We start from the raw sequence: 57,671 nt of genomic DNA, 5'->3' as shown, positions 1-57,671 counted from the left end.
AGGAACTTTTTGCCACAAGCCCTGGAACATTTGTCGGGAAACAACGCCATGTAATTGTGCTACACCATTAGAGAATGTTGCCATTTTCAGAGCTAATACTGCCATACTGAAGGGACTGGACAAATCACCAGTATTTTCTCGTCCCAGACCTAAAAACTGCTCCTTGGGTAAACCAAAGATATCTGCATAATAGCCCAAATAATGCAATATCTTATCAGGAGAAAATAAATCAATACCTGCGGGGACTGGAGTGTGCGTAGTGAAGATATTACTCGAACATACCACCTGTTTCGCTTCTCTGTAACTCAGTCCTGCTTCTTGAATGAGAATGCGAATGCGTTCCAAAGCCGAGAAAGCAGCATGGCCTTCATTCATGTGGTAAGCAGTCACTTCATACCCCAAGGCCTTGAGCATTTGTACACCACCTATACCCAGCATAATTTCCTGGTGGATACGCATATCTATATCACCACCATACAACTGATCGGTGATATCGTGGTCATAAGCCTTGTTAGGTTCGATATTGGTATCAAGCATATATAAGGGGACTGTTCCCACTTGCACACGCCATACTCGTGCATATACCTTGCGTCCTGGATAGTCTACCGCAATTCGTAGTTCTGAACCATCGGCATTGCGCTCCAAATGCAAAGGCATATTATAGAAGTCATTGATAGGATAGCGCTCTTGTTGCCAACCATCAGCATTGAGATATTGGGCAAAATATCCCTGTTGATACAATAAACCCACACCCACTAAAGGTAAACCCAAATCACTAGCTGATTTAAGATGATCTCCTGCGAGGACACCTAAACCACCGGAATAGACAGGTAAGCAGTCTACTAGGCCAAATTCAGCGGAAAAATAGGCGTAACATTCTTTTTGCGGCTGCTCTCTTTGCTTTTTATACCAAGTCCGCTCCTGCAAATAATCTTCTAATTGCCGCGCTGCTCGGTCTACTTGCGCTAAAAAGCCGTCATCTTCGACAACTTCTAATAGTCGCTTTTGACTGATAGTTCCCAACATTAATACTGGGTTATGGTGGCTTGATTCCCATAAATCGGGGTCTAAACGGCGAAATAGGTCTTTACTCTCTACATTCCAATCAAAATGGAGATTATAAGCTAGTTTCCGCAGGGGTTCTAGTCTAGAGGGTAGTGAAGGAGATACGTTAAAAGTGCGAATTGGCTGCATGGTTTAAAAAAACTTATTTGTGCGGCTATGGTTATTGTTTACTGTTTTTACTTAATGTTGCCAACTCTTTATACTATATTTGTCAACTTTCGATGACTTTGTTAAGAATTGATAATTTATTGAATTGCTGAATAAACATTACACCTATAGCTTGTCTGAGTCTACGGGGTTTGTACTGATTTTACCAAAATTTTACTAAAATTTAATTATGTGCTGTTTATATAGGCAATATGGCAATATATCGGTATGCGCTGAAATATAAATGGAAAACATAGCTAAAAAACCATGATGAATAATAAAAATGAAACAAAACTGCTGGTTTTTTCCCTGCTGTTTACGACAGCATTGTTAGGCTTGGGCTTTTGGTTGTGGAATCAATTCACACCCGGCATTCCTGACAAAGAAGCTAATGTTTCTCCAGATTCCGATTCTACACCAGGGCGAATCAGTTTAGGTGAGAAGATTTTAATTACTGATCAAATCAACTCTGACAAGGAAAGAGGAGTACAAGCCTTTGCTCAGGGTAATTTTGATGCTGCTAGAACCAATTTTCAAGCATCTTTGCGCCAAAATCAAAATGATCCAGAAAGTTTGATTTATCTCAATAACTCCCTGGACAATAGTAGTAAATATATCAAAATTGCTGTGAGTGTACCCATCGGGGGAAATCTCAGTGTAGCCAAGGAGATTCTGCGGGGTGTGGCTCAGGCTCAAGATGAGGTAAACCGTAATAGTGGCATTAATGGTAAATTTTTGCAAGTAGCGATCGCTAATGACGATAATGATCCCACCCAAGCCCAAAAAATAGCCACGCAATTTGTCAAAGATTCCAGTATTCTGGCTATAGTTGGACATAACGCCAGTAATGCTTCCATTGCGGCTGCACCAATATATCAGCAGGGAGGACTAGTGATGATTTCTCCTACTAGTTTCGCTCAAAATCTCTCTGGTATTGGTAGCTATATATTTCGCACAGTCCCCAATATTAGTTCCCAGGCCGAACCTCTGGCTGTTTATACCCTCAAAACTGCCCGTAAAACTAATATTGCCTTATGTGTAGATTCCAAATCTATTGATAATCAATCTTTTAAGGATGAGTACGCTAAAAATATCGTAGCTGGTGGTGGTAAAATTAATCCCACCAAGTGCGATTTTTCTGCCCCTGATTTTAACTCTACTACAATAATTTCTCAATTAATTAGTAGTGGTGCTGATGGGTTGGTATTAGCTCCCTATGTTGGTAGAATTAACCGGGCTTTAGAACTAGCAGCAGCAAATCAGGGTAAGTTAGCGCTGTTTGGTAGTCCGACATTATACACTTTTCAAACATTAGAATCAGGGAAATCTGATGTTAGTGGTATGGTTATTACTGTACCTTGGCATCCAAAGGCCATTCCTGGTAATCCTTTTCCTGAACAAGCTAGAAAACTTTGGGGCGGAACTGTGAATTGGCGTTCAGCAACAGCCTATAATGCAACTATGGCGATCGCTAAAGGTTTACAACAAGGTTATACCCGTGAAGCATTACAAAAAGTGCTACATAGTCCAGATTTCTTTGTCAATGGTGCTACAGGCAAGATTGAATTTCAAGAATCTGGTGATATTAAGGGTAAAGCAATATTGGTCAAAGTGCAACCAAGTAAAAACTCAACTGCTAACTATGACTTTTTCCCGTTGCAGGAAAAATAAATAGTGGCATGATGTTATTAACCATTTTAATTTGTTGGTTGGGTTTGACTGCGTTCTACCCAACCTGCGGGACTTTTTTGATCATGTTTTCATAACTTTGCTAAGAATTGTTTCCATTTAATTAATGTCCCCAGCGAGTGGGGACCCCTCAATTTTAAACCCTTATCCAGCAATGTGACCAGAGACAGTTTCCGATAGCAGCGATCGCCATTACCCCAAAAATGTTAAATTAATGTATGTATTAGCAAAGGTCGAATAAATGACGAGATTTATACATGACCAATTCGCCAAAGATTATTTAGAAGAACTGCTAAAACCTTATGGAAAAGTAGAAGCACCCAGTCATGTATCTGGAGAAGTACGGGAAATAGACGTATTATTTACACCATTTCCTGAACAAAAAGCGGATATAGCATCATTAGGGTTATTAGGTAAACTAGCTACCACACTAGCCATATTTGAACCATTTCGCAACCCAGCCTCAACAGAAGAAATATGTGATTGTCTATTAAAATCATTAGAAGTTAGAGGTGCATTAAAACGAGAAGCAAAACGTAATGCAACCAAAATAGCAGAAAGTAATTTTCCTAAATTATGGATTCTCACACCCACAGCGTCTAAGAAACTGCTATCAGGATTTCATGGTACATTGGAATCAGATTCTTTACCAGGAATATACTATTTACCAGAGTCTTTCCGTGCAGCAATTATTGTCATTCATCAATTATCACCTGTTCCAGAAACATTGTGGTTAAGACTTTTGGGAAGAGGAACGGTACAAAAACGAGCAATTGATGAATTAGCTGCGTTACCATCAAATCAGCCTTATGTGAAAATCACATTAGAATTACTTTACAACCTGCAACAGAACTTGAGAATAAATCAAAGTCCAGAAATAGAAGCAGAAGATAGGGAGTTGATTATGAGATTAGCGCCACTTTACCAACAAGAGCGAGAACTCGCTAGACAAGAAGGACTACAACAAGGACTACAACAAGGACTACAACAAGGAGAACAACGAGGCCTACAACAAGGAGAACAACTTCTGATTATCCGTCAGTTAAATCGCCGCATTGGTACAATGGACTCATCATTGATTCAACAAGTCCAAAAATTACCTGTTGCACAACTAGAGGAATTAGGAGAAGCCTTGTTAGATTTTACCTCAGTTACAGATTTACAAACTTGGTTACAATCTGTTAACTAATCTTTTTCAAAAGACCGTTTATGACGTTTTCATGACTTTATGAAGAATTGAAAACTTTTTGATTTTTCCCGCCGAAAATTGGTACTAGGGGCTTGACAATTGATTTTGAATTTGTTATCATGGACTTGATAAGGAAGAACTATCTTCAAATTCTATTTAATAGACATAGGCCGAGTTTAAAGATGCTTGACATAAAACCCTTGTAGTAGAGACGTTCCATGGAACGTCTCTACTTTTTTGGAGATGTCTATTGAATTGTGCAGAACCGCTTACCATCATGGAGGCGGTTGTTTTTTGGCATAAACAGACGAGATATGAGAGTTTTCGATAAAATCTTGTAAAAGTTTGTAAAAAAAGAGACAATAAGACCATTGCTACTATACTGAGATATAGGTCAAATTCAAACATGAATACAAAGATATATCATGATCAAACTATCTCAGATTCTGCCATTAGTTGTTGTTGGTGGTGCTTTAGCCACTAGCCTTGTCGCATGGGAAAAGCCAGCACAAGCAATCCAACTATTCAATTTCAGTTTTAACAATGTTGAGGGTCTAGTTAATGGGACTGTATCAGGTACGTTAGAATTGCCAAATGGTAATGGAATATTTGCGGCTAAGTCTGTGAAAATAAATTCAGCCCCTGCTGCACTAGGATATACTCAACCTGTAGATGTGTTATCGTATTTTGATGTACAAGAGAATTACTTTGAAGTATCTAATGGCACGATTACGGCAAGCTACTTTTTTGCGACGAATCCCACCGAGACATTTAGTTTCGCTGATCCAGATTTAGGTACACATTTATCTAAGGTTGGTGCAAGTAGCGAGTTTTCAGGAGTAAAAGACACCAAATCTACAACTCTTACATACTCCCCCGCTACCCCCGTACCCTTTGACATCAGACCAGGTGCTATATTACCCACCATCCCCATCTTAGCTTTAATGTACCTATGGAAACAATCGAGGAATAGAATGGCGTTAAAAACCATTAATAATCCTGATGTAACAGTTTCGACATATAGACAAGTAGGTTAACACAATAAAACCAAACTCTGTAAAGAAAAGTAGGCGTTGTTGAAACCAGGTATGAATTTAGGTGTAGAGACGAGAATCCCTACATGAGGAACATCTCTACAAGGGTTTTGAAATCATCAAAAATCATTTTCATACCTCAAATCAGCAACGCCGAAAAGTAACATGATTGAAAATTTTTTGTTATCAACCATTTTAATTTGTAGGTTGGGTTGAGGTACGAAACCCAACACAGTCTATAACTATATGACATTTAATGTTGAGGTACGAAACCCAACACAGTCTATAAGTATATGACATTTAATGTTGAGGTACGAAACCCAACACAGTCTATAAGTATATGACATTTAATATTGGGGTTTGACTGCGTTCTCCCCAACCTGCGGAACTGCTGTTCCCTATTCCCTCGCCAAAGGTACAAGATATAGGTAAGATAAATTAGTTGCTATTTACCAAACCTCCGGGAGTTAGTTCTATGTTGAGTTTAAAAATTGCTGTTTATATCGTTGTCGGCTTGTTTGTGAGTATCTTCATCTTCGGGTTTTTGTCTAATGACCCAGCCCGTAACCCCGGTCGTCAAGACTCAGAATAAATATACAACAAATCACCTTTAGTGGCCGGAAGGTAGAAACAGGCTAATATGTAATTCAACCTTCCGGCTATTTTTTGCTTTTTGATCAGCTTAATTGCCTCAAAATATGTTTCATCCAGTCCTTCCACCTCAACCACCGCCAAATCTTGTATCGTCAAAACCTGTTTCCTATCTCGCTGCTCCTGCTGTTATTCAGGTAAAAAATGATCAACAAAAACTGATCATTGATGGTAAAAATCAGCAAGATCAGTATCAATCAACCACCAAGCCAAGCAATGATTCTCCGTTATCCCAACTAGAAAAATCATCTGGGGAATTTTCCATAATTCAAGGTCAAAAACGCAAAATTATTTATAATATAGCCGGACAGCAGGTTGTAACAGAAACATCAACACCTCCGGTAGAAAAAAATTACGTAAATTTACAGGAATCAGCGGGAAAGGTTGATCTATTGGTTGGTGAAAAGACACCATCGTTACCAGTACAAAATCTGATTGAATTTAAACTGCGTAATCCTCAAGATCAGTCAAAACCTGGTAATTTAGAAGTTCCCCCCTTACCGCAAATTACAGAAGCAGAGAAAATATCACCGCAAAAAACAAGAATTGTAGAGGTAATTGCCGATCGCCAGGAGTATGATCAAGAAAGGCGAATTGTCACGGCTGAGGGTAATGTAGTAGTCAGATTTGATGGTGCAGTAATTGATGCTGATACCCTACGGATCAATTTAGATAATTTGATAGCGGTAGGGGAGGGTAATGTGGCTTTAACCAGGGGTAATCAGATATTCCAAGGACAACGTTTTACTTATAATTTTATTCAAGATAGTGGTGATATAGAAAACGGTAAAGGTGAACTTTATATCCCTACCACAGCAACGGATTTTGCTTTTTCCCCAAGTCTCCCTACAGATATTACCGCAGGTGGTGTACCTAGTCGTCCTTTGAGTTATCGGCTTCGCGCTAATCAACCCCTAACTGGTGTTAATAGTCCCGGAGGGATAGAATTTGGTGCTAGTGGTCAATCAGACGTGCGAAATATTTCTGTACCTGAATCTGGTGGTGTCCTCAAGCGGTTACGATTTGAAGCCCAATATATTGAATTTTATCCCCGTGGTTTTCAAGCTCAAGATGTGAGAATTACTAATGACCCTTTTTCACCCCCGGAATTGGAAATCAGGGCGGGTAAAATGAAGGTTACACAAGAAACACCGTTGATAAGCAGAATTACTACCCAGCGTCAACGGTTAGTTTTTGATCAAAAAGTTGTTGTCCCTATTCCTATTAATAATTGGAAAGTAGATTCTCGGCCAAAACGGATAAATCCTTTTATCGTCTCCCCTGGTCTTGATAATGCTCAACGGGGTGGTTTATTTGTAGAACGTGGTTTTGAAGCGATTAATAATGATCAGACGCGTTTGATTATTACACCGGAGTTTTATCTGCAAAGGGCTGTAGAAAAGGGTGGTAATGTAGCCAATTTGTTTGGTGTAAATACTAAACTAAATGCTGTTTTGAGTCCTAAAACTGTTGTGGAGGGTACGGGAGAATTAACTAGTTTTGATTTCGATCAGGTGGAAGATAATTTACGTGGGAGTTTGCGATTACGCCAAAGTTTGGGTAATGTTAATCCTTATACATTAAGTTTGGAATCTAGTTACCGCGATCGCCTTTATAATGGTAGTCTTGGGTATCAAACTGTACAGAGTAGCGTCGGTGGGATTATCACTTCCCCCATCATTCCTTTAGGAAAAAGTGGTATCAATCTGAGCTATCAGGTCGGCGGACAGTATATAAATTCAAACACAGACCGTCAGGATTTACTCTCACCACTGCGGAAAAATGATCGCATCTATTTAAGTCGTTTCCAAGGTAGTGTCAGCTTGAGTAATGGGATCAAATTGTGGGAAGGGAAACCATTACCAGCTACAGCCAAAGAGGGGTTAAAATATACATCTAATCCTGTAGTACCGTATGTACAAGCGATCGCTGGTATTACAGGAACTACTAGTTATTATAGTAGCGGTGATAACCAAAGCACTGTCACTGGTACTATTGGTTTAATCGCACAAATCGGCCATTTTTCCCGTCCTTTCTTGGATTATACAGGCTTTAATATCAGTTACTCCCAAGGCACTAATAGCGGTTTATCACCCTTTCTTTTTGACCGTTCCGTTGATAACAAAGTTCTCAGCACTGGTATTTCTCAGCAGGTTTATGGACCTATTCGCTTAGGTTTACAAACATCCATTAACTTAGATACATCAAAAGAAATCAGCACTGATTATACATTAGAATATAGCCGTCGTACTCATGGTATCACCCTTCGTTATAATCCAGTGCTGCAATTAGGTGGCTTTAGTATCCGCATTAGTGATTTTAATTGGACTGGCGGTACAGATCCATTTGCTAATGGACAAGTTAAACCAGTGGTTGGTGGTGTAGTCCGTGAGGAAAATTAGAATAATTCCTATTTATCGTCATTTTAATTATTTCGTTGTGTGACAGTTTAGGGTGCGAAAGGTGGGTTAATTTAATATTTTATCTGGGTTTTCCTAATGTTGTAATGTAGATAACTGCTTCATCAATAGGAATACCCAAGACATCGTTTACTTGGTCATCAAAAAAGCCAGCTATACCACTGACACCTAAATTGAGACGAATCGCTCCTAAATTCAATCTTTGTCCTAAAATCCCCGCATCTGTATGTAAATAACGGTAAACTCGATCACCATATTGAGCGATCGCAGCCTTGAGATCGGCTGTATGAAATAATACTGCTGCTGCATCTCTACCTAATTCCTGTCCTAAACAGAGAAAATGTAATTCCCGACGGAAATTTTTAAAGCGAATTTGCCGTAATTCTTGAGCTTTAGGTGCATAATAATAACAACCTGTATCTAATCCTTGAATTCCAGAAACAACAATAAATGTTTCTATTAAGTTCAAATCAAAATAATCAGGGTTAGGATCTAAATTTTGATCACTGTAATTTTGTGGTTGATAAGTAAAATCAAGTAAAGCTTTAAGTTGATCAAAACTTAAATTATCACCGCTATAAGCACGGGTAGAACGTCGTTTATAGATAGTATTTGCTAATTCTGATAAATTTTTCCCCCAAAAAATTGGTGTAGTGTCCGTAGGAATTTTTTCACAGAAAGAAAAATTATATTTATCCTCTAAAGACCTTTCTGGTTGCACAGTTGGTAAATTTAAATCGCCATTGGTTCTGGCTGGAATTTCTGTCTGTAAATGAAAATATTTTAACAGTTCACCGTCAGGAATAGATGGATAATTAGTTGTAGTTCCAGAAGGTAAAGCAGTCGTTCCTGAAGGTAAATTTTGGCGAATATCTAACAAATCTGCCAAAGCCAAAACGGCCGTTGTTCCTTCTTGTTCCTGATCAATATAAAGTAGATCATTAACAGCTTTATCCACAAAACCGCCTATTAAATAGGGGCGATAATCAGTGATATTGCCAGCTAATTGAATATTACCTAAAAGATGTCCAGTATCAAGCAAAATTCGCCGATAAGCCCTGTCTTCATAACGCCAAGCAGAACGATAAAAAACCGCAGTGGTAATAATAGCTAATTGGGTACTTTCTAGGGAAGAATGCCAAAAACAAGCCTCTTGTAAATTTTGCCAAACATCACTTTCCCAAAAGTGCATTAAAGAATGAGTTCGACATTGATAATTATAAAGTCCTGGTGGTAATAACGGTGTACCACGGGAAACTAAATATACTTCAGCCGGATATAACCCCCCCGCACTAGGAGCAGCACGTAAGTATACTGCACTACCCATAGAAGGCATTTTTGCCGTCAGTCCATAACTGTGAAATAATAGTTGAGAAAGTCTCCACCACCATTGAGCATTTTGATTATGGGCAAAGGTGGCTGCTGTTTCTTCTAGATAAGGCTTAAGGTCAATATCAGAGCCAATTTTGTATTCTTTAAATGGTACTGGCTGTTTAGCCCAATCTAAATTATGACTTTTAGAAGCTAGAGTTTGGGGGTCGTATTTAGTCCGGTCGTGATAGTGTTGGGCTATGGATTGGTGTATTTCTGGCATAATAATTTTAATATCCTATAGCAGGGAACAGGGAACAGGGAGCAGGGAACAGAAAAGTCGAAAGTCTTTTGCTGTATGGCTTTTTAGGTAACTTTTGTATCTGATTTAATTGCATACCACTATAGTGTATTCCTACTCTTGATTTTGACATTCATTAGCTCCATGATTTCGTGTTAATCAGTACAATCTTCGACAATTAAAAATTAAGAATTAAAACCTAAAACCTCAAAATTGATTTTTTCTGCTCAGATATCCTGTCACTTCGGAGAATATTTACCAAATGATGCCCATACGTGAAAATTTATTAACATCTGATATTCAACTTTCTTACCTAGAATGGAATCAAGGTCGAGAACCATTACTATTGTTACATGGTATGGCTGATAATGCTTTAGTTTGGTCTAGTTTGGCAGATTATTTAACAGTAGATTACCATATAGTCGCACCAGATATGCGTGGTCATGGTGAGAGCAGCAAGCCAGAAAAAGATTATACTTTTAAAAGTGCAATTTCCGATTTGGAGGCATTAATGGATAAACTGGGGTGGTCTGCGGCTCATATCGTCAGCCACTCTTGGACCGGGAAATTAGCGGCTATTTGGGCGAGAGAGAACCCAGATAGGTTAAAAAGTATCACATTAGTAGATCCCATTTTTATCTGGAAAATGCCCAGTTTTCTGAAAATCATGTTTCCCCTTTTATACCGTGTTTTACCTTTCCTCAAAAGCATGGGACCCTTTGCAAGTTACGAAGAGGCTGAACAAAAAATTAAACAACTCAGTCAATATCAAAATTGGAGTTCTTTGCAACAGCAAGTTTTTCAAGCCGCAATTGCACAAAAACCCGACGGTACTTGGGGTAGCAAATTTACTATAGCAGCCCGTGATGGTATTTTTAACGCAGTCATGGAAGTACCAGGTTTTATTCACCCAGTTGACACACCTGCCCTCTTTATACAACCAGAAAAAGGTGTGAACCGCCAAAATTGGCAAATTCAACCTTACAAAACCAACCTCACAAATTTACTTATCCGTCAAGTCCCCGGAAATCATTGGCCATTCTTAACTAACCCAACAGAATTTAATCAAACAGTTGCCGCTTTTTTAGCAGGACAAAAATGAGATTATTACAAATAATTCGCAATTACCCATTACCCATTACCCATTACCCATTACCTATTACCCATTACCTATTACCCATTACCTATTCCCTATTATGAGCCTTTGTATTAATCCAGTTTGTTCTCAACCTAACCACCCAGATAATGACGAAAACCGCTTTTGTCAAAGTTGTGGTTCTCAATTAGAATTAATCGGACGTTATCGAGTTTTACGTTTATTAAGTGACAAAACTGGATTTGGTAAAATTTACGAAGCCTATCAACAAGATAGTCCAAAAATTCTGAAAGTCCTGAAACAAGAATTAGCTAATGATCCTAAAGCAGTTTCACTATTTCAACAAGAATTTAATGTTTTAAAACAATTAAATCATCCTGGTATTCCCGCAGCAGAAGATTACTTTTCCTATCAAACCAGAAATAATCTTATACTGCATTGTCTGATTATGGAAAAAATTGCAGGGCCTAATTTAGAACAGTGGTTAAAGCAACAACAAAACCGCCCCATTTCTGAAGTTCAAGCCATAGCTTGGTTAAAACAATTATTAGAAATAATAGCTTTAGTTCATAATCAAAAATATCTCCATAGAGATATTAAACCATCAAATATTATGATTCGTCCTGATGGACAATTAGTATTAATTGACTTTGGTACAGCTAGAGAAATTACCAAAACCTATCTAGCTGGTGGGGGAATAACAGCAATTTCATCGTCAGGTTATAGTCCTATAGAACAAATGCGTGGACAAGCTATACCCCAATCAGATTTTTTTGCATTAGGACGGACATTTGTATTTTTATTAACGGGATATCAACCCGGAGAATTATATGATCCTAACTTGGATATTTTAAAATGGCGACATCATGCAAATCACATTTCTCCATTATTATTAGATTTGATTGATTGGTTAATGTCCAACCAAGTAAATCAACGCCCTAGCAATAGTCAAGAAATTTATAAAAGATTAGCAGAAATTGCAGATCAAATACCAGAAAATAGATCTGCACCCGTGAATATTAGCGGAACAGAAAAAACAGCCATAGTTAATCAAACAACTACTAATAATGCTGTTATTCCCCCACAAACACAACCGGAAAAATTACCATTATTGTCCTGGTTTACAGCTTTAATAGTTTCCTTATTACTACTGTGGTGGGTAGCTTTAGGATTTAGAGATAATAAATTTGTAGCCTTACCTGCTGACTATGGACAAGCACCAGTTAAAAAAGGCAAAGTTGATTATTTTCCCTATGCAGAAGGGAAAGATAGTCAAGGGAGAGTTGCAGAGTTTAATATTGCGGTTTTATCAGTAGAATATAAATGGCAATTAGGCAGCACCTACCAAATTAAATATAATAATCAAACTATGACAATTGATTCCTTAAAATCTAATTTAGAACAAGAAGGTATTCAGAAAATTATGGAAAATCCCAGCGAGATTATTTCCGTGGGTACAGCTTCTTGTGAAGGTAATATTACCGCCGAACAAAGTCGCGCTTTAGAACGTTCTCAACAAATTCAATTATTAGTAAAAAAGATATTTAGTAATACACCCAGTGTTAAAGGTTATCGCTTATTAAATTTGGGACAATTTCAGAGAAAAGATTGTCAAGCTAACCAAGACTCAACAGCCTATCAACGCAGTATTATTATTATTGGGGTGAAAAAACAAGCGGAAGGTGTAATATTAGATGAAGCTTTAAGAGATAGATTAGAGAAAAAACCATTTGCTGATTTTAAATTAGATGATTATTCTCTAGGTTCACCAGATAAATTTAAAACCATACCCAGTAATTTATAGTAGTTCTTTTGGAAACGATGAATTGCAGGAATTTATGAGAGGAAATTAAGAGGATGTTTAGCATTTGATTTTTGAACAGATAGGTAGATAGGTAGGGTGTGTTAGCGACAGCGTAACACACCATTATCAAAGATTCTGTACTACATACTAAGAGACTTCCAATTAAAAAAATACCCAAAAATTTCTTGTGGTGCAGGCCGAAAAGCCCGCTAATAATACAAAGACCGGCAGGATACCCACGCTAATAATACAAGGACGGGCAGGATGCCCATCCCACAAGATTGGATCATCTTTTCAATGGGTAAGTCCTAGATCCTTATAGTTGATTTTAAAAATCCCTAACGTACCTCATTTAAACTTTCAATTTGCTTGGTAAACATCTCTGTAAATAAACTCATGACTGTGCGTTCTTCACGAACTTTAATATTAGCAGTAATAGACATCCCTGACTGCAAGGATATCTTTCTATCTTGATTGGTGAGATTCAAATGTTGTCTATCTAACTTAACTGTAGCTGGGAATCTATAAAATTGATGGGTTTGATCTGGAGGTAAAGCATCTGAACCAATCTTAGTTACTTTACCTTTAATATCGCCAAATTCACTAAAGGGAAAGGAGTCAATTCTTACATCTACATTCATACCTTTTTTGACAAAACCAATATCTTTATTGGTAATGAAAACTTCTGCTGTTAGGTTTTCTTTGGGGACAATTTGTAGGATTTTTTGTGTGGAATTAGCAACAAAACCAACATTTTTAGCCTGGAGATCAAAAACTATTCCTCCTACTGGAGCGCGAAGTTCTTGATATTTAAAGTTTAATTTTGTTTGGGATATTTTGCTATTAATATCCGCCAAACGCTGTTCATTGTCTAAAATAACCTTCATGAACTGACTATCAATTTCAGCAATGCGTTGTTTATTATTGCCTATTTTTTCCAAAATATCTTTACCGGAACTAGCAACTGTATTAGTTAATTGCTGTTTTCCTTTATCAATATCAAATTCTAGACGTTTTACTTCTTCCTGCAATTGTGATATTTCCGCTGCAAGAGTTTGTACCTGTTGTTGCTGATTCAGATATTGAAGTTGGGAAATACCCCCTTCTTCGGCTAAGACTTTGATTTTGGCTAAAATTCCGCTTTGAATTGTTAGACTATTGCGAGTATCTTGTAGTTTAAATTTAGTTTGAGAAAGTTGTTTTCTGGTTTTTTCAACTTCTAAATCTGCGGCTTTGGAACGAGACGCTAATTCTATTTTAGCAACTGCTAGTAGTTGTTCTTCATCAATTCCTATTTCTGGTGTTCCCGATGAATTTCTCAATTGAGAACGTAATAATTCATTTGCTGCTACTAAGGAAGCGCGACTTTTGAGCAGAAAAGCTGCTTCTCCTGGTAGTTGACTGCGTAAAAATTCTATTTCAGAATCTTTACCTCTGCTTGCTCCCATTAAGCGCCGATAGATATTGTTTTCTTGAATTAAAGCTATGCGAATTTTATTCAAGGAATTTAATTCTGCTAGGGTAGCAATAGACTCAAATGTTAATAACAATTGTCCTGGTTTTACTTCGTCTCCATCTTTTACATAAATTGATTTAACCACTCCATTAACGGGAGCTTGTACCTCTTTGACTGTTCCTTCTGGTTTTAATTGACCCGTTGCGGGAATTACTTGCTCAATTTTGGCTAAACAAGCCCAAGTAATTCCAAAACAAGCCAACCCCATGAGGGTGATCATGATGGTTCGTGACCAGATTGGAGATTGTCGTAAAACTACAGATTGCTCGAAATTATCGAAATTAAAGTCAATTTTAGGCTGTTGGGAACTGGCTTTGGGTTTGGGAGATGTTAATACTTTTGAATCTTTATATGATCCATTACCATTACCATTACCGTTGCCATTTCCGTTGCTGCGATTACCATTAACTTGAGTCATAATAATTTGGGATTTGGGATTTTAGATTGAATATTTACTGGAGTGTTATTTGATCTTGGCTCTGTTATCAGTTGCATTTTATTTCAACAACTGACAGGGTTTAGCATTGCTAAACCCCTAGAAATAATTGACTACAAATTTACTTCCTGTTGTTGATAAAGGTAGAAATAATGACCTTTAGCAGCCATAAGTTCTTGATGATTACCTTGTTCTATCATCCTACTGTTATCCATGACGACGATAGTATCGGCATTACTCACAGTATTTAAACGGTGGGTAATGAAGAAGACTGTACTACCTTTAAAAGCGCGAGCTAAGTTCAGACAAATTTGTTTTTCGGTGGGATAATCTAGGGCGCTGGTGGCTTCATCTAGAACTAGTAATTTAGGTCTTTGTAACACAGAACGTGCGATCGCAATTCTCTGTTTTTGTCCACCAGAAAGGGCTGATCCTCTTTCACCAACTCGCGTATTATAGCCTTCGGGTAAACCCATAATAAATTCATGGGCAACGGCAATTTGAGCAGCTTCAATAATCTCCTCTGTTGTGGCTTCAGGATTAGTTAAAGCAATATTTTCCTGTACTGTACCATCAAATAAAAGGGTATCTTGAGGAACTACACCAATTTGTCGCCGCAGAGAATAAAGTTCGACTTTGGCAATGTCGTAACCATCAACTAAAATTCTGCCAGATTCTGTGTCATAAAGTCTGAGCAGTAATTTCATCATTGTACTTTTTCCCGAACCACTTTGTCCAACAATACCGACAAATTGACCTGCGGGAAATTCGACAGTAACATTAGTCAATTGTAGGGGTCCTGAGGCAGCAAATCGGAAGGAAACGTTTTCATATTTGACTCCACCAATAATCGGTGGAAGGGGAATATTATTCTTATCTATTTCTGCTTCTTGGGGGCTGTCAACAATATCGCTTAATCGCTCTAAGGATAACCCAGTTTCTTGGAAGTTTTGCCAGATTTGTGCCAGCCGTAATATGGGAGTGGTAACGTAACTAGAAATAATCCGAAAGGCAATTAATTCCCCTAATGTTAGTTCTTGTTTTAAAACTAAATAAGCTCCCACCCATAAAACTAATAAGCTGCTGAGTTTGCTTAAAAACTGACTTGTGGAGTTAGCTAATGTGGAAGTAATAACGGTTTTAAAACCTGCGGCCACAAATTTAGCATATTTTTTTTGCCAAGAAAAACGCGATCGCAATTCGATATTTTGGGCCTTAACTGTTTGAATACCTGACATCACCTCCACTAAATAAGATTGAGTTTCGGCGTTACGTACTGCTTTATTTCTTAATTGTCTACTCACTGTTGGGGCAGCAATTAATGTCACTAACACAAATAGAGGGATTGTTCCTAAGCCTACCAGGGTTAGCTGCCAACTGTAAAACAGCATGACCACTATATAAACTACGGAAAATAAGGCATCTAACACTACTGTTAAAGCCGTACCCGTGAGGAACTGACGAATATTTTCTAGTTCATTAATTCTGGTGGATAATTCACCCACTGCCCTTTTATCAAAATACCGCAGTGGTAAGCGCAATAGGTGGTCAATAATTTGTGACCCCAAACTCATATCAATGCGGTTGGTGGTATCTACAAATAAGTAAGTCCGCAATGTAGTTAATACCGCTTCAAATACACCCACTGCTAATAGTAATACTCCTAAAACGTTTAGGGTATTAATACTATTTTGAACGATGACTTTATCAATAATTAGCTGAATAACTAGAGGATTAGCTAGGGCGGCTAATTGGACGAAGAAGGAAGCAATAAATACTTCTATTAGCACCCGTCGGTAACGGGATAAGTAAGGAACAAACCATCCTAAACCAAACCGTTCTTGAGGTGTTTCCTTAGTCGCACTGACCGATAAAACCCTAACTCGTGGTTGTAAGTTGGTTTCATCTGTTTCTAATTCTTTCAGCAATTTATCAAGGCTAGTGTTGATAATACCTTGAGATGGTACACCCAAAACGGCTTTTTTTCCATTTATGGCATAAAGAACTGCAAAACTGTCACGATAGCGAATTAATGCTGGGGTAGGAATGCGGTTAATGAAAACAACCGGAAAATCATTTAGCTGAGATTTGAGTCCAATTGATTCTGATAAATAAGCGCAAAGTTGAAAAGATACACTGCCTTGACGCTTGATTTGGTCATTTAAAAAGCGGCGGACTACTTCTTTCCGAAAGGGAATTTCTAAATGCTTGGATAGCATTTGAAAACAAGCCAGACTAGAATCAAGTTCTCCCTGTCCTTTAAAAAATGGATATTTTTGATTTCTTGGTAAATCCTTTGATGTACTTGTCCCAATAAATTCCGATTCTGTTGCGTAGGGAACTTCTTCTATGGTGACAGTACCATCTAATAGATTTTCTAATTTCTCTGTTTTTAGAGGTGGACTATCAATTAATGATAAATCACTCTGACTGATACCCAACAAGCGGATAGGCAGTTTATCTTTAACTTCAATGATTTCATCTTCTAAACGATCACCAGGGGTTAAATTGCTCTGAGAAGAACTACTACTTACAAACCAAATTCGATCACTTTCTAATTCTGTTGCATAGGTTTTTCCTGGTGGTAAGTAATGAATTTTTGACCCTAATAACACCTGTTGAGTCAGGTCTTTGAGGTTATGATTGGCTAAAGGTTGTTGTGCTATCTGTAAACTCAAGATATCAAATACTTCCGCCAAGTTAGTTATTTGTTGACGAGCCTGAGTAAATGCTAAATTTCGAGATAGTAATTGTAAATAATCTGCTGCATTCCAGGTTAAACATATCACCTCTTCATAGGCGATCGCTGTTTCGCAAGGAATTTGACGTAACCAAGAAATTTCCCCAATTACCGCTCCTGGTTCTACTATTTTTAAACTAATTGGTGATTGGTTTTCAGGGTATCCTAGTAGTCTGACCCTGCCTTGATAAAGAATTGATACCTTTTGAGGTAATTGTTCTTTGCCAACAATTTTCTGCCCCATGCGGTAACGTAAAGGCTGTAAAATTTGTGGTGATGAGAGTTTGCTAATTTCCTCATTTGATAATTGGTCAAACCCTGGAATCCTGGCAATAAATTCTTCAAAGGTACTCTTCGTATAAGTCATGTTTCTTGAGGTTAATTATGTTAATTTATATTGGCAAAAGGAGCGGGCAATTTATGATGTTTGAATTTGCCATTTTTGTTCTGTCATTTGTGCTTGTAACCATTGATTAAATCTTTCATTCAGCAACCGTTGCCGCATTGAACGATCCAGTTGGGCTGGTAGTAATTTTTCCAAGCGGACAATTACCAGTACATTATTAATTTGAGTTGGTGGTGATAACTGCTGTGGCTGGCTTCTTGAAAGGATATTCACCAATGTTGGATGCAGAGATTGTAAATCTATTGGACCTACTAAGCCATCAGTTTGAGCTTCTGGACCTTGGGCGTATTCCCGTGCTAACTCAGCAAAAGACTGTTCACCCTCTTTGATGCGGAAGTAGATTTCTTGGGCAATTCCGATTTCCGAGGTGGTAATCAGGGAATAAATTACCCTATCTAGTTGGGTTTTACGTTGGAAGAAGTAAGAGTTTAAATCCCCACCCCAAGTGGCCTCTTTAAACTTTTCTAGTTTTAATTGTCGCATGGCCATGAGCTTCAACTGCTGGAAATTTTCTCCTTGTTGATCTATTCCCTGATATTGTTGGGCTAATTGTTCACAGACCTGTTTTTCTTCTTCTGGAGTATAAACAATTTCGGCGGCAGCGATCGCTTGATCAATGATGATTTCCTTGATTAATACGGGAACAAGCTGGTATTCCGACATTAATGATAGAACCTCACCGGACTGGAGGATGCGATCACCCCATTGCAGGACTTGATTCTTATGGCTTGTGATCAGATTTGTCACCGTTTTTAACTTCTTTTGAAAAGATAATAGGACTAGGTTTTGAATAAGTTATCTTTTGGTTAAGATTAGATAATCTACTACTAATTTACTCTGTTTTCAGGTTAGTGTATAGATGTATGACAGTAAATTATCCATAACCAGGAGTTGATTTACTAGATTTACTAGATTTAGATAATTAGACTGTTGATATTTGGGCATTATTGTACTAAAGTACCATGAGTTGATAAATTTGTCATACCAAACTTACTTTTACTCTGTAAAGCTTTGCTAACTTTAACTATTGCATAATCTTCAGCTAAGTTACTCGTTCTAGATCACAAAAAATCAGGCTGGTAAATCGTAATTGCGAGTTACCAGCCTGAAGTAGATAGGGAAATTTCTTCTTCCTAACCCATAAAATCATCCTAATTAACGAAATCTGCCAGGATTTAGACGAATGGGAGCTTTACGTTCGCTATTTCGTCCAATTCTCACTCCATTTCTCAATTTTCTACCAGTACCACCATCTTTAGGATCAAGATATGGTTTCAAATTAATTCCACTTCTAAAAGACCTAACTTGATTATTACCACCTATACCTGCAAGTGTTTGTCCTAGATTGTATAAACTATCTCCATTAGTCCCTTGACGATCAGTATAGGTATCAACAGCAATAGTTTGTTGTCCACTATCAGCGGTAGTTAGATTTTGGAATACACTATTACGGATTGTATAGGGATCTTTACCACGGGGTACTGTTAAGACAATTCGACAACTGGGTTGGGTTTCAGTGGTGACACAAATAATATTTTCGTTGTTTTCTACAGCTATTTGTAGTTCTTGTAAACCATCAGGACGATATAATTCTAAACGGGACGCGATCGCTTGACAACGTTTTTGTCCATCCCAACCCCCGCCTAAATTTTGAGGTGCAGCCCAAGCAAAATATTGTCCTGGTTGACTTTGGGGCTGATACATGACTGTAAACTGTCCATTGTAAGATTGACAACTAAATCTTGTACCACTATTAACCGTAGTAGAAGTTGGAACAGTATTTGATGAGCCTGATGGAATTGTAGTTGAGCCTGAAGGTACTGTTGTAGAAGAACCTGATGGAATTGTAGGAACAACAACTTCAGCAAAAACTACAGCATTGCCGAAAAATACAGAACAGCCAAGACTAGTCAAAAATAAGAACGTCAGAGATTGTAATGACATAAGTATAATCAGTAATGAACACAGATAGATAACCGATATCTATCTTGACAGAGAATATATATTTTTGATTCATGAGAAAATAGCTTTTTTCTTCTGTAGGGCTGGAGTCTGGGTGGGGTAACGCCGTCCCTGCAAAAGTCAAAAGCAATGTTTCCTAAGCTGTTTAGGAATTGAGAATGGTTTGTTTATTTACGCCTTTGTGTACTATAGAATTAATAAATGATATTTGAAAATTTTCAGTAGTGTAGGTAGGGCTATGCCTTAGAAAGGCTACCTACGGTGGGCATTGCCCACCCTACGTGGATTTCAAAAATCAAATATTAGTCCTATAGGTTCTCCATACCGCTATAAAAATAAGATATGACGACCTAAATTCGAGAAAGCACGAATTTCTCTAATCTATCCATTCCCTTTTCAATGGTCACCAAATCCGTAGCATAGGAAAGACGAATGTTATTATCAGCACAAAAAGCTATGCCGGGAATAACTGCAACTTGATGTTCGGCTAATAATGCGTCACAAAATTCCAGGGATTTTAAGCCGGTTTTGCTGATATCTGGGAATAGGTAAAAAGCACCGTCGGGTTTAGCGGTACTCAAACCAGGAATAGCGTTGAGTCTGTCTAACATGACTTGACGACGTTTAGCGAAGGCTTGACGCATTTCCTCTACGCAGTCTTGAGAACCCTCCAAAGCAGCGATCGCTCCATATTGAGCAAAAGTACACACATTTGAGGTACTATGTCCTTGGATGGTACTAGCGGCCTTAATAATTTCTACAGGTCCGGCTAAGTAACCCAAGCGCCAACCCGTCATTGCGTAACCTTTAGCAAAACCGTTACTAATTAAAGTCCGGTTAAAAATCTCCTCACCCAAAGCCCCAATACTGATATGTTCTGCACCGTCATAGAGAATCTTCTCATAGATCTCGTCAGAAACCACATAGATATCTGCATCAACTATTACCTGTGCTAAAGCCTTAATTTCCGCCGCCGTGTATACCATCCCCGTGGGGTTGGAAGGGGAGTTAAGGACAAATAACTTAGTTTTTGGGGTAATGGCCTGTTTCAGTTGTTCTGGGGTGATTTTGTACCCTGTAGAAGCGTCTGTTTCTACAATCACTGACTTCCCACCGACTAAAGTTACCATTTCGGGGTAACTTAACCAGTATGGAGCGGGAATAATTACCTCATCACCGGGATCAATCAGTGCTACAATTAAATTGTAAAGAGAATGTTTACCACCATTGGTGACAATCACATTTTCTGGCTTATAATTAAGACCATTATCATTTTTTAGCTTGCGAGCGATCGCTTCCCTTAACTTTGGTTCTCCTGCGGCTGGACCGTATTTGGTTTTACCCTCAGCCAAAGCCTTTGAGGCTGCGGCTTTAATGTGCGCTGGGGTGTCAAAATCCGGTTCTCCAGCACTAAAACTACAAACATCTATACCCTTATCCTTCATGGCCTTAGCTTTAGCTGTAATGGCTAAGGTGATGGAAGGTGTTACCCTACTTACTCTTTCTGCCAGCTTCATTCTACTTTAATTTGACGAATATCTGTCCTATTGATCTCAGGATATCCCATAATTCTCTTCTATATTTGCCTTTTTTTAAATTCTTTTTCCTTCACCAGCGGTAAATATTGAGATCAATAAATTCCCATAATACCAAGTATATGATCATATTTCCAGCTAGTGGAGGAATTAAAACAAGCATTAAATGATTATAGCGGTTCTAAAGAAAATATTAAAGATTGCTTCCTATTACCAATCACCAACCAAATAATGACACAAACACTCCCAGCAAAAGATATTAACTTACGCTACTTAATTGATAATTTTGGCATTGAGTTAGTTTTAGATGGACAATTTTTCTGGGAATGGCAAGCAGGATTACCAGAAATTACAGATTTAGATAAACAACTTTTAGACAAAGTAAAAGCTGGTTATTTGAATCTTCTCAATTATCCACCATTACTAGAAGATATTGTCAGAATGGCAATTGTAGACCCAATACTTTTTATCGGTGATTTTTACCTATCTCCTTTTGATGTAAAATCGGAAGAATCTATAGATATTGCTGTAGCAGATGAAGATGTAATTATTCAGGGGAGAATGGATATTTTAGTTTTAAAAAATCAATTATGGGTGATGATTATTGAGTCAAAAAAAGCTTCATTTTCTATTGAAGAAGGACTGGCGCAAATTTTATCATATATGTTAGGTAATCCCTATCATGATCAACCCAGTTTTGGGATGATTGCTACAGGTAGCGAGTTTATTTTTGTGAAATTAATCAAAGGAAAACCTACCCGTTATTCTTTATCAAAAGGTTTCTTAATGCGTAATCCTGGCAATGAATTATATGATGTATTGCGTGTTCTCAAGCATTTAACTCAACTAGTGACCGTAACGGATCATAATCAATAATCATAATCAATAAAGATGGAGGTGAGTTATGGTTCAAGCATTAACAAAATTATTAACTTTTGCAGATTTCATTCTTGAATACGGTAACAACCCCCGCTATGAACTTGCAGACGGAGAATTGATTGACACAGAACCAACAGGACCCCACGAAACCGTCGGTGGTAAAATAGCAACTCAACTGGGTATTGCTATTACCAATGCACAACTTCCCTGGTTTATCCCTCGTACCTGTCTTATCCGTCCTTTTACAGAAATAGCCACAGCCCGACGACCTGATATTGTAGTATTAGATGAAACTTTGCTGCACCATGAGCCTTTTTGGGAACATCAACCAATTATTGCTTTAGGACAATCAATTAAATTAGTGGTTGAAGTTGTCAGCACTAACTGGGAAACAGATTATGCTCGTAAAGTTAAAGAATATGCTTTATTAGGAATTTCTGAATATTGGATTGTTGATTATCGAGGTTTGGGAGGAGTGGTTTTCATTGGTAAACCAAAGCAACCGACATTTACAGTTTGTCAATTAATTGGGGAAGATTATAGTCAGCAACAATATCGTTTAGGAGAATATATCAAATCTTCTCTTTTACCTTTTTTACAACTGCGTCTAGATGATATTATGCCACGATAATTTTTGTGAGAATTTATCATAGGGATTGATAAAATCTCATGGGGAGGTGTGGGTTGGGGATGGGTTTCTTGCATCTCACTTAGTCAAGAATCGCTTTTAATTGATCACAACCATATTAACAGGACTTACACAACTGGTATAATATTCTAGATTGTAGTTGTGAATTTCTTCAGCAAATCCTAAATATGCAATATAATAGTATAATCATCACCATAGCCACAGTTAATTTTGATTGTATCCTTAGTTTCTATACTCAATTACTAGCACAAGAACCAAAAAAACTCATCCCTCATATTTATGCTGAGTTTGAAATCCCTGGTTTAAAATTAGGCATTTTTCAACCCAAACCAGTTAACGCAGCAGAATTTGTCACTAATTCCCAAAGTCCCCTAAGTTTGTGTTTAGAAGTCAATAATTTAGAAAGCGCCATATCTTACTTGACATCTTTAGGTTATCCCCCACCAGGAATAATTTATACAGCTTCCCACGGTAGAGAAATTTACGCCTATGACCCCGATGGTAACAGATTAATTTTACATCAATCTAACTAATATGGGAAGTTATTAGTCACAACGAACAACTAACAATTAACAACTAACAATAAATGTCTATTACACAAAACTACAAATTAAATCTAATCCAATGGTATCCTGGACACATCGCCAAAGCTGAAAAGAATCTCAAGGAACAGCTAAAACGGGTAGATGTGGTTTTAGAAGTACGGGATGCTCGTATTCCCCTAGCAACAAACCATCCACAAATGAATGAATGGGTGGGAACAAAAACGCGGATACTGGTACTTAACCGAGTAGATATGATTTTACCACAGGTGCGATCGCGCTGGATAGAGTGGTTTAAAAATCAGGGTGAAGTTCCATATTTTACCGATGCTCAACATGGACAGGGAATTACAGCGATCGCCAAAGCCGCCCAAAGCGCAGGTATAGAACTTAACAAACGTCGTCAAGAACGGGGAATGTTACCCCGTCCCGTTCGCGCCGTGGTTATTGGTTTTCCCAATGTCGGTAAATCGGCTCTAATTAACCGTCTCATAGGTAAACGAGTGGTAGAAAGTGCTGCCCGTCCCGGTGTTACCCGTCAACTACGATGGGTCAGAATTTCGGATCAGCTAGAATTATTAGATGCACCGGGTGTCATCCCCGCTAGACTCGATAGCCAGGCCGCAGGAGTGAAATTAGCCATTTGTGATGATATCGGTGAAGCATCCTATGATAACCAACTCATCGCCGCTGCATTCGTAGATATACTTAATGAACTTCAGGAAACATACCCAAAATTTTTACCACCCCATCCATTACTAACACGATATGATTTTGACTCTGTTATCCACACAGGGGAAGCGTATTTACAAGCTTTATCAGAACATCGCTACAAAGGAGACATAGAACGTACAGCTAGACAAATGATCACCGATTTTCGGAAAGGATTATTGGGGAATATTCCTTTAGAATTACCACCAATGTAACTGTTAATTTCCTATTCAGCTTGTGAATATTTTTCAGCCAAAATGTCTAAAATATCAGTTATGAATGTGTTAGATCATAAATGATAGGCAACAAAGAATAGAGAATAATTAAATTACGAATTATTGAGACTATTTTTTTATTCAGAGGTCAGATAATGGCTATAGCTACTATTAACCCCTACACCGGGGAAACACTGAAAATTTTTGAGCCGTTACAAAAAATGGAAATTGCTGCTAAATTAGATTTAGCAGGAAAGGCTTTTCAAGAATACCGTCAAACAAGTTTTTTAGAGAGGTCTCACTGGTTAGAACAAGCAGCGACTATTTTAGACCAAGAAAAGGCAGATTTGGGGAAATTAATGACTTTGGAAATGGGTAAACCATTAAAAGCTGCCATTGCTGAAGTCGAAAAATGCGCCCTTGTTTGTCGTTATTACGCGGAAAATGCCGCCAGTTTTCTGGCTGATGTCACCATCAAAACCGATGCTAGTCATAGTTTTGTAAAATATCAGCCGTTAGGGGTTATTCTCGCCGTCATGCCCTGGAATTTTCCTTTTTGGCAAGTTTTCCGGTTTGCAGCACCGGCACTGATGGCGGGCAATGTAGCCTTACTCAAACACGCTTCCAATGTACCACAATGTGCATTGGCAATTGAAGACATTTTCTATCGTGCTGGTTTTCCTGCTGGTGTATTTCAAACATTATTAATTGGTGCAGATCAAGTTGCTGACTTAATGGCCGATGATCGAGTTAAAGCCGCCACTTTAACAGGTAGTGAACCAGCAGGGATATCCCTCGCTGTTGCATCTGGGAAACAAATCAAAAAAACTGTTTTAGAATTGGGGGGAAGTGACCCATTTATAGTTTTAGAAAGTGCTGATTTAGAAACAGCAGTTTCTACTGCGGTGACAGCGAGAATGTTGAATAACGGACAATCTTGTATTGCAGCCAAACGCTTTATTATTGCTGAGGCTGTTGCTGATAAATTTCAAAAATTGCTGTTAGAAAAATTCCAATCTCTGAAAATTGGCAATCCCATGGACCAAGATACAGATTTAGGACCCTTAGCAACTTCCAATATTCTCCAAGAATTAGACCAACAAGTGAAAAAAGCCGTCAAAAGTGGCGGTAAAATCCTCACAGGTGGACATCCTTTAACAGAAATGTCGGGGAACTTTTACCCACCAACAATTATCATAGATATTCCTGTAGATACACCAATTGCCCAAGAAGAATTTTTTGGACCTGTAGCATTATTATTCCGAGTTCCTGATATCAACACTGCGATTAAATTAGCTAATGATACTCCCTTTGGTTTAGGTGCAAGTGCATGGACAACAAATACAGAAGAACAAAATCGCCTAATTCAAGAAATCGAAGCCGGGGCAGTATTTATTAACAGCATGGTCAAATCTGATCCCCGTTTACCTTTTGGTGGCATTAAACGTTCTGGCTACGGACGAGAATTAAGTATTCAAGGCTTACATGAATTTGTCAATGTAAAAACTATTTGGGTCAAGTAAAGGGAACATAGTATTTTCTCTCTGTGTTCTCCGTGCCTCTGTGGTTCGTTATTAGAAACTTAGAAATTTAGTGAAATAGTAATCACCAATTACCAAACTTATGAATACCGCAGAATTATTAGTACAGTGTTTAGAAAACGAAGGAGTTCAATATGTTTTTGGACTTCCTGGAGAAGAAAATTTGCACGTTTTGGAAGCTTTAAAAACATCATCAATTCAATTTATTACCACCCGTCATGAACAGGGTGCTGCATTCATGGCCGATGTTTATGGTAGGTTAACAGGAAAAGCGGGAGTATGTCTTTCTACTCTTGGTCCTGGGGCAACTAATTTAATGACAGGGGTGGCAGATGCTAATCTAGATGGTGCGCCATTAGTGGCAATTACCGGCCAGGTAGGAACAGATAGAATGCACATTGAATCTCATCAATATTTGGATTTAGTGGCTATGTTTGCCCCCGTTACTAAGTGGAATAAACAGATTGTTAGACCGAGTATTACACCAGAAGTCGTCAGAAAAGCCTTCAAGCGATCGCAAACAGAAAAACCCGGTGCTGTACACATTGATTTACCGGAAAATATAGCCGCTATGCCCGTAGAAGGGAAACCTTTAAATAAGGATAATAGTGAAAAAACCTATGCTTCCTTTGCCAGTATTCGCGCCGCATCTGCTGTAATTTCCCAAGCAGTTAATCCCATCATTTTAGTAGGAAATGGTGCAATTCGCGCCCAATCTAGCGACGCAGTAACACAATTTGCTACCCAAATGAATATTCCTGTTGTGAATACTTTTATGGGTAAAGGTGTGATTCCCTACACTCATCCTTTAGCACTTTGGTCTGTGGGATTACAACAACGGGATTTTATCACCTGCGGCTTTGATAATTCAGATTTAGTCATAGCTATTGGTTATGATTTAATTGAATTTTCTCCCAAAAAATGGAATCCTGAAGGGACAATTCCTATTATCCATATTGCAGCAACGTCTTCAGAAATTGACAGTAGTTATATTCCCCAATTGGAAGTAGTAGGAGATATTTCTGACTCCCTGAATGAGATATTAAAATTAGCAGATAGACAAAATAAACCCAATCCCTATTCTATCAGCTTACGTCCTAATATTCGGGCTGATTATGAAGAATATGCCCAAGATGATCAATTTCCTATTAAACCGCAAAAATTAATTTATGATTTGCGGCAAGTTATGGGACCAGATGATATTGTGATTTCTGATGTTGGCGCACATAAAATGTGGATTGCTAGACATTATCATTGTCATAGTCCCAATACTTGCATTATTTCTAATGGTTTCGCGGCTATGGGTATTGCTATTCCTGGTGCATTGGCCGCAAAATTAGTCTATCCAAATCGTAAAGTTGTCGCTGCAACTGGTGACGGTGGTTTTATGATGAATTGTCAAGAATTAGAAACAGCTTTGCGAGTGGGAACTCCCTTCGTGACTCTGATTTTTAATGACGGTGGCTATGGTTTAATTGAGTGGAAACAAGAAAATCAATTTGGTAAAGGTAACTCATCTTTTGTTCATTTTGGTAATCCTGATTTTGTCAAATTTGCTGAAAGTATGGGATTAAAAGGTTATCGAGTTGAATCTGCTACAGATTTAGTTCCCATGCTTAAAGAAGCGCTCGCTCAAGATGTACCAGCAGTTATAGACTGTCGCGTAGATTATCGAGAAAACAGTCGTTTTACTAAAAAAGCCGGTGAGTTAATTTGTGAAGTCTAAATATTCCTAAATATTTCTAAAGATTGATTATTTATCAGGGTGGGTTTTCCACCCTTGATGATGATTTTAGCCCACACAGAGAGCGCCTAGTTTAAGAGATGGAATTTTTACCTTTTCTGACTGAACTCAGCAACAAAGAATACAGATTTATGATGCTAAGGGTGTTATTTATTAATAAGAAGAATCCTCAAATCTCTACGTAATCTGAATTTTGTATTTGTATTATTATTTATAATGGGAATCTGTGCGCTGGTATAAGGGCATTTTTGTAGTTAATGCAGTTTTCAATTTTGTTTTCAATTTTGAGATTTTTAAGTTTCTCCAAGCAAACTTGTTTAGTCTTTAACTGATTTCTAGTAATAGGAATCAATACGGTTCTGATAATTTAATAATATTGGAAATTTGGACAAGATGCTATTTTCTTAACATTTATGCAAATTTGTCAAAATCCCAATTGTTCTAACCCCTTTAATCCGAAAACCTCTAAATTTTGCCAAAGTTGTCAAGAAAGTAACTTTGGAGAAATGCTGCGAAACCGTTACCGGGTTTTAAGATTATTAGGTGAAGGTGGTTTTAGCAGAACCTACGCTGCTGAAGATGTAGATAGACTTAATGCACCCTGTGTTATTAAGCAATTTTTCCCCCAAGTTCAAGGAACTGGACAACGTGCTAAAGCTGCGGAATTTTTTAAAGAAGAAGCTTTTAGATTGTATGATTTGGGAGAAAATCATTCCCAAATTCCGCGACTTTTGGCTTATTTTGAACAGGGTTCTAGTTTATATTTAGTCCAGGAATTTATAATTGGTAAAACTCTTCTAGAAGAACTGCAAAATCAAGCTTATAGTGAAATAGAAGTTCGTCAACTTTTGACTGATTTATTACCAGTTTTAGATTTTGTTCACAAACACAATGTGATTCACCGCGACATTAAACCAGAAAACATTATTCGTCGAGATAGTGATAAAAAACCTGTCTTAATTGATTTTGGTGGTGCAAAACAAGTTACTCAAACTAGTCTAGCTAGACAAGCAACAGCTATTTATACTCTCGGTTATGCACCAACGGAACAAATGGCCGGGTTTGCTTGTCAAGCAAGTGATTTATATGCTTTGGGTGTAACTTGTGTGCGGTTATTAACTCAAGATCTACCATTACAAGATGATTATGGACAACTAAAAGATCATCTTTATGATGCTATGAATGCTAAATGGTTATGGAAAGAACGGTTACAACTTAAAGGAATTACTATTAGTGATGAATTTAGGCAAATTTTAGATAAATTACTCCAACATTTTGCTAGTGATAGATATCAGTCAGCAATGGATGTTTTACATGATTTGAATTTTGCTAAATCTCCCGTTGCTATTAAATTCCCCCCTGTTTCTAAACCACCATTAACACCATTACCTCCACCACCTCCCACCAAAATTATTGTTCCCTTACCTCCTTTGTATAACTTTGATTTTTATGTCATTACTGTAGACACTACTGGGAGGGAAGTTAACCGTGATAGACGTAATTCTAAATATTTTCATGAGGAATTAGGCAGAAATACAACTTTGGAAATGGTGTCAATTCCTAATGGAACTTTTATCATGGGTTCTCCTGTTTGTGAAGGTGATAGTGATGAACGTCCCCAACATCAAGTAATAGTTCCATCTTTTTTTATGGCTAAATATCCTATTACTCAAGCACAATGGAGAATAGTAGCAGCTTTACCAAAAGTTCAACAAGAATTACATCCCAACCCCTCGAAATTTAAAGGTACAAATCTGCCAGTAGAAAATGTTTCTTGGTATGAAGCTGTAGAATTTTGTGCTAGATTAAAAATTAAAACTGGTAGAGAATATCGTCTACCTAGTGAAGCAGAATGGGAGTATGCTTGTCGTGCGGGAACTACCACATCTTTTCATTTTGGAGAAACAATTACCTCCGATTTAATTAACTGTAGTGGTAGTGATACTTATGTTGGAGAACGAAAAAGTAGATTTCGTAAACAAACAACAAATGTTGGTTATTTTGAAGTTGCAAATGCTTTTGGTTTATATGATATGCACGGTTTAGTATGGGAATGGTGTGCCGATCCTTGGCATAATAACTATCATGGAGCGCCTATAGATGGTAGTGTATGGGAAAATGGTGGTGATCAACATCGTCGAGTTTTAAGGGGTGGTGCGTGGAATTTTAACGCAGAACTTTGTCGCAGCGCTAGTAGAAGTTGGAATGAAGCAGACGGTGGTTTACGAATTTGTGGTTTTCGAGTAGTATTTTCTGTTTAAATTTAGTTAGTAGTTAGTTAGTAGTTAGTTAGTAGTGAGGACTTTAGTCCTCTGTCCTCAACATCAATAATAACTAAGGAACTGACAATTAAAAAAAGATCCTCAACTATAGGGTGTGTTATCTTCAACTTTAACACACCCTAATAAATTAATAAATTAGATGATTTACAGCACTTCCTGATGTTATGAGGTACAAGAACCCCACCCCCTCCAATATCAAAAGTTTATCCTTTTCTTCCCCCCGCTGCGGGGGGATTGAGGGGGGTGCGAGGAGGGGGCTTAAGATGTACCTCATAAGAGCGGAAACCCCTGTATTTTTCAAAAATCCCTAATCTAAATTAAATTCCACAAATTCCGGTAATCCTGGATATACCATATTTCGATCTATGGCTGATAATATCTTCTGATCAGAATTAGGAGAATTTAAACAACGACAAACTAATTTAGCAACATCTGCACGATGAATAGTCCCCACAATTTGAGGATTTTCAGTTAAAATTCCGTTGTTGGTAGCAGGTTCTGATTTTAAACCACCAGGACGAATAATTGTATAGTTCAGTCCGCTGGAAATCAGGTATTGTTCAGCCTTTTCTTTTTCAATTAAAACGGGTTTGAGTGCTGCTAATGCTTGGGGTGGTAAAGCTACCACACTATCACCACTCCCAATAGAAGTTACCAAAATAAACTTTTTTACTCCCGCTTTAACTGCGGCATCAATCAGGTTTTTATTACCGATATAATCGGGTTTGATATCATCTGTCGGTAAACCTCCTAATGTACTGATAACCGCTTGAATAGGTTCATTTCCTAACATTCCCTGTTCAATATCTGCCGCATTTAAAGCATCTCCTAAAACTGGATGAATACCCATTGCTTTTAGTTCTACAGCAGCGGTTTCTGTTCTCACAAGTGCTTTAACTTGAATTTCCTGTGCTGTCAAATATTTAGCGATTTCTTGGCCAACACCCCGACTTGCACCAGCTAGAAAAATGTAAGATGTGATTGACATAATTAGTTGATAAAAAAGATCCTATATTTACATTTATCACAAAATGGTTATTTTAAAATGGGACTATTTCAAATTCAAAAGTACCCAGCAAACGCTCATCAATATAAACTTGTATTTGATGTTTACCTAAAGGATCTCCAGGAGAAATAGTCCAGAAATTTTCAATCACACCATTAATAGGCGTTTGGATTCGGGTCGAAGTTGCCGTTTTTCCATTTTTTGATATGGAGATATTTTCACGATTTTCTGTGATCCAAGTTTCGGGAGCTTTTGGTAAAGTTAAAACTTCTCTCCATTGGACTTTACCCAAATATTTATCAAGTGTAATTCTCCAACCATAAGCATCACCTTCTTTTAAGGGAACGGTAGTTGTTGGAAAAAAATTGACCTTTCCTGATGAGTTAATTATCCTGACTCCAAATTCAGTTTTATTAACAACTATTTGCTGATTAGTAATTGAATTACTATATTTTTGTTTACTTGCGGCTAAAGCAACATCAGAGTTATTTAAACCTGATATTATTAATGGAAACATCAAAAACAACGAACCTACTAAAACCTGGGTATTGGCAATTTTTATCAACATTCTCTTCTAATAAACAAGTAGGATAGAAAATATATATATCCTACTTGATCAAGATATTTTTGGCAATAGTTAATCTTCGTCAAGTGCAGGTAAAATTTCCTCAAATTGCCACAATTGATCTTTGTTTTTCAGAAACCAAATTCGAGTTTCCGTAGTTAATTTACCCCAAATAATATCAGCAGAAACATGGGGAGAAGCATATTGAAATTCTTCCCCGATAATTCTGAGATTATCTTCTATATTTCTAGGAATACCAAAATCCTGCCAATCAATTTTAACATTTCTGCCGGTAACTCCCGCAGTCGGGTCAAAAATTAATTGTGCGGCTCTAACTAAGTCAGCAAAGTGTTGCGGCTTTAATCCAATTACTTCTTGGATTTCAGGTGATTTATGGGCATCTTCAGACATTTTACTGGAGTTATGTAGATGTGTAATTTAGAGAACTTACTACCAGAGATCATCCCACTCTCTTTAGTTTAGCTCAAAAAATTGAGATAAAATTTAAGAATAAAACCTCTAATAAAGTTTTGGTTGGTAATTTGATTTAACAATTCCTCGGATTTTATTGCTACCCTCAAATTAGAGGGGGAATTTTGTCTTTATAGTGTCATTACGGGATTAACGATCAAATTTCTAGCTTCAATTAGAGACTTATTTTCATAATGAGGTATAATAATATGCTGCACAAATTCCGTAATCGCACGGAAGCAGGAAAACTGTTAGCTGCTCAGTTAACAGAATATGCCCATTGTCCTGATATTTTAGTATTAGGGCTTCCCCGTGGCGGTGTACCTGTGGCTTATGAGGTAGCAAAGGAACTTAATGCACCCTTAGATATCTGCTTGGTGCGGAAACTAGGTGTACCTGGACACAAGGAATTGGCCATGGGGGCTATTGCGACCGGAGGAGTCCGTGTTATGAATGAGAATATTGTAGATTCATTGCAGATTTCCCAAGCAACTATTGATCAAGTAGTAGCAATAGAAATGCGGGAATTAGACCGTCGCAGCCACGCTTATCGCGGTGATCTTCCTCCTCTAAAAGTAAAAAATCGTACTATTATTTTAGTTGATGATGGTATTGCTACGGGTGCTACTATCCGAGCAGCGATCGCTACATTGAAAAAACAACAACCCCAGAAGCTTGTAGTAGCTGTTCCCGTGGCGGCGGTATCTACTTGTGAAGAATTAAGAGCAGAGGTAGATCAGGTTGTATCCGTAATAACACTAGCCGATTTGTATGCAATTGGGATTTGGTACGAGGATTTTCAGCAAACAACCGACGCTGAGGTATGTGAACTTTTGACAACGCAAAAATTACTGATAGCCAAGGACTCTTAATCGAAGTTAAAGTTATTTAGAGAACATTTAGTGTCAGTTAAGAAAGTGTCACTCTCTACACTAGCTGTTTGGTGTTCAAACAAGTATAATTAGTAAATGCAAGGAGTGATACCACTTTACTTGATACTTGTTACAACTTCCCTCGCGCTGCTTATACTTCCCGTTATTGGAGTTGCGAGTCTAAAATGTCACAAAATTAGTAAAGTAGTATAAAGTTATACGGGGAACGCCTGGGTTAGAAAAAACTCAGGCGTTTTTATTATTTAGGGCTTGCTGAATCTAAAATCCAAAATCTAAAATCCAAAATCCAAAATTTTCTTGGCTTGAGTCATAACTAACTTTTGTAAGTCGTTGTTACTTGGTAATTTCTCTCCTAGAAGGACTGGGCTTGTATCCCATTATTTTCGGTCAGAATAAGAAGAGGAAAATCTAAAATCCAAAATCCAAAATCCAAAATTGATTGACCGAGAGTATATTGTGGAGATAGAGGTTTTGTTACTCAATTAGGTTAACAAGATATGGACACTGAGGAACTAAAACGGCGTTATGCTGCGGGAGAAAGATATTTCGTTTCGGCTAAACTAGTCAAAGCTAAACTAATCAATGCTTATTTACCAGGAATTAATTTATGGGGAGCAGATTTAAGCGAAGCAAATTTAGCTAAAGCTAAACTGTGGGGAGCGAATTTGAGTAGAGCGAATTTAGCCCAGGCCAATTTAACTAGAGCGAATTTATCTGGTGTTAATCTGACTGAGGCAAATCTTAGAGGTGCAAGACTGCATTATACTAAGTTCTACGGAGCAAATTTACATGGTGCATATTATGATGAAAGTACCAAATTTCCTAGAGATTTTGATCCTCTTAGTCACAATATGCAAAAGTTATAAATACCTAAACTGCTTCCGGTGTTGGTATGGGAAATATTTCTCCAGCTAAATATGCGGAAAAATGCTTTTGGAAATAAAGCCAAGATGTCATATCTTCTCCCTCAATATAAGTTTTTGGGGCTTCTTTATACAAGGGAACGCGATTATTAATTTCTTGTTGTAAAATCGGGTGTAGTGCTTGTAAACCGCTGACTTTTTTACCTATAGCACTATAAATTAAATAACCAGGACTTTCACCCATTTTCATCCAGGGTAACCACGGACCGATTCTATCCCAAGATAGACTTAATTCTGTCACTGAATTTAGTTCTGGATTTTCTAAATCTGCCGTAGCAACAGAGATTTTAAATAATTCTGCTGCTTGATAAATTTTCCCTGGACAATAATCAGTAAATTTTGAATTTTCGGCTAAAGGATTGACATAATTAGGAAAGATATCAAATACAAAATTAGTTTTTTCTCCTTCTAATTCTACAGGTAATTTATCTTTGAATTTACCTTGAACGGGACTATTTGCAACGTGCATAACAGTTAGTATTTCCTGATTCCAAGGATTCTGCCATTTGTGTAAAATCTCTTTGGTTTCCGGATTGAGATAATAAGTTAATTCTCTAGAAGTAAAATCCCAACTCCTTTCAGTATTCTGAATACAACGACTTACACTCATTCCCACCATTTTGAATAATAATTTTCGTTTTTCACCAGGAATAAAACTATAAATATTCCCTGTCCAAGTCAGAAAATTAGACTGATTAGAATCTAGAGAAGAACGGGTTTTAATCCATTGTTTAACATCTACTAATTGTGTTTGTTCTGTCATAGAATACCTGCTTTTATATTCAAATTTTTGATCTGGAATTTTTTTGAAATTCGTTGGTTTTTGCTGATTTTTAACTCTATTCTCAAAATAACCATTACACATATTCTAAAAATAATGTATGGACGAGAATTTCTACCCAGGTTAAGTTTCTACAAGGGTTGTAGAAACCACAGATTTAATTTTCACCAATTTAGACTTTTCAAACAAGCTTTAAATTGCTATTGAGCGATCGCTTGCAACAGCATCGTCAACAATATGGTACAAAGATAGTCTACTCTACAGGGCGATCGCCTGTGCTTTATCGAGAAATCCAACAGGAAAAAAAGCTCTTTTTCCCAGATGCTGTAGTTGTAGGTTGGGTTGAGGTAACGAAATCCAACATTTTAATAATTTGCTTGATTTGCGCTGTCATTTAAGCTAACCTACAACTTTTGACTAATTGAAGTTCCAAATAAAACCTGAGTTCAATCAACTTTAAACCTAGCTAATAATTCCTGACGGGAAAGATTAGATAAATTAAGTAATAACTGAGTTCTTTCTGTTAATGAAAGTTCCATTAACGGACTGACAATAGCAGATAACTCCTCATCTAAATTACCAAAACGCACCGCTAACAAACTCTCTACCATCAAACGTTGTCCGTCTTTTTGTCCTTCCTGTCGTCCTTCCTGTCTTCCTTCCTGTCTTCCTTGTTGTCTTCCTTCCTCTATTCCCTCTTGTTTCCATTCTTCCCGTTGTTTAAGATACGCTGGTGATAAACTCATAATTAACTCCCTTGCTTCTTCATCATTAACATCACTATTCAATTCTAAATTTTTCCGCCAAGATGCGAAAATTTCCATTAATCTATCCCATTTATCATTCTCTTTTGACAGTTCAACTACTTCGCTGATAGCTTCCATTTGAGTTCTACCTTTTCCCATTACCCTTAACCATAGTGTATCCTCTGTTATGGGTAATTGGTTAATAGCAACAATGGCGGTTTTCTGATATTTGGGTAAAAAATAAACTCCTTTTTCCCATCCCTCCTTTATTTTTGCTCCAAAACCTGCGAGGATTCTTTCAGAACAAGTGGGTGTTAAAATCCATAGAAGGGGTAATTCTTGTTCAGAAATAGAACGTTTTTCTCGTTTCGCTTCTCGCAATAAATTACCTTGTACACTATACAATTTTAACAAACAAGTTCTAATTTCTACCTCATTAGGTGCATTGCGGTAAGGTTCAAATAAACAGCTTGTAACTGCCATTTTTCCTAATAATCCTAATTCGGAATTTGTAGATGTTGTAGTCGGAACAAACCAAACATCTATTTCTTGAACTTCGCTTTTTACATCTTTACTGGTTTCTACCTTACCTAGAGGTTTTAATAGTTCTTCTAGATATTCTTTGGCCAGTTGGTCGTGGACTTGTCGTGTCATAAATTTCCTAGTATAGCCGTAATTTCTCATTACCAAGGCTTGTTTTTGAATTAGGAATTGTACAGTAAGTGCCAAAACAACATACACTTTTTGTGAATTAACCTCACAAAAGGAGTTGGCCATGAATAAGTTTTTATTCGTAAGTGATTTAGATCATACCTTAGTAGGCGATGATCAGGCATTGTTGGTATTGAGCGATCGCTTGCAACAGCATCGTCAACAATATGGTACAAAGATAGTCTACTCTACAGGGCGATCGCCTGTACTTTATCGAGAACTCCAACAGGAAAAAAATCTCTTTTCCCCAGATGCTTTAGTTCTCTCTGTTGGTACGGAAATATATTTGCATGGTAGCAACCATCCTGACACAGAATGGGCAGATATTCTCTCTCAAGGTTGGCATCGGGAAAAGATTTTATCCATTACTGAGCAATTCCCGGAATTAGTGTTACAGCCGGATACAGAACAACGTCCTTTTAAAGTCAGTTTTTTCCTAAAAGCCGAATTATCGGGCATTTTACCACAACTTGAGACAGAATTGCAAAAATCCCAACTAAATATAAAATTAATTTATAGTAGTGAAATAGACCTTGACATTTTACCCCATACCAGCGATAAAGGTCAAGCAATGCAGTTCCTCCGTCAGAAGTGGAAATTTGCAGCCGAGCAGACTGTTGTTTGTGGTGATTCAGGTAATGATATTGCTTTGTTCGCTGTTGGTAGGGAACGGGGAATCATTGTTGGTAATGCTCGTGAGGAGTTACTGCAATGGTATCATCAGCATCCCGCTGACTATCGTTACCTGGCACAAAATCGTTGTGCTGCTGGGATTATGGAAGGTTTAAAATATTTTGGTTTCCTAGAATGATTAGCTATCTTAAAGGTATCGTCGCTGGTGTCCAAGCCATTACCCCTAATCGTGTTATCTTGACCTTAGAGGTAAATGGCATGGGTTACGATTTGCAAATTCCTCAACGTCTGGCCAACCAGTTAACATCTACTGGAGATGTGGTACAAATTTTTACCCATTACCAGATTCGGGAAGAAGTACCTATGCTCTACGGTTTTTCTTCTCCCTCGGAACGGGATTTATTTCGTCATTTACTCAGTGTCAGTGGTATTGGTGCGGCCTTGGCCATCGCACTTTTGGATACCATGGAATTACCAGAGTTAGTTCAAGCTATTATCGCTGCTAATATCCAAATCTTAATTCAAGCTCCTGGTATAGGCAAAAAGACCGCTGAACGCATCTGTTTAGAACTCAAGAGTAAATTAATTGAATGGCGCAAATCAGCCGGCTTCTTCGTCGCTACGGGCGGACCTGCACCAGGAATTTTAGAAGAAGTGCAAATGACTCTCTTTGCTTTGGGGTATACTGCTCATGAAGTTAGTAATGCTTTGCACGTTGTTAGTGAAGATGTTGGTTTACCCAAAAACGCCTATGTAGAGGATTGGATTAGACAAGCGATCGCTTATTTGAGCAGCAATGATATGATTTTACAGTAGATTACAGGATTAGGAGGTACAAATGTTCATAGTAAAACTCTGATTGTGTCTGCATCCTACCAGCTTATATGTACCTCAATCATAATGCAATCATATTTAACCTAACCTAATTACGCCCCCTGCAATTTATATTTATAGGAGGAAAGAATGTACGACAGCGATAAACGTAAACTATTATCAGCCTTGTGTCACGGAGCAATTTTTTTTAGCACTACAATTGTCTCCGTTGGTTTACCCATAGCTATATTATTTATATCAGATGATCCTGTCGTCAAAGAGAACGCGAAGGAATCTATCAATTTCCATTTTAACGTTTGGTTCTATGGAGCAATTATCGCAGCTTTGTTTTTTTTAACCGGTTGGTTGGTTTTAACCCTAATCATCCTCTTACCACTAGCAGGTTTAGGGTATATATTACACTGGGGATTAACCATTTGGGCGCTAATTGCTGTTTTCAGTAATCCTGAACAACCCTACCGTTATCCCTTTATTTTCCGGGTTTTTTAAAAAATAGTATTTCCCTGCTGCTGTCACTTCTGGGAATAGGGAATTAAGCGCGATATTAAGACCATGGAGAATATTGGATTTTTTTAAGATTGTTTTTCGCAAATAGGTTATTAGCAAATGTCCATCAAGTTGTAAAATATAAAATTGCCCCACAGCTTCATCAACAGCAGGGCAAAAGACAGTTAAAGCACTGCTTGTAGTTTGTCTGAATAGAGCCAGCTAAAAACCTGCTTCTGTGACGCTTTATTCTGTGTCCATCGTATTGTTTTCTCTGCACAAAATTTATGTTTCCTATCCACCGCCCCCGTCGTCTGCGTAGCCATACCCAATTACGCCGTATGGTACGTGAAACCGTTTTAACTACTAGCGATTTGATTTATCCATTGTTTGCTGTACCAGGGGAAAGTATAGCCAAAGAAGTCAAATCTATGCCCGGTGTTTATCAACTTTCCGTAGATAAAATTGTTGAGGAAGCTAAAGAAGTTTATGATTTAGGCATTCCCGCAATTATCCTATTTGGAATTCCTGAAGATAAAGATATAGATGCTACCGGCGCGTGGCACGATTGTGGTATTGTCCAAAAAGCAGCAACCGCAGTTAAAAATGCTGTTCCTGATTTAATTGTCATGGCTGATACTTGTTTGTGTGAGTATACAAGTCATGGCCATTGTGGTTATTTACAAGTTGGGGATTTAACAGGTAGAGTATTAAATGATCCAACTTTGGAATTATTAAAGAAAACCGCAGTTTCCCAAGCTCAAGCTGGTGCAGATATTATCGCACCTTCGGGAATGATGGATGGTTTTGTGCAAGCAATTCGCGCAGGTTTGGATGCAGCGGGCTTTGAAAATATCCCTATTATGTCCTATGCTGCTAAATATGCTTCAGCTTATTATGGACCATTTAGAGATGCGGCAGACTCAACACCACAATTTGGAGATAGACGCACCTACCAAATGGACCCCGGTAACGCTAGGGAAGCCCTGAAAGAGATTGAGTTAGATATCGCTGAAGGTGCGGATATGCTGATGGTTAAACCAGCATTGGCATATATGGATATTATCTGGCGCGTTAAGGAAGCTAGTAATTTACCTGTAGCGGCTTACAATGTGTCTGGTGAGTATGCAATGGTGAAAGCGGCGGCTTTAAATGGTTGGATTGATGAGCAGCGTGTTGTTATGGAAACCTTGACTGGGTTTAAGCGGGCGGGTGCTGATTTAATTTTGACTTACCACGCTAAGGATGCGGCGCGGTGGTTGTAAGTTAAGATATTATCTCACGCAGAGGCGCAGAGGCGCGGAGAGTGTTTTTGTGTTTGGGCGTGAGATTTTTGTTATTTTGGATAAAGTACAGGATAATTTGGCGTTGCTGAATTGGGGTATGATATTTATGAGGTCACGGACCCTGTGGTATGGTGGCGGTGACTGGGAACCCCGCCGTTATTGGTGGTAAGTTAATCTAGTTTATTTAGAGTTTAATACTCATATATCTCATTTAAAAAACAATCAGTTTTTGCGTGAGTTTTTATTGATAGAAAAAGATTAAATATATAAGTCAAAAGATAGAAATTATAATTATTAGTTTATGACCATAGAATCATTACATTGACCCAAAAAATATTTATAAATTGAGTATGGGTGAATGAAACCCATAAAAAAGTGGGTCTAACAATTGTTTAACAATTATTTATGTCAAATCAAAATATCCCATCTGATTTAGTGGTAGATATATCCGTAGAAGAACAGCAACTTCTATCTGGAGGTCATAGACATCATGGATATCATAGAGGTCATAGATATCATAGAGGTCATGGATATCATGGACATCATGGATATCACAGAGGTCATCGACATCATGGACATCATGGAGATTATGGAGATTATGGAGATTATGGAGATCGCTATTGGTGGTAAATAAGATAACTTGGTATAAAACCAAGTTATCTGTAAAAAATAGATAGAGATTAATGTTGTTCACCAATCCAATCAAGTAAAATACCATTAACTAACTCAGGAGATTCATCTTGAGGACAATGGCCTACACCTTCTAAAGGAATAAACTTTTGGACTTGGGGAAAATTGGCTAACTCTCTACCTAAATTAATAGGTTCCCAAGGGTCAGCCGTTCCCCATAAAATAATTACTGGACAAGATATTATAGGTAATAAATCCTCCGGTAAAGGACCACTGGAATAAGCAGTAAAAGCTAAAAATACAGCCGCCGCCCCAGGATCTTTTGCCGGTGTCATTAAAATATCTACTAACTCATCTGTTACTGTTTCGCTCTGAGCATAAGCTTGTAAAAGAATATTTTTAACTGTCCTTGGTTGAGCTAACTGACTAAAAAAGAAATTACCTACCGATTCGATCGCCAAAAAGTTTTGTAAAATTGGCGTACCAAAACGTTTTATCCAAGGTAAACTTAGACGTTTACGATCATGCAATAATCGCAAAGAACAGTTAAGCAAAGCAGTTCCCAAAGCCATATCTGGGTTAATTACCGCCGCTTGCATAGCGACAATACAACCGATAGAATTACCTATGAAAAAAGCTGGTTCACCAATGACCTCCCGGCAAAAATCAGCTACCTGTTGTCCCCAGGTTTCTAATGTGTAGGTAATTTTTTTCCCGGGTTTAGGTTTAGCTGAACCACCAAAGCCGATTAAATCAATGGCATAAACCCGACAGGTTACAGCTAAAGCGGGAATATTTTTGCGCCAATGTAACCAGGAAGCACCAAAACCATGAATTAGGATAATAGCAGGTCCTGTAGTTCCTTGGGTTTGGTAACAAATGGGGAAACCTTGCCAAAGCCAGGTTTTTGGGGAAGTAAGTCCGTTTGTAGAAATTGTCATAGAAAATGTAGATTTAGATCAGGGACAAGGTAACTAGAGACAGATAGCCACTGTACTGCTATCTTAAATTGGAGGCAATTGCAACTTTTTTGATAAAGCGGAACTTCATGGGAACGAATTACCGACGGGTTTTACTTAAACTGAGCGGTGAAGCCTTAATGGGCAACCTGGGCTATGGCATTGACCCGGAAGTGGTCGAGGAAATAGCCAAGGAAATAGGAGAGGTGATAGCCACCGGTGTTCAGATCGCCATCGTTGTTGGTGGTGGTAATATTTTTAGAGGTGTTAAAGCCGCGTCAGCAGGTATGGATCGGGCTACTGCTGATTATATCGGCATGATTGCCACGGTCATGAACGCCATGACCCTGCAAGATTCCCTCGAACGGATGGGAATACAGACAAGGGTTCAAACCGCCATTGCTATGCAAGAACTAGCAGAACCATATATTCGACGACGTGCTATCCGTCATTTGGAAAAAGGTCGGGTGGTAATTTTTGGGGCTGGTTCAGGTAATCCCTTCTTTACTACAGATACCACTGCGGCCTTAAGAGCAGCAGAAATCGAAGCAGAAGTGATTTTCAAAGCCACCAAAGTGGACGGAATTTACGATGCTGACCCTAAATTGTATCCTGATGCCAAGCGTTTTACTACTCTTACCTACGCCCACGTTTTGGCTAAAGATTTGCGAGTCATGGATAGTACCGCAATTGCCCTATGTAAAGAAAATAATCTCCCCATTTTAGTATTTGACTTAACGGTGCGAGGTAATATCCACCGGGCAGTTATGGGAGAATCTATTGGCACCCTTGTGGGAGGTTCTTGTGAAATTAGCTGAAGCTGAAAGTACAATGCAGAAAACCGTTGAATCTACTCAACGGGCTTTTAATACAATTCGCACTGGTCGCGCCAATGCGAGTTTGTTGGATAAAGTACAAGTAGAGTATTACGGTACACCAACATCCTTAAAATCACTGGCAAACATTAGCACACCAGATGCTTCCACCATCCTGATTCAGCCCTACGATAAGAGCAGCCTGAATATTGTTGAAAAAGCCATTTCTCTGTCAGATGTGGGCTTGACTCCCAGTAATGACGGTATTGTGATCCGGTTGAATATTCCCCCGTTAACAACTGACCGCCGTAAAGAATTTGTCAAACTTGCGGCTAAATACGCGGAAGAAGGTCGTGTAGCAATTCGTAATATCCGCCGGGATGCTATTGAGTCCATTCGCAAACAGGAAAAAAACGCTGAAATCCCTGAAGATGAAGCACGGGATCAACAGGACAAACTCCAAAAACTAACAAATAAGTATACCGCCAAAATAGACGAACTACTGGCAGAAAAGGAAAAGGACATCTCAACCGTCTAGGAGGATCTTTTAAAAGTTAATGGCGAATATAATTCGCTACTACATAACTAAAGTCCTACTTGAGTGTGATTGACGGAAAATCAAGGTTCGTAAACCCACAATAAAGTGGGTTTTTCCGTATAAGAGCGGTTTATAACCCAATCGCTAGGTATTAATTTAAGACTTTTATTTTCATCCCCTCAGTTGGTAAGAGGTGAGAAGTTAAAAGCTCTTACCCATTTAAAATTTATCTAAAGTTGTGGTGTGGGCATCTTGCCCGCTAGAATCATACAAATTAAATATAGTGCAGCTTATATTCATTAAAAATTTATAAAAAATCATAATCCCTTAGATATACTGGAAAATAAACTAATTAAAATCAGATTAAAAAATTAGCCATCATGTACGACTGCATAATTGTCGGGGCTGGACCTGCCGGTGGTACAGCCGCTTACCATCTAGCCAAAAAGGGTCGCTCAGTCTTAGTCTTAGAAAAGGAATCCTTACCTAGATATAAGCCTTGTGGTGGTGGTGTCTCACCAGTAATTGCTCAATGGTTCGACTTTGACTTTAACCCCGCAATTTCTGCTAAAGTAGACTCTTTGCGCTTTACCTGGAAATTAAGTGATCCCGTAGAAGCAAAAATAGATATTAAAGAACCCGTATGGATGGTACGCAGGGAAATTTTTGACCACTTCTTAATCCAACAAGCTCAACAGCAAGGGGCTGAACTACAAGATAATACAGAAGTTAAAAGTATTGAATTTAAAAACGATTCTTGGGAAGTCACCACAGCCACAGGAATAGTCACCGGTCGTTATCTTATCGCCGCCGACGGTGCAAAGGGTCCAATGGCTAAATGGTTAGGTTTTAAAGACCGTAAACGCCGTCTAGCTGGCGCATTAGAAGCTGAAATTCCCGCAACCGTTGAAAAGAAAACCACAATTCACTTTGAATTTGGTTTAATCAAAAACGGCTATATCTGGAATTTTCCCAAAGATGACGGTTATTCCATTGGTGTTGGTACATTTATCGGTGGCGAACCCCAAGACTTTAAGAAAATTTTAGATGAATACGCTCAATTTTTTAATCTAGATGTCAAAAATAGTAAACAATACGGTCATCCTTTGTGTATTTGGGATGGTAATCAAAAGCTACACACCCAAAACGCAGTTTTAGCAGGAGAAGCGGCCTGTGTAGTTGACCCTTTTACTGCTGAAGGTATTCGTCCCTCTATTTTTAGCGGTGTCCTAGCAGCAGGATTTATTCACGATGCTTTAAGTGGTGATGCCAACGCTTTAGCAAATTATACCGATGCCATTAACGAACAATGGGGAACTGATATGGCTTGGGCGCAAAAATTAGCAGGAGCATTTTATCGCTTCCCCGGTATTGGTTATAAAGTCGGTGTCAAACGCCCCTCCGGCGCTCAGATTATGGGTAAAATCCTCTGTGGTGAATTGCGCTATAGTGATGTCGCTGGTCGTGCCTTGAAGCGATTAATTCCTGGTTTTGGTTGATGTAGTAGGGGCAGGGGAGCAGGGGTTTGAAACGGAAAACAGTCAACCGTTAAGGAACTTGAGATTTTTACATCACATCGTTTTCACGTTTAGCAATTTCTTGCTGAGAAAGTAATTTTTTCGCAACTCTTACAGGTAGATGTTCAGCATTATTACGATTATTAATAGGAGTTACTAAACGCAAACTATATAATTCTTCCCCTGCTGTTTCTGAAGTTTCTTTATCTATGATTAAATAAACTTGATCTGGATAACTCTGTAATAATCTTACCTGTAAACATCCTTTTAAATCTCTTGCACTTTGTGATAAAGGACTATCATCTCCAAATAATTCTACAGCCGCTTTCCAACTATGATTTAAAGCAACAATTTCATTAACTAATGTTTCTATTGATGGGTTTTTAAAAATATCTTTCATGGTGATTTATATGGTTATAATGATGATTGTTTGGCTTCTAATTCTAATCTTTCAATTTCATTTAACCATCTTCTTTGATCTCGTTTTCTCCTTTCTAGTTGATTTTCAGAAGGTTCTGGTAAACCATATTGAAAATTATATCGCAGTTTCGTTTGTTCATAATGTCTAGTTTTATCTCTTATCAGAATAGGTTTATTTGATGTTGCTGATGATGGACTAGTATACTTGATAGAAATAACAATAAATTCTCTAGTTCCTTCATTGGGGATAATATTATATTTGACTCTTAATAATTTTTCACAAGACCATTGCCAAAAATAAGCGTGATCATGTTTTTCACTACCTAATTTTCTAATCTTTTTTACTGATAATGGTTGAGAACTAAATAAAACACTTTCTATATAATCATTTTGAGGAAATAATCTAGTTTCACTACCTTTACCTCTGAAAAATTCCACAATAAAACCATTTTCTCCTAAATCAAAAATACATATTTCTGTTTCATCGCTACCATCATCTTCTAATATTTGAATATCTTGATCTAGTCTAATATCATTATTGATAATATCACAGGAACGACTAGGAAGTAAAATTTTGAGTCTGACAAAACTATTACTATAATTAGACCAAAAACTTTGACGATTTTTTAACTGCTTTTGTTCTGTTGTACTAAGTGAGATTTTATCAATAATTAAATCTACTAAGTTAGAAAAGTCTTGATAATTAACTGCACCGATCCAAATTCTTAATTTCTGTCTAGCTTGACTGGATAATTTTGATTGTTTACTAGAATTATTATAGTTATTTTTTAGCCAATTAACCAACTCAGGAAAATTACCAACTATGGACGTAGAAAGATGATTTAAGATATATTCCACTGACGTAATTTGGGTCGTTTCTTCCATTTCATCAAAACAACGTAATAACCAATTAACTTTATCCAATGTAATTGGATGTAGAACTTTAGTAAAATAAGGTGATATTTCCAAAACATAATCTTTGAAAATAGGAATATTTGGTAATACATTATTTATTTTTTTTAATAATTCATTGCGAGTTAAATTTTGTTCACAGGTAATTTTTACCAGTTCTCTTTTTGTTTGATCTGTTCCTAAAGTAACTAAAATTTTAATAACTAGATTATTCTGTACAGAAATTGAGTTACTCCAGGTGTAAAAACTATTAACTAAATCGGATATGATCACATTTTTTTGACCATTAAAAAACCAAGCTAAACGACGAACTAAGGTAAAATATAACCATTCGTTATTTAACGATATATGCCAAATTTTTAAAGATAACTGTTTTCTGTCTAATGCTGGTAAAATTTCCCAAACTTGATCATTATCAATACACCATATCCATTCTATTAAACTAATTTCTTCAACTCTATTTTGATCAATTTTTTCTTTCAATACTAATATAGATAGATTAATATTACTAGGTTTCTGTTGTGCTGCAATATTAATTAATCTATGAGGTTGATGATCTGGTGGAATAATTTCATGGAGATTTTTATTAATCATAAGTTTCTTTTTTTTGGTCTATTTTTTTGGTGTGTTTAAATTACCTAAGTCTTGTCCTTTAAATTGAATACGAAATACTACTTTTCTATCTGTTGGTAAATCTCCTGTTTTAGCATCATTTTCACCTCTTCCTACTACCATAATTTTTCTTTCTAACTGTGATTTATGAGTTTTATTATCAAATGGCATTTGATATAATGTATATTTAGCAACTTGCCACGCTCTCATTAAACTTAATTCCATGTTGATATCATTGTCACCATAAGCACTAGTATGACCTTCAATAATCACTCTTTCAACTTGATCTTTAACTTTGGGAGTTTCAAAAATTACTTTGCTATAAATGGGGATTAATTTTTGTAATGTTTTTTCACCTTGAGGATTTAATTTAGAACTATTAGTATCAAATAATATGCTATCTCTCAAGCTAATATCTCCGGTATTAGGGTCAATAGTTGCTTCAATATTATTAGCTTTAAGTTGACCTTCTAATTGACCTATTAAAATTCTAGTAATGTCTTTTTGGGCTTCATTTAGTTGAATTAAAGCAGTAATAAAAAGCAAAGCGAAAAACATTAATAAACCTGACATTAAATCACCAATAGAAAGATAAGTTGCAGAACTTTCTTCATCTTGATCATCATGATTTTTGTTGAAGTTGACATCATTAAACATTTGATAATTTACCTGTTGATGTTGATTTTTGGTAATTTACTTTGAGGTTAGGAAAATATAGGAAAATATATCAAAATTATTGATTCCAGCGACGATCATTTTCAATTTTAACTAAAACGTTAGCAGTTTCTAATAAACCACTACATACTTTTGAAATTGAACTATCAGCTTGATTAAAAAATTCAGTTTGCCAATTTGTTGATTTATCTATATATTGATCAAGATGATTTTTTGATGTATTAATATATTGATTGAGATGATTTTCCCAACTATGAAGCAAAAGATTAAACTCTTGAGTTGCTGTACCAATATTTCGAGACAATTCTTGTAATTGGGTTAATCTTTCTCCTGAGTTTAAACCCATTGCTGCTGCTAATTGTTGTATTTCTCTCACTCTTGTTTGCATAGTATTAGTTACCTGATCAATTTCATTCATACCTCTAGTGACTTCATTAATAGTATTAGTTAAATCATTCATTAATGATTGTCTCCGTTGGGTTTCTTCTGCGAAAGCATCACGTAAATTATCAACAACTTCTTGTAAAGCATTTCTTTGAGTTCCTAATGTACCTTCTAATAATTGATTTTGTTCATTAAAGAATTGAGTTAAACTATTTTGATATTCAATTCTAAATGTTTGTAATTCCTCTTGTACAGTGACACGGGTATTTTGTAAAGTATCATCAATATTAGTTAATGTTTGTTCTAAGTTTTCCTTAGCATTATTCATTAATTGTGATGCTTCTTTACCTACAGTTTCTAATGTTTGTGTTTGAGTTGTGAAGTTTTCATTGGCTTGATTTAATATTTGTAAAAATCGAGAATAAACTACTTGTAATATCTCTTTTTGCTGATCAGATTGAGTTTTTAAAGATTGTTCTAAATCTTCTCGAATACCTCTAAATGTATTTGCTGCTTGTGCTGCACTTTCTTGAAATGCTTCCCGTTGAGATTCCATACCTGTAATACTTGTTTCCACTGCTTTAGTAATAGAAACTCCTGTTTCTTGTAAAACGTTAGTGGTGTCTCTTTGGAAATCATGTAAGGTAGATTGTAAGCTACTAGCAAAATTATTTAATTCTCCTAATGTCTCTTGTTGAAACTGTTGAATAGTGACAATTGAATCAGCTAATTTTTCGGATATTCCTCCTAATTTATTATTTAATTTAGTTACTGCTGCGGATGCTTGTTGAGTTAAAGTTGCACTTTGATCTAGTCTATCTACTAATGGAATAATTAATTGATTTTTGATTTCAATAATTAAGTTTTCCAGTACATTTCTTTGAACTGTGCTAATTTCAGTTAATGTTTTTTGGGAATCAGCAATATTATTAAATACAGGAGTTAATCTAGTTTCAATTGTTCTATCTAATTGCACACTAACTGCATTTCCTACTTCTGTACCAATAATTCTAGCATCAAGATTTTGAGCTACTCTTTCTAATGCTTGAGATGCTCTTAAATTAGCATTAAAATCAAAGTTTCTAAAACTTGCAGCTATTTCTTTTAAACTATTAACTGCATCATCACGTCCATCTTTTTTAGTAACAGTAATTTTGTGTAAACTTCTGCTAATTTCATCATGTTGTGACTGCCTAATTGAGTCTGTGACAAAGAGACATATAGTAAATAAACTACCAGATCCTAATCCCATTAAAGATGTAGAAAATGCGGTTTTCATTCCTTCTAATAAACGCGCTACTCCTGATAGTAAAGATTGTGTATTATCCAGATTATTTAAGGGAATATTTCCTATACCTGCTTGAATACCATAAAATGTTCCTAATACACCAATAGCTGTACACAATGTACCGACAAATCGTAAGTTACTGCGAGTAGAATGAGTTAATATCTCTGGATATTGTTTGAGTATATATTTATTATTGTTTATAATAGGTTTATCATTTTCTGTTTCTAAATTATCGTTAATCCAAGATTTTAAATGTATTGTATCTATGTTGATTTTGTGTCCTAATAAATCTTCAATTACCTTTTCTAAATAATCATTAATCGAAGATTTGACATTCTTTGTATCTATGTTGGTTTTGTGTTTTGATAAATGTTTAATTATCTTTTGATCAAAGTTAGATTGTCTATAATATTTTTTTAGTGAGATTATTTCCCCGATTATTCCTCCTATAACAACTATAGCGATCGCTAGATAAAAAAGTATAGAAATATCTGGCATATTTTCTTACATCCTCTAATTACTCATTACAAAAAACAGTATATTGTAGGTTAAATTTCATTAAACAAATCAACTTGTAAAACCTGAAATTACCCAAATATTGATAAATATATCACGTATTGAAATCCAAGAAAACAGAGGTGTTAAATACTGCAATAAAAGTTTACATTGTTTGGTTTTTACCCAAGTAAAATCCCTTGCCAACAGTAATTATGCTAGTATTTTTTACAGTCAACGGTCAACCGTCATCATCATTTCCATCAGCAGATTCATCAATTACTGATAATTCTTGATGATGTTTCTGATCATGAACCCATTGATCTAAGACATCTTTAATTAAAACTTCTCGAACCCAAATTTTTGCCACAACGGTAAGAGGAAGTGCCAAAAATAATCCTAAAAATCCCAAAAATGTCACAAAGAATAATTGAGAAATTAGGGTGACAGCAGGGAGTAAAGATACTTGATGTGCCATGACCACAGGTGTGATAAAATTGCTCTCAACCTGTTGAATCACAAAGTAGAGAATGAAGACAGCCAAAGCTTTCCAAGGATTATCTAATAGAGCGATCGCCATGGCTGGTAATACACTCATAGTCGGACCCAAATTAGGAATTAAATTCATAAATCCCGCTAACACTCCCAGGGCTAGGGCGGCTTTTACACCTAAAATTGATAACCCCACTAAACTCATAATACCAACCACAGAAACCCCAATTGCAGCACCAGTAACCCATCCCTCCAAAGAAACTTCACACTGATCTAAAATCCCATTTACCCGGGAGCGATAAAATGAGGGAAATAGGCGGATAAATACTTTTCGGTAATCGTGAGGATTAGCTAAAAACATTCCCGTTAAAACTAATACTAATAAAATTTTCAGAACAACTTCTAAAGATCCAGAGACAAAAGCAAAAGAATTACCTAATAGGCGATTAAATAGCGGTTGTGCTTGTTCAATTAAACTATTCAAATCCGGTATGTAAGGTAACAATTGTGGAGGAATATAAGTTCTGCGTTCATCAACCCAAGCATTAAAACGTTCAAAACCTTGAGGAACTCTATAGGTAAGTTCATGAAATTGCTGGACAAAGGGTGGTACAATCAACCAGAAAAAACAAACCACACCAACCCAGAAAATCGCCACAGCCAATAAAACAGCTAATCCTCGTTTGATTCCCAAGCTTTGGAAACGTCGAGCTAGACGATTTAAAGTCGTTGCTAACACCACAGCGGCAAATATTAGTAGCAAAACCTCACGAAGTTGCCACAATATATACAAGGATATAACTAAGGCAATTATACCTATCCATTGACCAATGTTCACAAACGAGACTCCCAGCTTAGTAAGATGCTTTTTGATGTCAATGCCGTTAGGTTAGCTGATTTTAACAACACCACCTATATTTTTTTTGTTAATTTTACTTTTGTCTTGGGACTCGCCATAATAGAACGGTTGCCATCACCATAGTTGGTGATAAAACCATAATTAGCGCACTTGTCGCCGTTGCTGGAATCCATAAAGGATCAGCATACTTGATGACTAGCGACAGTGAAGCTGAAAACAACAGTAGCTTTAAAAAAAATCCCAGTTGATTTTCCATGGTAGTACGGCAAAACACATAATTTTATCAGATGTATACTAATTTAAACGTTATTCCCCAATTTCTCAATATCTATGCCAATTTTCCAAAAATATGTCCTAAACCCCATAAAATCGTTACCATATCAATGGGGTTTCAGGGTGTTGGCGAAGGTATTGATTTCTATAATGGTTTTTGAGTAGGATGGGGATTTTAGAGACCATAAAAGTGGGATAATAGTTGGACATATCTCACTCAATAAGCAAAAAGCCTATTTAGAAGATACTACCCAACCGAATCATCACTAAAAGTGTAAGAATGGTGATTCATAGCAGGAAAACTTGCCATTTCCAGAGTTTTTCTATACTTGTATAAACAAAACATAACGGAACACAATCATGACTAATACCCAAGCCAATAACGATATTCGAGAAAAAATCCAAGAAGAAGTTGAACAAGCTCGCGCTGTATGCGACATTTCAGGAGGTAACTCCGCTGAATGTGCTGCTGCTTGGGACGCAGTAGAAGAACTTCAAGCCGCAGCATCTCACCAGCGCCAAGTCAAGCCTAAAAACTCCCTAGAAACATACTGTGATGCTAATCCAGACGCAGATGAGTGCCGTCTTTATGAAGACTAGAATAAGCATTTTTACTCATTTCACTAAGTAACAATGCACTGAAATATCAATGGTTTTATACGACCTTGGTAGATAGATTTGAACCAGACGGGGAATAAACCCCCCGTTGTTCATTTTTGAACGGGATACCAAAATGGACTTTTTTCTTAAGTGGCTAAGGCTAGGCTACTCTATCAAATATCCAGCAAATATCCAGTCACAAATTTTTTTAGTTTTCTATTGACTTTATGACAGAACCATGGTTTCGCCCCTATATTTGGATGGACTATCGCTTAGAATTATTATTCGCGCTGATTATTCCAGTAATTCTGCTAATTTGGGTATTTGTACAGAAAGCAGAACCAATGCAACGCCTATTAATGATTTATTTTCGTGTAGCTAGTCTGTTAGCCATTACCATTTACTTAATGATTGGTGGCTTCGGGGTCGGTTTTATATCTGCTTTAATGGCACGGATTCTCATCCCTATTGCGCTATGGTTTTGGGTGGATATCAATGATGAAATTGAGTATCATCCCCAATGTCCATTAAAACTGATTTTTACGTCTTGGCGTTGGGCAACAACGGTTTATTGTAGTTTAGGGGCGTTAGCACTTTTACCTTTTTTACGTTGTGCTTTTTCGGCTAATATGCTGAAAACTCCTTACTGTAGCGTTTGGTTGGAAGCACCATTAGTCTTTAAAGACTATTTCCACCATAAGAGTACACCTGCTTTTCTCGGTTTTCTGGGTATAGTTACTTTAGGGTTTTACATAGTGTATTTAAGTTATTTTGTCGCGTTCAAACTCAGTAGGTATGGACGTTCGACTACACATTAATTGTGTCTCAGGGAAAGTCGCTCAAAGGTCACTCATGTTAATATTATGAATAGTCCTATTAGTAAAAGACTGGAAAAATACACAGTTAAAAGACCACAAGAGGTGCTTATTATCACTGTAGAAATTGACGGTGAAACTGATACAATTGCTGTTTTTAAAGGCTTTTCTAGTTCTTTAATGCGTTCAACTGCTTTTGATCCTGATGTTCCTGTGTTACCTGAAGCTGCTAAAATTATCACTATTGATAGAATAGCAAGTCCCTATCATCCTGAGTCACCCCGTTATCTGGAAAAGGATATTTCCTGGGAAAATATGCAGGTTTTATTGTCGGAAGTTGGTGTTTAAATTAGTCAGGGTTTTCTCAATTTTCAATTGTCACTATGTCCCGTTCTGGATACACTTTACCAGTTTTCGCTTGTGCTGCTGCTGTTGCGGCTTTACATTGGCTACGTTATCGTCAACATATAAACTCTGTCTCTATAGATTTGCTTGAACCTGCCCAAATAGCAGAAATACCCATTGACCAAGTGGCCGGAATATCGGAAAATCAAGCTTTGGCTATGACTCGCAGTGATCCAGGTGATAATCTGGATTTGACTAAAAATACACCAGTTTGGGCTGTGGTAGAATGGTATGTAGGAGATGGAGAATCAGTAATTATTGAGGGTGGAGAAGGTATTGGGAAAAAAATTAATGATGATGGTAAAGCCGCAATTTATACCTATGCTCAACGGCTAATTCAGGAAAATTTACGGAAATTATTAACAGAGACGGAAAAAATCAAAATTACAATTATTTTACCAGAAGGGCGATCGCTGGCCATCCGTACTTCTAACTCAGCTTTTGGTGTAGTAGAGGGATTATCTTTACTGGGAACAACGGGTATTTCTCAACCTTTAAGCACACCGGATCAATTAGCGGCTTTTCTGGCTAATCTGGAGGAAAGGGCTAGTAGATTTAAAACTTTGGTATTTTGTATTGGGGAAAATGGACTAGATTTAGCCCAGAAAATCGGTATAAATCCTGCACAGTTGGTAAAAACCGCCAATTGGTTGGGACCAATGTTAGTAGCTGCTGATGTCTTGGGTGTCCAAGAAATTTTATTATTTGGTTATCATGGTAAATTGATGAAACTAGCGGGGGGAATTTTTCACACCCATCATCATTTGGCTGATGGTCGTCGGGAAATTTTAACCAGTCATTGTGCTATGCTCGGTTTAAATGCGACTGATATTCAAACCATTTTTCACAGTCCTACAGCCGAAGCAGCACTAAAACACCTGAAAACCCTTGATCTGAATACTGGTAGTAATTGGGTAAATCTAGTCTATGGTGCAATTGCTGAAACGATTGACAACCGTAGCCAGGTATATATCAATAGCCACAATGAACAAGGTAAAACTAGTATAGCTTGCGGTTGCGTCCTGTTTGACCGCGATCGCCAAATTTTTGTAAAAAGTAAAACTGGTTGTATCTTACTGGAAAAATTGTGCTAAACTAGCAAGAATTATCATCTTACCAATTTTAAGTAGGCAAATAGTCACTCCAGAATCATTAAATTCATCAATTAACTTATCCGTCTTTGCGGTTAATGATAATTGCAATTGACTACTCTAATCTGGCTGCTTGGTCTTAAATTGGTATAAATAACTCAAATAAATATTTTTTTTAATACTAAATTTGAAATTTGAATTTGATTTCGATGATTAATTTAACAGTTAAGTAGGTTAGCGTGAAAAATTGTCGTTATGACAAGGGAACAGGGAACAGGGAACAGGGAACAGGGAAGAGGTTTTGGGTAACTTTACTTTTCGTTACTTGTGTCGGTTTTTTTCCGTTCACCTACTTATGACTATTAATCACAAAAATCATCAAAATCACAGACTGTGACTTTCTATCCTTAACGACACACCTTGGCTACCATGAATACAGCGGTGACTCTACCAACACTTGAAGTACCTCAAACACAACAAAATTTGGGGAACCTGAAACAGCAAATAATTGTAATTTTAGACTTTGGTTCTCAATATTCTGAGTTAATTGCGCGTCGTATCCGCGAAACTCAAGTATATTCCGAAGTTCTTTCCTACCGCACCACAGCGGAACAGTTACGTCAACTTAACCCTAAAGGTATTATTCTTTCTGGTGGACCGAGTTCTGTATATAGTGACTTTGCTCCCCATTGTGACTCAGAAATTTGGAAGTTGGGTATACCAGTTCTGGGAGTGTGCTATGGTATGCAATTGATGGTTAATCAATTGGGTGGGGAAGTTACCAAAGCAGAACGAGGTGAATATGGTAAAGCATCTCTATATATAGATGATCCTACAGACTTATTAACTAATGTCGAAGAAGGTACAACCATGTGGATGAGTCATGGAGATTCAGTTACAACCGTACCTCCAGGTTTTGAACTGCTTGCCCATACCCATAATACACCTTGTGCAGCGATCGCTCATCACGACAAAAAACTTTATGGTGTACAGTTTCACCCCGAAGTCGTCCACTCTCAGGGTGGTTTAGCTTTAATTCGTAATTTTGTTTATCATATCTGTGAATGTGAACCTACTTGGACAACAGCGGCTTTTGTTGAGGAAGCAGTTCAGGAAATTCGCGCCAAGGTAGGGGATAAACGGGTATTATTAGCATTGTCTGGTGGGGTAGATTCTTCTACTTTGGCCTTTCTTCTGTATAAAGCCATTGGTGAACAGTTAACCTGTGTATTTATTGACCAGGGTTTTATGCGGAAATTAGAGCCAGAAAGGTTAGTAAAGTTATTTAAAGAACAATTCCATATTCCTGTAGAATATGTCAATGCCCGTGAGCGATTTATCTCAGCTATCGCTGGAGTCACAGACCCAGAGGAGAAACGTCGGCGCATTGGACATGAATTTATCAGCGTTTTTGAGGAAACATCCAAGAATCTTGGACACTTCGACTACTTGGCTCAAGGAACACTCTATCCAGACGTGATTGAATCTGCTGATACCAATGTTGACCCCAAAACTGGGGAACGGGTAGCAGTGAAAATTAAAAGTCATCACAATGTGGGTGGTTTACCAAAGGACTTGAGATTTAAACTGGTAGAACCGCTGCGGAAACTATTTAAAGACGAAGTTCGTAAGGTTGGTCGTTCTATTGGTTTACCAGAAGAAATTGTCCAACGTCAACCTTTTCCAGGACCGGGTTTAGCAATTCGCATTTTAGGGGAGGTCACTGCTGAACGCTTAAATATTTTGCGAGATGCTGATTTAATTGTCCGTCAAGAAATTAATCAACGCGGCTTGTATAATCAGGTTTGGCAAGCTTTTGCAGTCCTTTTACCCATTCGCAGCGTTGGCGTTATGGGTGATAAACGTACCTATGCCCATCCTATCGTTTTAAGGATTGTTACCAGCGAAGATGGGATGACCGCAGACTGGGCGCGGATTCCTTATGATGTGCTAGAAGCAATTTCTAACCGCATTGTTAATGAAGTGAAAGGGGTTAATCGTGTGGTTTATGATATTACTTCTAAACCACCAGGAACTATTGAGTGGGAATAGGTAATTGGTAATTGGGTAATTGGTAATTGGTAATTAACAGCTATTAGTTGCCTTTTACCTATCCTTATCAGTAAAATTAAGAATTATGACGTTTTGTTGAGAATATTATGACTGCAACAGTAGAAATTTATACTTGGTCAACCTGCCCTTTTTGTCTCCGTGCTAAAAGTCTACTGAACAAGAAAGGTGTTGATTTTACTGAATATAGTATTGACGGAGATGAGGACGCAAGAGCAAAAATGGCACAGCGAGCCAATGGTAGACGTTCTCTACCCCAAATTTTTATTAATGATAATCACATAGGTGGTTGTGATGATATACACGCTTTAGAGCGTCAAGGTAAATTAGATGAGATGTTAGCATCTTAATTAATCTTAAAAGATTATGTAATCAGATCCCTAACTTCCTAATCTCATTTTTCTTTCTCTGAGATACATAAATGAATTTGAGAAGTCGGGGTTTGAAACTGATGTAATGTGAAAATTTATGGATAACAGAGGTATAAAGGGTGAAACTGGCTTTTATTATTGATCCTATACATAAACTTGATCCATGTCATGATACCAGTGTGGCACTGATGGAAGCAGGGCAAATTATGGGACATGAAATATGGATAACTCAAGCAAATTTACTGAGTGTAATTGATGGCAAAGCTTGGGCTGTATCCCAACAAGTAGAGCTTGTTCCTGTAAAGTTGGTGGAGGGACGTTGGTTAGCGGTTGATAATTGGTTTAAATTAAGTTCTAGTGTTTTTATTCCTTTAGAAGAAATGGATGCCGTATTTATGCGGACTGATCCACCAATAAATGACGCTTATCTTTATGCTACCTATATTTTGGATTATATTGACCAAAATAAAACTCTAGTCATTAATAACCCTGCTGGTATTCGTAGTGCGAATGAAAAAATGTACGCCCTTCAGTTTCAGGAATGTGTTCCCGAAACCATTGTTAGTGCTGATAAACAGGTTATCCGCGAGTTTGTGGTAGCCAAAGCAGCGACAATTCTCAAACCACTGGGAAATAAAGCTGGAGAAGGAATTTTATTTTTACAAGCAAGCGATCGCAATTTTAATTCTATTGTTGAACTTAGCACAGTTCATGGTCAAATTCCCGTCATGGTACAAAATTATTTACCTCAAGCCAAGGAGGGAGATAAACGGATTATCTTACTCAATGGTCAAGCCATAGGTGCGCTTAATCGTATTGCCAGCAGTAGTGATTTTCGCAATAATATGGCAACAGGTGGTACTGTCGCAAAAACTAATATCACCCCAAGAGAAGAGGAAATTTGCACTCATTTAGCCGCAAAACTCCGTCAAGATGGGTTAATTTTCGTTGGTATTGATGTGATTGGTGGCTACCTTACGGAAGTTAATGTTACAAGTCCTACCGGAGTCCGGGAAATTGATCGCCTTAATGGTACTAATCTTGGTTATCAAGTAATTCAATGGATAGAAAGTAATTCATAATTAGGGCTTGCTGAAAAAGTTACAGCAAATTGTCATCAAACCCGGAACAAGAACCCCACCCCCAACCCCCTCCAATATCAAAAGTTTATCCTTTTCTTCCCCCCGCTGCGGGGGGATTGAGGGGGGTGCGAGGAGGGGGCTAAGATGTACCTTATATGATTGGAAATCGCTGTATCTGTGAGGGTAGGGAACTCTTAGAGACTTCCAATTTTTTGTGGAGTTCTCTTAGAGGATATTTGAAAAGTTTTTAATGTATAACCCATATTCCGCACTTCATTTTGTAATACACGAATATTTCCTTAATTTTATTTTTTATTGTTTTTAACAATACTTATGTTATCAAAAATATTAAGAATTATTCTTAAAAAGGCTCATACTACATTATGAAGTGCGGAATGTCAGATATTTGACTTACGCAACGTTTTTAGTGGTGACTCACCAAACATTTCCTGATAATGCTTAACAAAATATGCAGCATTGGGAAATCCCCACTCCTGAGCCACCTCCATCACTGTTTTTGTATTCGAGTTAGGATTCATTAAAGCACAACGTACCCCGTTGAGCCGTTGAATTTTGATATAAGCCATGGGACTGATACCAAAAACTTCCTGAAACCCACAAGATAAGGCGCTACTGCTAGTTCCTAATTCGTCACATAGTTTTTGTAGTGTTAAAGGTTGATCTTTATAGGACTTAGAAATTTCTTCCGCTTTCTTAACCAGGGAATAACGACGGAAGGGTTTTAATGTGCGTGGTTTTTTTTGGGCGTTCCTACCAAAGGTATTAATTAGCAATGGCAAGAAATCTTCCATTATTAATGATTGCATCTGTGATTCCATTAATAATGCTGGTTGAGTATTGAATATACTAACGATTTCTTGATAGAAAGCCCTGATAGGTCGCAATGATGCAGGGTGTAAACGCATAGTATTGTGCTTGAGAGCTTTTTTTCCCTGTTCATATCCCATTTGTTCGTATAAGGTATGAAAAACCCGCGCATTTACACTAGCTGTTACTAGATGAACGTCTTTGCTAAGAACTACATCTACTTCCCTAGCAGGGGGTTTTCATTTTCTAAATTCTAGCAGAAGAAAGAGCGAAACTTTTACTATTATTCGCTCTTTTTTCCGTTCATAATCTATTGAGCAATTATTTTATTTTATCATTA

Annotated in this window: 52 protein-coding genes and 1 pseudogene (1 of these 53 running past the window's edge); 33 read left to right on the top strand and 20 right to left on the bottom strand. The window is 37.4% G+C overall.

Going from position 1 to position 57,671, the window contains the following annotated elements:
* Nucleotides 1-1,194 carry the 5' end (the start) of an alpha-glucan family phosphorylase gene (gene glgP, locus H6G25_RS16085; protein ID WP_190393356.1) on the bottom strand. The gene continues 1,371 nt to the left of window position 1, outside the view, so only the first 1,194 of its 2,565 coding nucleotides appear in the window; the start codon lies at nt 1,192-1,194; its stop codon lies beyond the left edge, outside the window.
* Nucleotides 1,195-1,479: 285 nt separating this feature from the next.
* Here glgP and H6G25_RS16080 point away from each other — a divergent pair, with 285 nt between their 5' ends.
* From H6G25_RS16080 to H6G25_RS16060, 5 genes are all read left to right on the top strand, one after another.
* Nucleotides 1,480-2,883 carry an ABC transporter substrate-binding protein gene (locus tag H6G25_RS16080; protein WP_242034990.1) on the top strand — a complete coding sequence of 468 codons (1,404 nt, stop codon included), beginning with the start codon at nt 1,480-1,482 and terminating at the stop codon, nt 2,881-2,883.
* Between the two features lie 259 nt (nt 2,884-3,142).
* Nucleotides 3,143-4,090, top strand: a complete 948-nt coding sequence (locus tag H6G25_RS16075; protein ID WP_190393355.1) for a DUF4351 domain-containing protein — start codon at nt 3,143-3,145, stop codon at nt 4,088-4,090.
* 425 nt (nt 4,091-4,515) lie between these two features.
* Complete coding sequence (locus tag H6G25_RS16070; RefSeq protein ID WP_190393354.1) at nt 4,516-5,127, top strand: PEP-CTERM sorting domain-containing protein; 612 nt, start codon at nt 4,516-4,518, stop codon at nt 5,125-5,127.
* 472 nt (nt 5,128-5,599) lie between these two features.
* The gene (locus tag H6G25_RS16065; RefSeq protein ID WP_071604835.1) at nt 5,600-5,716 is read left to right on the top strand and encodes a photosystem II reaction center protein I; all 117 of its coding nucleotides are present in this window, start codon (nt 5,600-5,602) and stop codon (nt 5,714-5,716) included.
* A 106-nt stretch (nt 5,717-5,822) separates the two neighbouring features.
* Nucleotides 5,823-8,177 (top strand): DUF3769 domain-containing protein, encoded by a 2,355-nt coding sequence (locus H6G25_RS16060; protein ID WP_190393353.1) that lies wholly within the window; start codon nt 5,823-5,825, stop codon nt 8,175-8,177.
* 79 nt (nt 8,178-8,256) lie between these two features.
* Here the strand turns inward: H6G25_RS16060 and H6G25_RS16055 are convergent, their stop codons facing one another.
* Entirely contained in the window at nt 8,257-9,789 is a 1,533-nt protein-coding gene (locus H6G25_RS16055; RefSeq protein ID WP_190393352.1) for a SagB/ThcOx family dehydrogenase, read from the bottom strand.
* A 283-nt stretch (nt 9,790-10,072) separates the two neighbouring features.
* Here H6G25_RS16055 and H6G25_RS16050 point away from each other — a divergent pair, with 283 nt between their 5' ends.
* Nucleotides 10,073-10,909, top strand: coding sequence for an alpha/beta hydrolase (locus H6G25_RS16050; RefSeq protein ID WP_190393366.1), 837 nt, complete (start codon nt 10,073-10,075; stop codon nt 10,907-10,909).
* A 94-nt stretch (nt 10,910-11,003) separates the two neighbouring features.
* On the top strand, nt 11,004-12,707 hold the full coding sequence (locus H6G25_RS16045) for a serine/threonine-protein kinase (protein ID WP_190393351.1): 1,704 nt from the start codon (nt 11,004-11,006) through the stop codon (nt 12,705-12,707).
* Nucleotides 12,708-13,045: 338 nt separating this feature from the next.
* Here the strand turns inward: H6G25_RS16045 and H6G25_RS16040 are convergent, their stop codons facing one another.
* The 5 genes from H6G25_RS16040 to H6G25_RS16020 all read right to left on the bottom strand — a co-directional run bounded on the left by H6G25_RS16040 (nt 13,046) and on the right by H6G25_RS16020 (nt 21,284).
* Entirely contained in the window at nt 13,046-14,641 is a 1,596-nt protein-coding gene (locus tag H6G25_RS16040; protein ID WP_190393350.1) for an HlyD family efflux transporter periplasmic adaptor subunit, read from the bottom strand.
* A 131-nt stretch (nt 14,642-14,772) separates the two neighbouring features.
* Nucleotides 14,773-17,766, bottom strand: coding sequence for a peptidase domain-containing ABC transporter (locus tag H6G25_RS16035; protein WP_190393349.1), 2,994 nt, complete (start codon nt 17,764-17,766; stop codon nt 14,773-14,775).
* 51 nt (nt 17,767-17,817) lie between these two features.
* A complete protein-coding gene (locus tag H6G25_RS16030) occupies nt 17,818-18,468 on the bottom strand; it encodes a peptidylprolyl isomerase (protein ID WP_190393365.1) in 651 nt (216 codons plus the stop codon).
* A gap of 492 nt (nt 18,469-18,960) precedes the next feature.
* Nucleotides 18,961-19,749 carry a COP23 domain-containing protein gene (locus tag H6G25_RS16025; RefSeq protein ID WP_190393348.1) on the bottom strand — a complete coding sequence of 263 codons (789 nt, stop codon included), beginning with the start codon at nt 19,747-19,749 and terminating at the stop codon, nt 18,961-18,963.
* Between the two features lie 368 nt (nt 19,750-20,117).
* Nucleotides 20,118-21,284, bottom strand: coding sequence for a pyridoxal phosphate-dependent aminotransferase (locus H6G25_RS16020; protein WP_190393347.1), 1,167 nt, complete (start codon nt 21,282-21,284; stop codon nt 20,118-20,120).
* Nucleotides 21,285-21,533: 249 nt separating this feature from the next.
* Between H6G25_RS16020 and H6G25_RS16015 the strand changes: the two genes are divergently transcribed.
* The 7 genes from H6G25_RS16015 (at nt 21,534) to H6G25_RS15985 (ending at nt 29,844) form a co-directional block, all read left to right on the top strand.
* Complete coding sequence (locus tag H6G25_RS16015) at nt 21,534-22,178, top strand: restriction endonuclease subunit R (protein ID WP_190393346.1); 645 nt, start codon at nt 21,534-21,536, stop codon at nt 22,176-22,178.
* 28 nt (nt 22,179-22,206) lie between these two features.
* Nucleotides 22,207-22,812, top strand: a complete 606-nt coding sequence (locus tag H6G25_RS16010; protein ID WP_190393345.1) for a Uma2 family endonuclease — start codon at nt 22,207-22,209, stop codon at nt 22,810-22,812.
* 185 nt (nt 22,813-22,997) lie between these two features.
* Entirely contained in the window at nt 22,998-23,363 is a 366-nt protein-coding gene (locus H6G25_RS16005) for a VOC family protein (RefSeq protein ID WP_190393344.1), read from the top strand.
* A 53-nt stretch (nt 23,364-23,416) separates the two neighbouring features.
* A complete protein-coding gene (gene ylqF, locus H6G25_RS16000) occupies nt 23,417-24,298 on the top strand; it encodes a ribosome biogenesis GTPase YlqF (RefSeq protein WP_190393343.1) in 882 nt (293 codons plus the stop codon).
* 155 nt (nt 24,299-24,453) lie between these two features.
* A complete protein-coding gene (locus H6G25_RS15995; RefSeq protein WP_190393342.1) occupies nt 24,454-25,821 on the top strand; it encodes an NAD-dependent succinate-semialdehyde dehydrogenase in 1,368 nt (455 codons plus the stop codon).
* A gap of 100 nt (nt 25,822-25,921) precedes the next feature.
* Nucleotides 25,922-27,565 (top strand): acetolactate synthase large subunit, encoded by a 1,644-nt coding sequence (locus tag H6G25_RS15990; protein ID WP_190393341.1) that lies wholly within the window; start codon nt 25,922-25,924, stop codon nt 27,563-27,565.
* 431 nt (nt 27,566-27,996) lie between these two features.
* Nucleotides 27,997-29,844, top strand: coding sequence for a bifunctional serine/threonine-protein kinase/formylglycine-generating enzyme family protein (locus H6G25_RS15985; RefSeq protein WP_190393340.1), 1,848 nt, complete (start codon nt 27,997-27,999; stop codon nt 29,842-29,844).
* Nucleotides 29,845-30,172: 328 nt separating this feature from the next.
* On the opposite strand, the gene H6G25_RS15980 is transcribed toward H6G25_RS15985, so the two are convergent.
* From H6G25_RS15980 to H6G25_RS15970, 3 genes are all read right to left on the bottom strand, one after another.
* Complete coding sequence (locus tag H6G25_RS15980) at nt 30,173-30,853, bottom strand: SDR family oxidoreductase (protein WP_190393339.1); 681 nt, start codon at nt 30,851-30,853, stop codon at nt 30,173-30,175.
* A 52-nt stretch (nt 30,854-30,905) separates the two neighbouring features.
* Nucleotides 30,906-31,439, bottom strand: coding sequence for a hypothetical protein (locus H6G25_RS15975; RefSeq protein ID WP_190393338.1), 534 nt, complete (start codon nt 31,437-31,439; stop codon nt 30,906-30,908).
* Between the two features lie 69 nt (nt 31,440-31,508).
* Nucleotides 31,509-31,847, bottom strand: a complete 339-nt coding sequence (locus tag H6G25_RS15970) for a hypothetical protein (protein WP_028084817.1) — start codon at nt 31,845-31,847, stop codon at nt 31,509-31,511.
* 269 nt (nt 31,848-32,116) lie between these two features.
* Between H6G25_RS15970 and H6G25_RS15965 the strand changes: the two genes are divergently transcribed.
* Nucleotides 32,117-32,779 carry a phosphoribosyltransferase gene (locus H6G25_RS15965; RefSeq protein WP_190393337.1) on the top strand — a complete coding sequence of 221 codons (663 nt, stop codon included), beginning with the start codon at nt 32,117-32,119 and terminating at the stop codon, nt 32,777-32,779.
* Nucleotides 32,780-33,297: 518 nt separating this feature from the next.
* The gene (locus tag H6G25_RS15960) at nt 33,298-33,666 is read left to right on the top strand and encodes a pentapeptide repeat-containing protein (protein WP_028084815.1); all 369 of its coding nucleotides are present in this window, start codon (nt 33,298-33,300) and stop codon (nt 33,664-33,666) included.
* Between the two features lie 4 nt (nt 33,667-33,670).
* Here the strand turns inward: H6G25_RS15960 and H6G25_RS15955 are convergent, their stop codons facing one another.
* Nucleotides 33,671-34,486, bottom strand: a complete 816-nt coding sequence (locus tag H6G25_RS15955) for a DUF1838 domain-containing protein (RefSeq protein WP_190393336.1) — start codon at nt 34,484-34,486, stop codon at nt 33,671-33,673.
* Between the two features lie 215 nt (nt 34,487-34,701).
* On the opposite strand from H6G25_RS15955, the pseudogene H6G25_RS15950 reads away from it, so the two are divergent.
* A pseudogene (locus H6G25_RS15950) lies at nt 34,702-34,839 on the top strand (HAD family hydrolase); the annotation flags it as partial.
* 111 nt (nt 34,840-34,950) lie between these two features.
* Here H6G25_RS15950 and H6G25_RS15945 read toward each other — a convergent pair.
* On the bottom strand, nt 34,951-35,904 hold the full coding sequence (locus H6G25_RS15945; protein ID WP_190393334.1) for a hypothetical protein: 954 nt from the start codon (nt 35,902-35,904) through the stop codon (nt 34,951-34,953).
* A gap of 121 nt (nt 35,905-36,025) precedes the next feature.
* Between H6G25_RS15945 and H6G25_RS15940 the strand changes: the two genes are divergently transcribed.
* The 5 genes from H6G25_RS15940 (at nt 36,026) to H6G25_RS15920 (ending at nt 39,830) form a co-directional block, all read left to right on the top strand.
* Nucleotides 36,026-36,772, top strand: coding sequence for a sucrose-phosphate phosphatase (locus H6G25_RS15940; protein WP_190393333.1), 747 nt, complete (start codon nt 36,026-36,028; stop codon nt 36,770-36,772).
* Complete coding sequence (ruvA, locus tag H6G25_RS15935) at nt 36,769-37,410, top strand: Holliday junction branch migration protein RuvA (RefSeq protein ID WP_028090617.1); 642 nt, start codon at nt 36,769-36,771, stop codon at nt 37,408-37,410. The genes H6G25_RS15940 and ruvA overlap by 4 nt, the downstream gene beginning before the upstream one ends.
* 147 nt (nt 37,411-37,557) lie before the next feature.
* Nucleotides 37,558-37,917, top strand: coding sequence for a DUF4870 domain-containing protein (locus tag H6G25_RS15930; RefSeq protein ID WP_190393332.1), 360 nt, complete (start codon nt 37,558-37,560; stop codon nt 37,915-37,917).
* A gap of 284 nt (nt 37,918-38,201) precedes the next feature.
* Nucleotides 38,202-39,179: a porphobilinogen synthase gene (hemB, locus tag H6G25_RS15925; protein WP_028090615.1), complete on the top strand. Its 978-nt coding sequence runs from the start codon at nt 38,202-38,204 to the stop codon at nt 39,177-39,179.
* A gap of 426 nt (nt 39,180-39,605) precedes the next feature.
* Complete coding sequence (locus H6G25_RS15920) at nt 39,606-39,830, top strand: hypothetical protein (RefSeq protein ID WP_190393331.1); 225 nt, start codon at nt 39,606-39,608, stop codon at nt 39,828-39,830.
* Nucleotides 39,831-39,880: 50 nt separating this feature from the next.
* On the opposite strand, the gene H6G25_RS15915 is transcribed toward H6G25_RS15920, so the two are convergent.
* Nucleotides 39,881-40,771, bottom strand: a complete 891-nt coding sequence (locus tag H6G25_RS15915) for an alpha/beta fold hydrolase (RefSeq protein WP_190393330.1) — start codon at nt 40,769-40,771, stop codon at nt 39,881-39,883.
* Nucleotides 40,772-40,878: 107 nt separating this feature from the next.
* Between H6G25_RS15915 and pyrH the strand changes: the two genes are divergently transcribed.
* The 3 genes from pyrH (at nt 40,879) to H6G25_RS15900 (ending at nt 43,641) form a co-directional block, all read left to right on the top strand.
* Nucleotides 40,879-41,607 carry a UMP kinase gene (gene pyrH, locus H6G25_RS15910; RefSeq protein WP_028084177.1) on the top strand — a complete coding sequence of 243 codons (729 nt, stop codon included), beginning with the start codon at nt 40,879-40,881 and terminating at the stop codon, nt 41,605-41,607.
* Nucleotides 41,594-42,142 carry a ribosome recycling factor gene (frr, locus tag H6G25_RS15905; protein ID WP_028084178.1) on the top strand — a complete coding sequence of 183 codons (549 nt, stop codon included), beginning with the start codon at nt 41,594-41,596 and terminating at the stop codon, nt 42,140-42,142. Before pyrH ends, frr begins: the two co-directional genes overlap by 14 nt.
* 380 nt (nt 42,143-42,522) lie before the next feature.
* A complete protein-coding gene (locus H6G25_RS15900; protein ID WP_190393329.1) occupies nt 42,523-43,641 on the top strand; it encodes a geranylgeranyl reductase family protein in 1,119 nt (372 codons plus the stop codon).
* 67 nt (nt 43,642-43,708) lie between these two features.
* On the opposite strand, the gene H6G25_RS15895 is transcribed toward H6G25_RS15900, so the two are convergent.
* The 6 genes from H6G25_RS15895 to H6G25_RS20935 form a co-directional block, all read right to left on the bottom strand.
* Complete coding sequence (locus H6G25_RS15895; RefSeq protein WP_028091175.1) at nt 43,709-44,059, bottom strand: hypothetical protein; 351 nt, start codon at nt 44,057-44,059, stop codon at nt 43,709-43,711.
* A gap of 14 nt (nt 44,060-44,073) precedes the next feature.
* Nucleotides 44,074-45,585 (bottom strand): EH signature domain-containing protein, encoded by a 1,512-nt coding sequence (locus H6G25_RS15890; RefSeq protein WP_190393328.1) that lies wholly within the window; start codon nt 45,583-45,585, stop codon nt 44,074-44,076.
* 18 nt (nt 45,586-45,603) lie between these two features.
* Entirely contained in the window at nt 45,604-46,260 is a 657-nt protein-coding gene (locus H6G25_RS15885) for an OmpA family protein (protein WP_190393327.1), read from the bottom strand.
* Nucleotides 46,261-46,336: 76 nt separating this feature from the next.
* On the bottom strand, nt 46,337-48,448 hold the full coding sequence (locus tag H6G25_RS15880) for a hypothetical protein (protein WP_190393326.1): 2,112 nt from the start codon (nt 48,446-48,448) through the stop codon (nt 46,337-46,339).
* A gap of 238 nt (nt 48,449-48,686) precedes the next feature.
* Nucleotides 48,687-49,775 (bottom strand): AI-2E family transporter, encoded by a 1,089-nt coding sequence (locus H6G25_RS15875; protein WP_190393325.1) that lies wholly within the window; start codon nt 49,773-49,775, stop codon nt 48,687-48,689.
* Nucleotides 49,776-49,869: 94 nt separating this feature from the next.
* Nucleotides 49,870-50,052 carry a hypothetical protein gene (locus tag H6G25_RS20935; RefSeq protein WP_206754778.1) on the bottom strand — a complete coding sequence of 61 codons (183 nt, stop codon included), beginning with the start codon at nt 50,050-50,052 and terminating at the stop codon, nt 49,870-49,872.
* A gap of 31 nt (nt 50,053-50,083) precedes the next feature.
* Between H6G25_RS20935 and H6G25_RS15870 the strand changes: the two genes are divergently transcribed.
* The 8 genes from H6G25_RS15870 to gshB all read left to right on the top strand — a co-directional run bounded on the left by H6G25_RS15870 (nt 50,084) and on the right by gshB (nt 56,503).
* On the top strand, nt 50,084-50,230 hold the full coding sequence (locus H6G25_RS15870; protein ID WP_190393324.1) for a hypothetical protein: 147 nt from the start codon (nt 50,084-50,086) through the stop codon (nt 50,228-50,230).
* A gap of 199 nt (nt 50,231-50,429) precedes the next feature.
* Nucleotides 50,430-50,669 carry a Calvin cycle protein CP12 gene (locus tag H6G25_RS15865; protein WP_190393323.1) on the top strand — a complete coding sequence of 80 codons (240 nt, stop codon included), beginning with the start codon at nt 50,430-50,432 and terminating at the stop codon, nt 50,667-50,669.
* Nucleotides 50,670-50,896: 227 nt separating this feature from the next.
* Nucleotides 50,897-51,487, top strand: coding sequence for a DUF3177 family protein (locus H6G25_RS15860; protein ID WP_190393322.1), 591 nt, complete (start codon nt 50,897-50,899; stop codon nt 51,485-51,487).
* Between the two features lie 45 nt (nt 51,488-51,532).
* A complete protein-coding gene (locus tag H6G25_RS15855) occupies nt 51,533-51,832 on the top strand; it encodes a hypothetical protein (protein ID WP_190393321.1) in 300 nt (99 codons plus the stop codon).
* A 35-nt stretch (nt 51,833-51,867) separates the two neighbouring features.
* A complete protein-coding gene (cbiD, locus tag H6G25_RS15850; protein WP_190393320.1) occupies nt 51,868-52,983 on the top strand; it encodes a cobalt-precorrin-5B (C(1))-methyltransferase CbiD in 1,116 nt (371 codons plus the stop codon).
* Between the two features lie 426 nt (nt 52,984-53,409).
* Nucleotides 53,410-55,032, top strand: a complete 1,623-nt coding sequence (gene guaA / locus H6G25_RS15845) for a glutamine-hydrolyzing GMP synthase (protein WP_190393364.1) — start codon at nt 53,410-53,412, stop codon at nt 55,030-55,032.
* A 107-nt stretch (nt 55,033-55,139) separates the two neighbouring features.
* A complete protein-coding gene (gene grxC / locus H6G25_RS15840; protein WP_190393319.1) occupies nt 55,140-55,400 on the top strand; it encodes a glutaredoxin 3 in 261 nt (86 codons plus the stop codon).
* 140 nt (nt 55,401-55,540) lie between these two features.
* The gene (gshB, locus tag H6G25_RS15835) at nt 55,541-56,503 is read left to right on the top strand and encodes a glutathione synthase (RefSeq protein WP_190393318.1); all 963 of its coding nucleotides are present in this window, start codon (nt 55,541-55,543) and stop codon (nt 56,501-56,503) included.
* A 398-nt stretch (nt 56,504-56,901) separates the two neighbouring features.
* On the opposite strand, the gene H6G25_RS15830 is transcribed toward gshB, so the two are convergent.
* The gene (locus tag H6G25_RS15830; RefSeq protein WP_190393317.1) at nt 56,902-57,471 is read right to left on the bottom strand and encodes a helix-turn-helix domain-containing protein; all 570 of its coding nucleotides are present in this window, start codon (nt 57,469-57,471) and stop codon (nt 56,902-56,904) included.
* Nucleotides 57,472-57,671 lie beyond the last annotated feature (200 nt).

This window comes from Dolichospermum sp. FACHB-1091 (genome assembly GCF_014697585.1).
In the GTDB taxonomy this organism is placed as follows: Bacteria; Cyanobacteriota; Cyanobacteriia; order Cyanobacteriales; family Nostocaceae; genus Dolichospermum.
This window is presented reverse-complemented; position numbering and strand designations above follow the sequence as displayed.

Bases quoted from the DNA above. Each gene is read 5' to 3' on its own strand.
- H6G25_RS20935 (WP_206754778.1), bottom strand. From the start codon at position 50,052: ATGGAAAATCAACTGGGATTTTTTTTAAAGCTACTGTTGTTTTCAGCT.
- H6G25_RS15900 (WP_190393329.1), top strand. From the start codon at position 42,523: ATGTACGACTGCATAATTGTCGGGGCTGGACCTGCCGGTGGTACAGCC.
- H6G25_RS16070 (WP_190393354.1), top strand. From the start codon at position 4,516: ATGATCAAACTATCTCAGATTCTGCCATTAGTTGTTGTTGGTGGTGCT.
- H6G25_RS16080 (WP_242034990.1), top strand. From the start codon at position 1,480: ATGATGAATAATAAAAATGAAACAAAACTGCTGGTTTTTTCCCTGCTG.
- H6G25_RS15980 (WP_190393339.1), bottom strand. From the start codon at position 30,853: ATGTCAATCACATCTTACATTTTTCTAGCTGGTGCAAGTCGGGGTGTT.
- H6G25_RS15990 (WP_190393341.1), top strand. From the start codon at position 25,922: ATGAATACCGCAGAATTATTAGTACAGTGTTTAGAAAACGAAGGAGTT.
- H6G25_RS15955 (WP_190393336.1), bottom strand. From the start codon at position 34,486: ATGACAGAACAAACACAATTAGTAGATGTTAAACAATGGATTAAAACC.
- H6G25_RS15880 (WP_190393326.1), bottom strand. From the start codon at position 48,448: ATGCCAGATATTTCTATACTTTTTTATCTAGCGATCGCTATAGTTGTT.
- H6G25_RS15985 (WP_190393340.1), top strand. From the start codon at position 27,997: ATGCAAATTTGTCAAAATCCCAATTGTTCTAACCCCTTTAATCCGAAA.
- H6G25_RS16010 (WP_190393345.1), top strand. From the start codon at position 22,207: ATGGTTCAAGCATTAACAAAATTATTAACTTTTGCAGATTTCATTCTT.
- H6G25_RS16015 (WP_190393346.1), top strand. From the start codon at position 21,534: ATGACACAAACACTCCCAGCAAAAGATATTAACTTACGCTACTTAATT.
- H6G25_RS15940 (WP_190393333.1), top strand. From the start codon at position 36,026: ATGAATAAGTTTTTATTCGTAAGTGATTTAGATCATACCTTAGTAGGC.
- H6G25_RS15830 (WP_190393317.1), bottom strand. From the start codon at position 57,471: ATGGGATATGAACAGGGAAAAAAAGCTCTCAAGCACAATACTATGCGT.
- H6G25_RS15970 (WP_028084817.1), bottom strand. From the start codon at position 31,847: ATGTCTGAAGATGCCCATAAATCACCTGAAATCCAAGAAGTAATTGGA.
- H6G25_RS16075 (WP_190393355.1), top strand. From the start codon at position 3,143: ATGACGAGATTTATACATGACCAATTCGCCAAAGATTATTTAGAAGAA.
- H6G25_RS16065 (WP_071604835.1), top strand. From the start codon at position 5,600: ATGTTGAGTTTAAAAATTGCTGTTTATATCGTTGTCGGCTTGTTTGTG.
- H6G25_RS16030 (WP_190393365.1), bottom strand. From the start codon at position 18,468: ATGTCGGAATACCAGCTTGTTCCCGTATTAATCAAGGAAATCATCATT.
- ylqF (WP_190393343.1), top strand. From the start codon at position 23,417: ATGTCTATTACACAAAACTACAAATTAAATCTAATCCAATGGTATCCT.
- H6G25_RS16020 (WP_190393347.1), bottom strand. From the start codon at position 21,284: ATGAAGCTGGCAGAAAGAGTAAGTAGGGTAACACCTTCCATCACCTTA.
- H6G25_RS15930 (WP_190393332.1), top strand. From the start codon at position 37,558: ATGTACGACAGCGATAAACGTAAACTATTATCAGCCTTGTGTCACGGA.
- H6G25_RS15995 (WP_190393342.1), top strand. From the start codon at position 24,454: ATGGCTATAGCTACTATTAACCCCTACACCGGGGAAACACTGAAAATT.
- H6G25_RS15895 (WP_028091175.1), bottom strand. From the start codon at position 44,059: ATGAAAGATATTTTTAAAAACCCATCAATAGAAACATTAGTTAATGAA.
- grxC (WP_190393319.1), top strand. From the start codon at position 55,140: ATGACTGCAACAGTAGAAATTTATACTTGGTCAACCTGCCCTTTTTGT.
- hemB (WP_028090615.1), top strand. From the start codon at position 38,202: ATGTTTCCTATCCACCGCCCCCGTCGTCTGCGTAGCCATACCCAATTA.
- H6G25_RS15915 (WP_190393330.1), bottom strand. From the start codon at position 40,771: ATGACAATTTCTACAAACGGACTTACTTCCCCAAAAACCTGGCTTTGG.
- guaA (WP_190393364.1), top strand. From the start codon at position 53,410: ATGAATACAGCGGTGACTCTACCAACACTTGAAGTACCTCAAACACAA.
- H6G25_RS15870 (WP_190393324.1), top strand. From the start codon at position 50,084: ATGTATACTAATTTAAACGTTATTCCCCAATTTCTCAATATCTATGCC.
- ruvA (WP_028090617.1), top strand. From the start codon at position 36,769: ATGATTAGCTATCTTAAAGGTATCGTCGCTGGTGTCCAAGCCATTACC.
- H6G25_RS15885 (WP_190393327.1), bottom strand. From the start codon at position 46,260: ATGTTTAATGATGTCAACTTCAACAAAAATCATGATGATCAAGATGAA.
- H6G25_RS16025 (WP_190393348.1), bottom strand. From the start codon at position 19,749: ATGTCATTACAATCTCTGACGTTCTTATTTTTGACTAGTCTTGGCTGT.
- H6G25_RS16050 (WP_190393366.1), top strand. From the start codon at position 10,073: ATGCCCATACGTGAAAATTTATTAACATCTGATATTCAACTTTCTTAC.
- H6G25_RS16035 (WP_190393349.1), bottom strand. From the start codon at position 17,766: ATGACTTATACGAAGAGTACCTTTGAAGAATTTATTGCCAGGATTCCA.
- H6G25_RS16005 (WP_190393344.1), top strand. From the start codon at position 22,998: ATGCAATATAATAGTATAATCATCACCATAGCCACAGTTAATTTTGAT.
- H6G25_RS16040 (WP_190393350.1), bottom strand. From the start codon at position 14,641: ATGACTCAAGTTAATGGTAATCGCAGCAACGGAAATGGCAACGGTAAT.
- H6G25_RS15855 (WP_190393321.1), top strand. From the start codon at position 51,533: ATGAATAGTCCTATTAGTAAAAGACTGGAAAAATACACAGTTAAAAGA.
- H6G25_RS15945 (WP_190393334.1), bottom strand. From the start codon at position 35,904: ATGACACGACAAGTCCACGACCAACTGGCCAAAGAATATCTAGAAGAA.
- H6G25_RS15965 (WP_190393337.1), top strand. From the start codon at position 32,117: ATGCTGCACAAATTCCGTAATCGCACGGAAGCAGGAAAACTGTTAGCT.
- H6G25_RS15890 (WP_190393328.1), bottom strand. From the start codon at position 45,585: ATGATTAATAAAAATCTCCATGAAATTATTCCACCAGATCATCAACCT.
- pyrH (WP_028084177.1), top strand. From the start codon at position 40,879: ATGGGAACGAATTACCGACGGGTTTTACTTAAACTGAGCGGTGAAGCC.
- H6G25_RS15860 (WP_190393322.1), top strand. From the start codon at position 50,897: ATGACAGAACCATGGTTTCGCCCCTATATTTGGATGGACTATCGCTTA.
- H6G25_RS15975 (WP_190393338.1), bottom strand. From the start codon at position 31,439: ATGTTGATAAAAATTGCCAATACCCAGGTTTTAGTAGGTTCGTTGTTT.
- H6G25_RS15920 (WP_190393331.1), top strand. From the start codon at position 39,606: ATGTCAAATCAAAATATCCCATCTGATTTAGTGGTAGATATATCCGTA.
- H6G25_RS15960 (WP_028084815.1), top strand. From the start codon at position 33,298: ATGGACACTGAGGAACTAAAACGGCGTTATGCTGCGGGAGAAAGATAT.
- H6G25_RS15865 (WP_190393323.1), top strand. From the start codon at position 50,430: ATGACTAATACCCAAGCCAATAACGATATTCGAGAAAAAATCCAAGAA.
- H6G25_RS16055 (WP_190393352.1), bottom strand. From the start codon at position 9,789: ATGCCAGAAATACACCAATCCATAGCCCAACACTATCACGACCGGACT.
- H6G25_RS16060 (WP_190393353.1), top strand. From the start codon at position 5,823: ATGTTTCATCCAGTCCTTCCACCTCAACCACCGCCAAATCTTGTATCG.
- cbiD (WP_190393320.1), top strand. From the start codon at position 51,868: ATGTCCCGTTCTGGATACACTTTACCAGTTTTCGCTTGTGCTGCTGCT.
- H6G25_RS16045 (WP_190393351.1), top strand. From the start codon at position 11,004: ATGAGCCTTTGTATTAATCCAGTTTGTTCTCAACCTAACCACCCAGAT.